The sequence below is a fragment of the Methylomonas defluvii genome, from assembly GCF_033949435.1.
GTDB classification, from domain to species: domain Bacteria; phylum Pseudomonadota; class Gammaproteobacteria; order Methylococcales; family Methylomonadaceae; genus Methylomonas; species Methylomonas defluvii.
The window spans coordinates 57,672-115,342 of record NZ_JAXARY010000006.1 but is presented as its reverse complement, the minus strand read 5'-3'; the positions used below and the strand labels follow the sequence as shown (position 1 = coordinate 115,342).

Here is a 57,671-nt window from a genome sequence, read left to right as displayed (position 1 = left end):
GGAAAAGTGCCGATAAGGCCCAGTTGGCTGCGGAAGCGATGGGCATCACTTCAGACCGCGTACGCGAACAAGGTTTTCTGGATGAAGTGATCCGCGAACCCGTTGGCGGCGGTCATCGCAATTTCGAAAAAATTGCCGCCAATCTGCAAGAGGCTTTGTGCAGACATCTGAACGAACTTCAGCAACAGGCGGATAATATGGATCTGCTGCTGGAAAGACGCTATCAACGCATTATGCGTTTTGGTTCGTACATCGAAGAGCCAGTCAAATAACACCGTCAGTTAATTTAGTTGTTCGATAAGAGGCCGAGTCAAATCGGCCTTTTTTGTGAGTAAACCATGCCCGATCTCAATTCTCAGGTCATCGCTGCATTATTACCTGCCGCGTATCGGAAAGTTTTCGTTGCTTATAGCGGCGGCTTGGACTCGACGGTGCTGCTGGATTTATGCGTTGGCTTGCCGTCGCTCACCGGCAAAATTATTGCCGTTTATGTCGATCACGGCTTGCAAGCCGAGTCGGCGGGATGGGGTGAGCATTGTCGCCGGCAAGCAGAGCGCTTAGGTGTGGATTTTCAATTGTTAACGGTTGATGCGCGGGCCAACAACGGCGAAAGCCCGGAGGCGGCGGCACGAGAGGCCCGTTATCGGGCGCTACAGGAATTATTGGCTGTCGACGATATTATCCTGCTGGCCCAGCACCGCGAGGATCAGATGGAAACCATGCTGTTGCAATTGTTCAGAGGCGCCGGTGTGTCAGGCTTGGCCGGCATGCCGATTACCAGTGCGTTTGGGAAAGGACAACTGCTGCGGCCGCTATTGAATGTGGCCAAGGTCGAGATACAACGCTATGCGCAAACTCAAGGTTTACAGTGGGTGGAAGATCCCAGTAATCAAAGCAGCGATTTCGGCCGCAATTACCTGCGTAACGACATTCTTCCCTTATTAAAACAGCGCTGGCCAGCACTGGATAAAACGGTTGCGCGTTCGGCCGGGCATTGTGGCGACGCGGCACGGATGATAGATGTTTGGGCGGAGCAGATCTTGCAGGCGGTTGTCGATCCGACCGATGGCAGTTTCAATATCGCCGATTTATCAGCCCTCACGGCAATGCAACTGAATTGTCTTTTACGGCACTGGCTTGGCCGCAAGGGTTTAAAGCCGCCGAGCCAAGCGGTATTGCAAACGCTGGTTGAGCAGTTGATTGGTGGGCGTGCCGATGCGTTGCCGCAAATTAATATTCAAGGCCATTCCATCCGAAAATATCGGCAAAAATTGTATTGCATCCCTCTGCAACGTTTACAAAAAGAAACTCAGGCAAAGCCGTGGAACCAAGAGCAGGAGCGGATAACCTTAGGCAATGGCTATGTATTGACCAGAAGCACTGCATCGGCCGGGCTATCTAAAAACTTGTGGAATAGTGCGATAGTGACGGTGGAGCCAAGGCGGGGTGGCGAAACGTTTAAAATGCCTGGCCGAGCCGGTCATCATTGTCTAAAAAAACTTTATCAAGAGGCTGGGGTTCCGCCTTGGGAAAGAGAAATTCGGCCTTTGATTTATTTAAATGGCCGCTTGGCTGCGGTAGCAGGCTTATGGATAGCGGAATGGGCTTGGCTCAGCGCGACGGACGCTTGTTACCAATTGGATTGGCGCGCACTCGAAAGCATGCAATGATAGGCAACGAAAACTGTTAGGAGGTGTCATGTTGATGTTTCCCGAGATACTTCAGGCCATGATTGTGGGCATGATGGTCGCGATTCCGGCGATCCTGATCTATAAAAAAGCCGGGCTAAACCCAGCGTGGGCGGCGCTAGTGTTTTTGCCGGTCTTTGGATTATTGATCGTGTTTTTGCAATTGGCCTTCCAAGAGTGGCCGAACACAAAACAGGAGCGCTAGCCATGGAACTATTTTTTGTGTTGTTACCGGTATTCATGCTGTTTTGCCTGTGGTTGGGCTATCTGATTTTGGAAAAAGCCGGATTCGATGGGCGCTGGGTCCTGGTTTTGTTGGTGCCGGTGCTTAACGTCATCATGATTTGGGTGTTTGCGTTCAGCACTTGGCCTAAGTTACAAAGTGGCGTAGATCAGGGCTTATAAGCGGCCGCCTGACATGACCGAAAAGACCCGCGGCAAGCTTCCGGCGATTTTCATTCCGGTGGTGTTATTCATCGTATTTGATGCGGTGGCGCTGGGGCTTAATTTTTGGATTTCTGCAAAGCTGGAAAAGAGTGCGTTGGCTATTAATTTGTCCGGCCGCCAGCGGATGTTGTCGCAGCGCATGACCAAATCGCTGCTGATGTTGCATGTCGCGCAAACCGACGCGGAAAAGCACAACGCTTTTAGCGAATTTTCCGATGCCGTCGATTTGTTCGATAAAACCTTAAATGGATTTTTGCAAGGCAGCATGACCAGTAGCGGTGATGGCAAACCGGTTTATCTGGCTGCCACCGAAGCCCCCAATACGCAAATGATTACGGTATCGGCGTCCCAGCTTTGGACTTTGATCCACAAACGTTTATTGCCGGTTGAACAAGGTGGTGCAGGGGTTGATGCCGAGGTTTTGCGGCCGGCATTAAATACATTGTTGATGCATAACTCGCAATTGCTGGGGTTGATGAATGAACTTACTACAGCATTGCAGCAGAACGCTACCAAGGAAGTGTTCTACTTGCGTACCTTGCAAGCTAGTCTGTTATTACTGGCGCTGTTGAATTTTGCTCTGGTCTGCAAACGTTTGCTGGCGCAAATCAAGCAATCGCAGGGCAATGTGCAGGCCTTGCGCAATATTATCGATTCCATCGAGACCGGTATCGTTTTGTATGGCCGAGACGAAAGTGTGCTTTCCGTCAATAAGGCCGCCAATCAGTTGTTCGGATATGGCGATCAGGTCTTGATCGGCAAGCCTTTAAAAGAACTGATTTTTGCGGACAATGCTCGAATGCTGGGGCTGCGGCGCGACAATTCCACCTTTGTCGCCAAAATCAACACTCAAACCCTGTTCGAGTTTAACGATCAGATTAGTTTGTGCACGATTACCGATGTCAGCGAGCAGGAGCGCAAGGAAAAACAATTAATGCATTTGGCGTTTCATGATCAACTCACCGGTTTGCCGAATCGTGGTTTGTTGATTGAGCGCTTGCGGCAAGACTTGCTGCGCGCCAAGCGCGATTCGACATTTTTGGCAGTACTGTTTTTGGATTTGGACGGTTTCAAGGATGTCAACGATGAAATGGGGCATGATGCCGGCGACGAATTACTGCGAGCGGTGGCTAGACGTTTTGAACAATGTTGCCGTGAAGTCGATACCGTCGCGCGCTTGGGCGGCGATGAGTTCGTATTTGTTTTGACGTCGTTGCACTCGGTGTTAGCAGCCAAGCAAGTGGCGCTAAATGTGTTGAAAGCGATCAATCAAGCATTTTTAATTCATGGAAAGACTGTCAAAATTGGTGCCAGTATCGGCATTGCCATGTATCCCACCGATCATTTCGAAGCCGAATTGTTGATTAAATGTGCTGACGATGCGATGTATCTGGCAAAGCAACGTGGCAAAAATCAGTTGGTGTTTACTGCCGAATGTCGTTGATGTTTTTCAATAATCGAGATCCCTGCCCAGCTTGCTTTGGCAATTAAAAAGGCAATTGCACCATAAAACTGTTAGAATTTGCCGCTTTTCGACCCCCTTGCTATTGCTTAACAGGGCGCCAAACGTTCATGACAAAATTCATATTCATCACCGGCGGAGTGGTTTCATCCTTGGGAAAAGGGATAGCCGCTTCATCGTTGGCAGCCATCTTGGAAGATCGCGGCCTGAAAGTTACTCTCACCAAACTCGATCCTTATATCAACGTCGATCCCGGCACCATGAGCCCGTTTCAACACGGCGAGGTGTTTGTTACCGAGGATGGCGCGGAAACCGATCTGGATTTAGGCCATTACGAGCGGTTTTTAAAAACCACGATGGCCAAGAAAAACAATTTCACCACTGGTCAGGTTTACGAGCAAGTGTTGCGTAACGAGCGCAAGGGCGAGTATCTTGGCGCGACCGTACAGGTTATTCCGCATATCACCGACGAAATCAAACGCCGCGTTTATGCCAGTGCAGAAGGTACCGATGTGGCACTGATCGAGGTCGGCGGCACGGTTGGTGACATCGAATCTCTGCCGTTTTTGGAATCCATCCGGCAAATGGGCGTGGAATTGGGCCGAGACCGGGCTGTGTTCATTCACCTGACTTTGGTACCTTACATCAAGTCGGCCGGCGAGATTAAAACCAAACCGACTCAGCATTCCGTAAAAGAGCTGCGCACCATCGGTATTCAGCCGGACATTTTGATTTGCCGTTCCGAGCAGCCGATTCCGGCCAGTGAGCGTAAAAAAATCGCCTTGTTCACCAATGTTAACGAGAAAGCGGTTATTTCCGCGATTGACGCCGATACCATCTACCGCATTCCACTGTTACTACGCGAACAAGGATTGGACGACATCGTGGTAGCGCAACTGCGCCTCGACGTGCCGCCGGCTGATTTGTCGGCTTGGGAGAAAGTGGTCGATGGCCTGACTCACCCCACCGATGAAGTCAATATTGCCATTGTCGGTAAATATGTCGATCACACCGATGCCTACAAATCCTTGAATGAGGCTTTGATTCACGCTGGGATCCACACCCGTCACAAGGTGCAAATCACTTATATCGATTCCGAAACCATCGAAGCCGAAGGCACGGCAAAGCTGAAAGATGTCGATGCGATTCTGGTGCCAGGCGGCTTTGGTGAGCGCGGCGTAGAAGGTAAGATTTCTACGGTACGCTTCGCCCGCGAGAACAAGATTCCTTACTTGGGCATTTGTTTGGGCATGCAGTCCGCGGTTATCGAGTTTGCTCGCGATGTGGTCGGTTTGGAAGGCGCGCATAGCACCGAGTTTTTGCCGAATAGCCCGCACCCCATCATCGGCTTGATTACCGAATGGATGGATGAAGCCGGACAGTTGAATGTGCGCGATGAAGATTCCGACATCGGCGGCACCATGCGCTTGGGCGCGCAAAAATGCCGTTTAAAATCCGATTCGTTGGCGTTCGAGTTGTACCAAAAAGACGTGATCACCGAGCGCCATCGCCATCGTTACGAATTTAACAATCAGTATTTGAAGCAATTGGAGGCGGCGGGTATGCGTTTCTCCGGTAAATCACTGGATGGCCGTTTGGTGGAGATTATCGAATTGCCGGATCATCCCTGGTTTTTGGCCTGCCAATTCCATCCTGAATTCACCTCGACACCGCGTAACGGTCATCCGTTGTTCTCCGGCTTCGTCGAAGCGGCCGCCAAACACAAGAAACACCCTTTAGGGGCATAAACAAGGTTAAACATGCAATTATGTAATTTCGAAGTCGGCCTGGATCAGCCGTTTTTCCTGATCGCCGGCACCTGTGTGATCGAAAGCGAACAAATGACGATGGACACTGCCGGCAAATTGAAAGAAATAGCCGACGAGTTGAATATCCCTTTCATTTATAAATCGTCATTTGACAAGGCCAACCGTTCATCCTTGGGCAGTTTTCGCGGGCCAGGTCTGGAAAAAGGTTTGCAGATTCTGGAAAAGGTTAAGCAACAATTGCATGTGCCGGTTTTGACCGATGTGCATGAAGATACGCCGCTAGAAGAGGTTGCGGCGGTGGTGGATGTGTTGCAAACTCCGGCATTTCTATGCCGCCAGACCAATTTCATTCAAAGCGTTGCTGCTTTGGGTAAACCCGTAAATATCAAAAAAGGCCAGTTTTTAGCACCTTGGGATATGGCCAATGTCGCTGCCAAAGCCAAGGCCACCGGCAATCAGCAAATCATGGTCTGTGAGCGCGGCGTATCGTTTGGCTATAATAATCTGGTTTCGGACATGCGTTCGCTGGCAGTGATGCGCGACACCGGTTGCCCGGTGGTTTTCGACGCCACCCATTCCGTGCAGTTGCCGGGCGGGCAGGGAAATGTCTCCGGCGGCCAGCGTGAGCATGTGCCTGTGTTGGCGCGCGCGGCAGTCGCAGTGGGCATTGCCGGGCTTTTCATGGAATCGCATCCCAAACCGGAAGAAGCGTTGAGCGACGGTCCCAATTCCTGGCCCTTGCACCGCATGAAAGAATTATTGGAAATGTTAGTAACGATAGACCGGGCTGTTAAATCCACCAGCCTGATTGAAACCACACTATAGGGCAAAATAATGGCAAGAATAGTAGACGTAAAGGCAAGAGAAGTTCTGGATTCACGCGGAAACCCAACCGTGGAGGCGGAAGTATATTTGGCATCCGGCATCGTTGGCAGCGCGATGGTGCCATCCGGCGCCTCCACTGGCGAACGCGAAGCAATTGAATTGCGCGATGGCGATAAAGCCCGTTATCTGGGCAAAGGTGTGTTGAAAGCGGTTAATTTCGTCAACACCGAAATCCGTGAAGCCGTTGTAGGTATGGATGCCAACAACCAAGCTGCACTGGACGAAAAAATGATTGCCTTAGACGGCACCCCAAGCAAAAGCCGTATTGGCGCCAATGCTATCCTGGGTGTTTCCATGGCGGCTGCCCGTGCTGCCGCGCAAGAAGCCGGCGTACCGTTGTACAAATTCCTCAACAAATCCGGCGAATTCATCCTGCCTGTACCAATGATGAACATCATCAACGGCGGTTCTCACGCTGACAACAGCGTGGATTTGCAAGAATTCATGATTCTGCCTGTCGGCGCGCCAACCTTCCGTGAAGCGATTCGTTACGGCGCTGAAGTATTCCATAACCTAGCTAAAGTATTAAAAAGCCGCGGTTTGGCGACTACGGTGGGTGACGAAGGTGGCTTTGCGCCTAACTTGTCTTCTAACGAAGAAGCCATCGAAGTCATCCTGGAAGCCATTGAAAAAGCTGGTTACAAAGCGGGTGAAGACATCTATTTGGGTATGGACGCGGCCGCTTCTGAATACTTCGATGACGGCAAATATGTGTTGTCCGCAGAAAACCGTAGTTTCAACTCCACAGAAATGGTCGATTTCCTGGCAGCCTGGGTGGATAAATATCCCATTATCTCCATCGAAGACGGTTTGGACGAAAACGACTGGGACGGCTGGAAATATCAAACCGAAAAATTGGGCGGCAAAATTCAATTGGTCGGCGACGATTTGTTCGTGACCAACCCTGCCATCCTGAAAGAAGGTATCGAGAAGGGCATCGCCAACTCCATTCTGATCAAAGTCAACCAAATCGGTACCTTGACCGAAACGCTGGCCGCTATCGATATGGCTGCTGCTGCGGGTTATAGCGCCGTGGTTTCTCACCGTTCCGGCGAAACCGAAGACACCACCATCGCCGACTTGGTGGTCGCCACCGGCACCGGCCAAATCAAAACCGGTTCACTGAGCCGTTCCGACCGGGTTGCCAAATACAACCGCTTGATGAAAATCGAAGACGAGTTGGGCGACAAAGCCAAATACGCCGGCCGTAGCGCGTTTAAAATGCTGAAATAAAAAAGCGTAGGTTGGGTTACCCTTCGGGTATAAAAGCTCGATAGAGCGTAACCCAACACGTCGACTTCTAAGTTGGGTTAAGCCCTCGCGTAGGGCTAACCCAATCTACAGATCGAGAGCAGCCATTAAAACCCTGATCGCCATCATCATTCTGTTAATCGTTCACTTCCAGTATCGGTTGTGGCTAGGTGATGCCAGCGTCTCGCAGATTAGCGATTATCGGGAACGCCTGGATACGCTGACTAAGGAAGCCCAGGAAAAAAAGGAACGCAACGATTCCTTGTATGCCGAGGTGCTGGATTTGCGCCGTGGCTTGGAAACCATCGAAGAACGCGCCCGCTACGAGTTGGGCATGATCAAGGAAAACGAAACTTTCTTTCAAGTGCTTGAGTAGAGCATGAATCAAATTCAAAAGTGCTGGGCAGTAGTCCCGGCAGCCGGCGTCGGCAAACGCATGCAAGCCGATCGCCCCAAACAATATCTGCCGCTGGCCGGCAAAACCGTCATTGAACATACCTTAGACCGATTATTGCAGTCCGGCGCTTTTCAAGCCGTGGCTGTAGCAATATCCATTGAAGATCCGTATTGGCCGGAGTTGGATGTGTCTAAACATCCGCAGGTGATTACCGCACCTGGCGGGAAAGAGCGGGCCGACTCGGTACTCTCGGCTCTGAAATCTTTGCAAGGCCAGGCCGCCGAAGACGACTGGGTGTTGGTGCATGACGCCGCCCGGCCTTGTCTGACTGCCTCCGATATTCATCTGCAAATCGACACGCTAAAAGACGATGCGGTCGGCGGCATACTGGCGCTGTCTTCACACGACACGCTGAAGCACGTCGACGGCGACACGATTACTGCAACGATAGATCGCAAACATGTCTGGCGGGCCTTGACCCCACAAATGTTCAAATACGGCATGTTGCGCGACGCCTTGCAGCAAACCGAAGGCAATCCGGCCATTACCGACGAAGCCAGTGCGCTGGAATTGTTGGGTTTCCAGCCGAAAATCGTCGAAGGCCGTCCCGATAACATCAAAATCACCCGGCCGGAAGATCTGGCGCTGGCGCAATTTTATATGGAGCAACAAGCATGATCCGAGTCGGCCAAGGCTACGACGTCCACCGTTTCAAAGACGGCGACTACATCATTTTGGGTGGCGTGAGAATTCCTTACGAAAAAGGCCTGGAAGCCCATTCCGACGGCGACGTGGTATTGCATGCGCTGGCTGACGCCATCCTCGGCGCGGCGGCTTTAGGTGACATCGGCAAACATTTCCCCGATACCGATCCCGAATTCAAGGGCGCCGACAGCCGCGTGTTACTGCGCCACGTTTATAAAATCGTCCAAGAAAAAGGCTACAAATTAGTCAACGCCGATGTGACCATCATCGCCCAGGCACCGAAAATGCTCCCCCATGTGCCGGCCATGTGTGCCAACATCGCCGCCGACTTAGCTGTCGATGTTGATTTCATCAACGTCAAAGCTACTACCACCGAGAAACTGGGTTTCGAAGGGCGCAAGGAAGGTATTGCGGTGCAGGCGGTGGTGTTGATCGAGAAATAAAAGCGTTGCCAGTGTCTGATCGAGCCAAATGAGGTACTCACCGCGAACCTTCTGGCTTTTACCATCGGTGCGGCCTTCGTTCGGTATGCGGTGCATACCCACAGATCTTTGGTGTTGATGCTCTGTAAATTAAGGAGTCGACTGTGAGTAGAAATGACGCAATAAGCGAATTTATTGCTTACGGCTTCGAGCATTATGGAGACGGTTTTGGAATTGTTCTTTTTGGTATCACTATCCTTATTAGTTCCGGGATGATTCCTTGGCTAAGCGGCAGGCAAAAAAGAGGAGTTAAAGGGTATTTAGACGCGCAAAATGACTCACGTCCGCCAACCATAGAGGAAGAGTATTGTCACTCGCACTACCTTACGTTTAAGGCTGGAATCTTCTTTGTTGTGTTAGGTGTTTTTTTATACTTTTTCAACCAAGCTAATTTTCTGAACATTTGGGTTTACTACGCGATAGGCTCGAGTAGAACAACGAAAACTTCAGTTAGGGAGGTCAGGGCGTGCGCAGCGTTCCCTGACAATTTCATGGTGGCAACCCCCGGTATGTCGCGTGACCGCTTGGCAACCGCTCCTGTGTTGCTCTGCCTCCCGCATCCATGCAGTCGTATCGCGGAAACATGACCTAAGATATTTTACAAGTCCAATGACAGATTTTAGTTTACCCGAATGGCCTTACGCCTACGGTGGCCCGTACGGTACCGGCGCCATCAAAACCGAGCCTGAAGATTTCGTCGTCGAAGAAATTCTATCGTTTGAGCCAGAAGGCAGTGGCGAGCATGTATTCCTCCATATCCAAAAAATCGGCGAAAACACCGAATATGTCGCGCGGCAGTTGGCTCGCCATGCCGGTGTCAGACAACACGATGTCAGCTACGCCGGTCTGAAGGATAGACATGGCCGCACCCGGCAATGGTTCAGCGTGTGGCTGCCGGGTAAGGCTGATCCGGATTGGTCAGCTATCGAAACCGACAGGTTGCAGGTTTTGCAAACGGTCCGGCATGCCCGGAAACTTAAGCGCGGCGTATTGGCCGGCAACCGCTTTACTTTGCTGATCCGCAATTGGACAGGCGATCAAGAACTTGCCGAAAAGCAGTTGCAACACATCAAAGCCCAGGGTTTTCCAAATTACTTCGGCCCGCAGCGTTTCGGGCATCACGGCCAAAATATCGATCGTGCATTGGCGATGTTTGCCGGTGCCAAGGTCAAACGCGAACAACGTTCCTTGTATCTGTCGGCGGCGCGCTCGTATTTGTTCAATTTAATCTTGGCCCGGCGCGTCGAGCAAGCCAATTGGCAGCGTGCGATAAGTGGCGATGTATTCAAGCTAGACGGCAGTAATAGCTGTTTTACCGGCGATACCAACGACGTCAGTCTCTCGGCACGTGTCGAGCAGGGCGATATTCATCCCACCGGGATCATGTGGGGTCGTGGCGGTAAGATTGCCACAGCTGAGGCTGGTGCGATAGAAGACGCCGTGATTGCCGCTAACGCAGCCGTAGCCGACGGATTGCTTGCGTTTGATCTGGAAGCAGATCGTCGGGCCTTGCGCGCATTGCCGCAAGATATGGCGTGGCAGTGGTTGGACAATCAACTCAAGTTGAGCTTCAATTTGCCCGCCGGTAGCTATGCCACCGCCTTGTTACGGGAAATTATCGGTGATGCACCTGGTGCCGGTGATTGAATTTGCTTTGATAAAATTGCTTTTTAAGTTGTAATGGCAGCGCTTTATAATACTTAAGTACAGTAGCGCGCCTAAGCGTTATAAGAACTATAACTTCTACTCACATCCTCCATGCCTGATAGCGGCCAGATATCCGGACCAGCAGATTCCACGTTTGACGATCCTTTATTGTTGGCTTTGCTGTCGGTCTGCAAGTTGTTGCATATCCCGCAAACCGCCACGGCCTTGGTGGCAGGGCTGCCCTTAGTCGATAATAAATTAACACCGGCCTTGTTTACGCGAGCCGCTGAACGCGCCGGTTTGACCAGCCGCTTGTTGCGCAGGCCCTTGCAGAAAATTTCCAATTTGGTGCTGCCGGCAGTGTTGTTGCTTAAAGATGGCAACGCCTGCGTGTTGCTTGCCAAGAACGCAGAAAACTATACCGTGGTGTTGCCGGAAACCGAGAGCGGCGAAAAGATTGTTAGCGTTGCGGAGCTGCAAGCCAGTTACAGCGGTTCGGCTTTTTTTGTGCAATTACAGCATCGCTTTGACGGCAGAACCGCGGAATCGGCGGTGCCTAAGGTCAAACATTGGTTTTGGGACGTCCTGTATAAATCTTGGCCGATTTATGCGGAAGTGTTGGCGGCCTCGGTATTAATCAATCTGTTTGCTTTGGCGGCGCCGTTATTTTTCATGAATGTGTATGATCGCGTGGTGCCGAATCACGCGCTGGAAACCTTGTGGGTACTGACGGTAGGCGTGTTGATCGTGTTTGGCTTTGAATTGGCGATGAAGCTGCTGCGAAGTTATTTTATCGATGCGGCCGGTAAGCGCGCCGATATTATCTTGTCGGCGAATATTTTTGAAAAACTGATGAATATTCGCATGGAAGCCAGGCCGCCATCGGTGGGTGCATTTGCCAACAACCTGAGCGAATTCGAATCGTTTCGCGAGTTTTTGACCTCGGCGACGCTGGTGACATTGATCGACTTGCCGTTTTTGTTTTTGTTTTTAGTGATTATTTATAGCGTCGGCGGCAGTTTGGCTTTGATTCCGTTGGCGATTTTACCGTTGGCCATGTTGATTGGTATCGCCTTGCAGGCGCCGTTAAAGAACACGATCAACGCCATGTTCAAATTCGGCGGCGAGAAAAATGCCACACTGGTGGAAGCGCTGTCCAATCTGGAAACTATCAAAACGGCCGGTGCGGAAGGGCAATTGCAGCGCCGTTGGGAACAGAATGTCGGCGAAATTGCCCGGCTGGGGTTAAAGTCGCGGTTTTATGCCGGCTTAACCGTCAATTTGACTGCTTTCCTACAGCAATTGGCATCGGTATTGGTGGTGGTGGCCGGTGTCTACCAGATTACGGATGGCGATTTGACGACCGGCGGCTTGGTGGCTTGCACAATGTTGACCTCGCGGGCCTTGGCGCCGGTGGGGCAGGTCGCCGCACTATTGACCCGTTACCATCAAGCTGTGACCGCCTTGGGGTCGTTTAACCGCATGATGGCCTTACCGGTGGAACGCGAGAGTGGTAAGGACTATTTGCATAGGCCGGGTTTCAAGGGCGAGATAGAGTTCAAGCACGTCCGTTTCAGCTATCCGCAGCAACCGGTCAAGGCCCTGGACGGCATAACGTTTAAGATCAAGGCTGGTGAGCGCGTGGGGTTTATCGGCCGCATCGGTTCCGGCAAGAGTACGTTGGAAAAATTGATGCTGGGTTTATATCAGGCGCAAGAGGGTTCGATATTGATAGACGGCACCGATATTCGCCAAATCGATCCTTCCGATTTACGCCGGCAAATCGGCTATGTGCCGCAAGATATTGCCTTAATGTTCGGTAGCGTGAAGGACAATATTGTCTTGGGTTCACGCTACGCCGATGACGCTACGGTGTTAAAAGCGGCGGCGATTGCCGGTGTGGATCAATTCGTCAGTAAACATCCTGCGGGTTTTGATTTGCAAGTGGGCGAACGCGGTGCATCCTTGTCCGGTGGGCAGCGGCAGAGTATTGCGCTGGCTAGAGCTTTGCTGTTGTCGCCATCCATTTTTATTATGGATGAGCCGACCAACGCGATGGACAACAGTAGCGAGGAGGCGTTTAAACAGCGGTTTGCTGCGCAATTGGGCGAACAGACTCTGATACTGGTTACGCATCGCATGTCGTTGCTGAGTTTGGTGGATAGATTGATCGTAATGGACGGCGGACATATGGTCGCAGACGGCCCTAAGGACCATGTGCTGGAAGCCTTGCGCCAAGGACAGATCAAGGTGGCTATTTGATATGTTGAAAAAAATAGCCGAGTGGCGCGCTGAGCATCGCTATCGAGCCGAAGATCAGGGCTTTTTAAGTGACGTCAACGCCGCCAATCTTTACGAATTACCCTTGCAAAGCCATTTGATCCTGTGGTCCTCGGTGGCATTTGTGGTGGTGGCCTTGGTTTGGGCCGGATTTGCCAGCTTGGACGAAGTCACACGTGGTGACGGCAAGACCATACCGTCCAGTCAGGTCCAGGTGGTGCAGAATCTGGAGGGTGGTATCGTTTCGGAAATATTGGTTCAAGAAGGCCAACTGGTGGACAAGGATCAAGTGTTGCTGCAACTCGATCAAGTCCGTTTTGCTTCCTCGTTTAAGGAAGCCAAGTTAAAGTATTACGAGTTACTGGCGAATACCGCGCGCTTGAATGCCGAAGTCAATGGCACGCCTTTGGCGATTCCTGAGGAGGTTTTGAAAAACGCGCCGCAAATTGCTGAGAATGCCAGGCAATTGCTGGTTTCCAAGCAGAGCGAAATAAGATCGAATAGCGACATTTTCGCCGAGCAGGTACGGCAGAAAGAGCAGGAAATTATTGAAATTCAATCGAAAAGTGACCAGTTGGCGCGTAGCTACAAATTATTGCAAGACGAAGTGAAGATGTCTGAACCGCTGGTGGCTGACGGGGCGATGTCGCAAGTTGAATTATTGCGTTTGCAGCGTGCCGCCAACGATTTGAAGGGCGAACTGAATTCTGCCAATCTGGCGATGCCGCGGCTACGTTCGTCATTGGACGAAGCGCGTAACAAATTAGCGGAGATCAAGATTCGTTATAAAACCGAAGCCTTGAAAGAGTTGAACGAAGTGAAGGCGGAACTGGATCGTACATCCGAATCTGCCGTTGCTCTAGAAGATAGGGTTAGCCGTACTAGAGTGCTGTCGCCGGTAAAAGGCACGGTAAAACGCATCAAGGTGGCTACGGTGGGTGGCGTTATTCAACCCGGCATGGATTTGCTGGAAATCGTGCCGCTGGAAGATCAGTTGTTGATAGAAGCGAAAATTCGGCCGGCGGACATTGCTTTTCTTCGCCCTGGGCAGAAAGCTGTGGTAAAACTAAGCGCTTATGATTTTTCGATCTACGGCGGCCTGGAGGCCTCTTTGGAACATATCAGCGCCGACAGCATACCCGGCGAAAAGAAAGATGAAGACAGTTACTACTTGATTCGTTTGCGCACCGCTAAAAATTACCTGGAAAAGGGCGGCGAACGCTTGGAAATCATTGCCGGGATGACCGCGGAAGTTGATATTTTGACCGGAAAAAAAACAGTGCTTGATTACCTCTTGAAGCCGATATTGAAAGCCAGGGATAGGGCTTTAAGAGAACGATAACTCATAACAACAATTACATTTGTGGCTAACATACTGATTTATTCCAATAATCCTCAGCTGACGGCGCAGTGGACTCATGCGCTGATCGCGGAATATAACGTTAGTATGCTGCACAGTATTCGCGGTGAATATACCGCCGATGCAGTGATTTTCGATGCAAAAAAACTGGATGACGATGCCAGCTTGTTAACGGTTTTTGCTAACAAAAAGGTCCGGTTTCTGGTGATGGGTTGCGATTGGCCGGAACATAAGCAGATCGAGGTGCTGATTAACGGTGCCGCCGGCTATTGCGAACAATCCGAAGCGTCGGAGCTTTTAACTCGTGCGGTAGCTTGTATTTTGGCGGGCGATATTTGGATTCGTCGGGCTTTGGTGCCCAAGGTCATTGGTGTGTTGACCAGTGCCAGGCGTCCACAACTTGCACCTAATACTGTCGATACCGAACTAAAGCTAAAGCAACTGGCTAGTCTATCCGCGCGCGAAGTGGAAGTGGCGGACATGATACGGCAGGGCGAAAGTAATAAGCGTATTGCTTTTGCGATGAATATTTCCGAGCGTACTGTAAAAGCGCATTTATCGTCGATTTTTAGGAAATTGAATGTCGACGACCGATTGAGATTAGCCCTATTGTTAAAAGAAATCGACCAATATCAGAGAGGAATGTTATGAGAGTCAGCAGGAGTTTGAGTTTAGGAATAGCCATGCATTTGGCCTGTGTATCCAGCAGCCAGGCGTTGAGTTTGCAAGAATCTATTCAGAAAGTATTGGATGAAAATCCCCAAGTCCAAGCTGCCAAATCAGAACGCCGCGCGGTTGAAGAGGAAATCGGCCAAGCCAAGGCCGGCTATTTCCCAACGGTGGATGTCACAGCCGGCATCGGCTGGGAAGAATCGAATAACCCTACCACTCGTGGCCGCGGTGACGGATCGGTTTTTTATCATAGGGAGGAAGGGGCGATTCTGGCCAGACAAATGTTGTTTGATGGCCTGGCTACTCCGAATGAAGTGGAGAGACAGGAAGCTCGCACCGACTCAAGGGCTTACACCGTATTTGGCCGATCGGAAATAACCGCGCTTGATGGTGTTGAAGCCTATATCAAGGTGTTGCGGCGTCAGGAGTTGTTGAATCTGGCTAAGGAAAATCTGCAACGCCATCAAGGTACCAACGATCAAATCAAACTGCGTAGTGAACGCGGCGTGGGCAAACGGGCCGACGTCGACCAGTCGATGGGCCGGGTAGCCTTGGCGGAAAAGAATGTGTTGTCCGAAATCGGTAATTTGAAAGATGCCGAGACCAGTTTCTTGCGAGTCATAGGTATGCTGCCGGAAGGGATTCAGCCGATTCAGTCCCCTGAAGCCGCATTACCTCAGACGCTTGATCAAGCTATAGAGGAAGCGTTGGCCGACCATCCTATTCTGAAATCGGCCAATTCCGATATCGATTCGGCATTTGCCCAACATGCTACGGCTATGGCGCCTTATTTTCCGCGTTTTGATATTGAGACCGGCGTCAGTCATAACTACAATCTGGACGGGATTCGCGGTACCAACTCGGATATGACGGCAATGTTACGCATGCGCTATAACATTTTTAACGGCGGTAAGGATGTAGCCCGCCGCGAGCAAACCGCGCAGTTGATCAATCAGGCCAAGGATATTCGTGATAATACGCATAGGCAGGTGATTGAAAGCATGCGTTTGTCGTGGGTGGCTCACCAAACCGTGAAAAGTCAGCTGGAGTTTTTTAAACAGCACGTCGATTCCAGCGAGAAGACTATCAGCGCTTATCAGCAGCAATTCAATATCGGGCAACGGACGTTATTGGACTTGTTGGATACCTTCAACGAGGCCTATATAGCCAAAAGTTCGTATATCAATGCCAAATATGACGAGTTGTTCTCGCAATTTCGGATTTTAGCGAGCAAAGGCCAATTGAATAAGTATTTGGGTACGACCTTGCCCGCTGAGGTTCAGCCCCTTAGCGCCGCCGATTAAGGTGTTCGCGCGTTAAGCAAAGGACTTCTGACTAGACTTCCCCAAATAGGTCCTATTTGGGGAAAGCTGTCATTAGCTTGACCGTTTATTTCAAGTAATTTGCAGCTGAGTGCTAAGCCAACTAGAGATTATTTGGCAATATGCAATACGGCTTCCGACACAATATCCATTAATTCCGTACCGCCTTTTTGCACATATTCGATAATGGCTGTACGCATGCGCGGTTCCCAAAAGTTGCGGATATGTTGTTCAACGCCTTTAATGGCCAATTCCCGGTCGGGTTCGGATTTAAAAAAAGCGCCAATGTTATTGGCCATTTTAATGAGATTATGGTTATCCATGTTCTATGCGGCTGATTCTTGGTAATGTTGTAAACGATGAGGGTGAGTGTAGATCATGTGATTCTCGTGACGGGCGAAGCCGACCAGAGTCAGTCCGCACTCTTCCGCCAATTGAATCGCTAATGCGGTAGGTGCTGAGATGGCTGCCAGCAGTGTGATGCCAACGCTGGCTGCTTTTTGTACCATTTCGTAACTGGCGCGGCTGGTCACTAGCAGCCAGCCATTTTCAAAATTGCAGTTGGCTTTGGCTAATGAGCCGATCAGTTTATCCAGCGCATTGTGGCGGCCGACATCTTCCCGAACCGCAACGATGCCGCGTTCCGGATGCAGCCACGCTGCCGCATGGACCGCGCCGGTCAATAAATTCAGAGATTGTTTTTGGGCCATATCGGCGAAACCGCTGCTCAATAGATGTGCACTAAGCGCTAAACCTTGGCCGACATGATGCGGGTGGCGGATGGCTTGTTCCAACGTAGTGGCACCGCACAAACCGCAACCGGTTCTGCCCGTCATGTTTTTGCCCTTGCCGTGCAGTTTCTCGAATCGGGCTTCCGGAATCGTCATTCTGACTTCAACGCCTTTGGAGCGTTGTACGACACGTATGGATTGCAATTCGGATGGATGGCCGATGATTTCCTCGGTCAGGCTGAAACCCATCGCAAAATCTTCCAAATTAAGGGGTGTTGCCAACATCACCACGTGCGGGATGGTGTTGTAGACCAACACCACTGGCACTTCTTCGGCGACATAATCTTCCTTCGCGGTATGAATAGGCCCTCGCCAGCTATCGAACGTACCGGTTCGATAGCTGGTCCAGCCCAGTTCGCTTGAGACTGCATCCATAAATCGGTTGCGGTTTACTCGTTGACCGCGATGCGGTTTTCCAGCAAAGACAACTGATTGTCGGAAAAGTCCTGGTATTCCTGTTGCCATGCCGACGGTTGCGCCACTTTGGCGACATGCACCGCTGTAACCTTGTATTCCGGACAGTTGGTTGCCCAGTCCGAGTTATCAGTGGTGATAACATTGGCGCCCGAATGCGGGAAATGGAAAGTGGTATAAACCACGCCCGGCTGCATGCGGTCCGTGACCTTGGCGCGCAATACCGTTTCGCCGGAGCGACTTTTCACGCCGCACCAATCGCCATCGCTGATGCCTAAGACTTCGGCATCGTGCGGGTGCAATTCCAGACGGTCTTCTTCATGCCAAGCAACGTTTTCAGTGCGGCGGGTTTGCGCCCCGACGTTGTATTGCGACAAGATTCGGCCGGTTGTCAGGATCAGCGGATACTTGCTGCTAGTGCGTTCTTCGGTTGCAACGTATTCGGTCAGCATGAAACGACCTTTGCCGCGGACGAAGTGATCGGCGTGCATGATCGGTGTACCGTCCGGGGTTTCGTTGTTGCAAGGCCATTGGATGCTGCCCATTTCGTCGATTTTTTCGTAACTGACGCCGGCGAATTGCGGTGTTAGAGCCGCGATTTCATCCATGATTTCCGACGGATGCTTGTAATTCATCGGATAACCCAGCGCGTTGGACAAGTCCTGGGTCACTTCCCAGTCTTCCTTACCGCCCAGTGGGGTCATGACTTTGCGAACTGGTGAAATCCGGCGTTCGGCGTTGGTAAACGTGCCGTTCTTTTCCAGGAACGAGGAGCCCGGTAAGAATACGTGGGCGAATTTGGCCGTTTCGTTCAGGAAAATGTCTTGTACCACCAAGCATTCCAGTTCGCGTAGCGCGTGGTGAACATGCGTTATGTCCGGGTCCGACTGAGCGATGTCTTCGCCTTGTACGTACAAGCCTTTGAAACTGCCGTCGATAGCGGCGGCAAACATATTCGGGATACGTAAGCCGGGTTCGGATGACAGCGCTACGTTCCAAGCTGTCTCGAACTGAATGCGGGTTTGCGAATCGGAAACATGGCGGTAGCCGACGAACTCGTGCGGAAACGAGCCCATATCGCAAGAGCCTTGCACGTTGTTTTGTCCGCGCAATGGATTGACGCCGACGCCGTCGCGGCCGATATTGCCGGTAGCCATCGCTAAATTGGCGATACCTATGACGGTCGTCGAGCCTTGGCTATGTTCGGTAACGCCCAAGCCGTAATAGATCGCACCATTACCGCCTGTTGCGTACAAGCGGGCTGCTGCGCGCATGCTCTCGGCAGGCACGCCGGTCAATTCGGCAACGGCTTCAGGTGAATGCTGAGGCAGCGCAACGAAGGTTTTCCATTTGTTAAACGACTCGACATCGCAACGTTCCAACGCAAATTTTTCGTCCGCCAGGCCTTCGGTGACGATGACGTGAGCCAATGCAGTGACGACGGCAACGTTGGTGCCGGGGCGCAGTTTCAGATGATAGTCGGCTTTTACATGCGGGCTATTGCTCACCAAATCGATGCTGCGTGGATCGACCACGATTAGTTTTGCGCCTTGGCGCAAGCGGCGTTTCATCATCGAGCCGAAAACCGGGTGGCCGTCAGTCGGATTGGCGCCGATTACCATAATCACATCGGACTGCATCACCGAGTCAAAGGTTTGGGTGCCGGATGACTCACCAAATGTGCTTTTCAATCCGTAGCCGGTCGGTGAGTGGCAAACGCGGGCGCAGGTGTCGACATTGTTGTTACCGAAGCCGGCGCGGATTAATTTTTGCACCAGATAGGTTTCTTCGTTGGTGCAACGCGATGAAGTAATACCACCGATTGAGTCTTTACCGTATTTGGCCTGGATACCTTTCAATTTGTTGGCAGCAAAGCTAATGGCTTCTTCCCAGCTGACTTCGCGCCAAGGATCGGAAATTTTTTCCCGGACCATGGGGGTGGTGATGCGGTCTTTGTGGGTGGCATAACCGAACGCGAAACGACCTTTTACACAAGAGTGACCATGATTGGCTTGGCCGTTTTTGTCAGGCACCATGCGCACCAGTTGTTCGCCTTTCATTTCGGCTTTGAATGAGCAGCCAACCCCGCAATAGGCGCAGGTGGTGATGGTGCTGTGCTCCGGTACGCCGTTGTCGATGACCGATTTTTCCATCAGCGTCGCGGTGGGGCATGCTTGTACGCAGGCGCCGCAGGATACGCATTCGGATTCCATGAATGGCTGATTTTGTCCCGGAGAGACTTTGGAATCGAAGCCTCGCCCGTCAATAGTTAGGGCGAAAGTGCCTTGCACTTCTTCGCAAGCGCGCACGCAACGCGAGCAAACGATACATTTCGATGGATCAAAGCTGAAATAAGGATTGCTGGTGTCTTTTTCAGAATCCAGATGATTTTCGCCATCGAAGCCGTAGCGGACTTCACGCAAGCCAACTTGACCGACGGTGTCTTGCAGTTCGCAGTCGCCGTTGGCGGCACAGGTCAGACAGTCTAAAGGATGGTCGGAGATATACAGTTCGGCGATGCCGCGTCTGATGCTGGCCAATTTATCGTTCTGGGTACAGACCTTCATGCCTTCGGCGACCGGGGTGGTACAAGATGCTGGATAGCCGCGGGCGCCTTCGATTTGCACCAGACACATTCGGCACGAGCCGAACGGATCGAGGCTGTCGGTGGCGCACAGTTTAGGAATGCTGATCCCTGCTTCGGCGGCGGCACGCATTACGGAACTGCCGGCATTGACAGTGACCTTATGGCCGTCGATTTCCAGAGTGACTTGATTTGCAGACGAACTCGCGGGAGTTCCGTAATCTATTTCGTTATTGGCAGACATATTTATCTCCTGGTAATCGATCAGGCTTTGGCGGCTTCGAGGCCAAAGTCTTCAGGGAAATGATTCAGCGCGCTCAACACCGGGAATGGTGTCATGCCGCCCATCGCACACAAAGATCCGTAAGTCATGGTGTCGCATAAATCGCGCAACAACACGGTGTTTTTATCCTTTTGCACGCCGTCGACAATGCGGTCTATTACTTCGACGCCGCGTGTCGATCCGATTCGGCAAGGTGTGCATTTGCCGCAGGATTCTTCTACACAAAATTCCATTGCATAACGGGCCATGTCGGCCATGTTGACAGTGTCGTCATGAACCACGATGCCGCCATGGCCTAATACTGCTGATATTGCCGCGAAGGCTTCGTAATCCAGCGGGGTATCGAACTGGCCTTCGTGCAGATAGGCACCCAATGGACCACCCACCTGAACCGCGCGTATCGGCCTGCCGCTCGCGGAGCCGCCGCCGTAATCGTAAAGCAGCTCGCGCAAGGTCATGCCGAAAGCCACTTCAAACAACCCTGGATGTTTGATGTTGCCCGCCAGTTGTAGGGGTAGGGTACCGCGCGAACGCCCCATGCCGTAGTTTTTATAATATTCGCCGCCTTTGTCTAGGATCACCGGGATCGAAGCCAGCGAAATGACGTTGTTGACGATGGTGGGTTTGCCGAACAGGCCGACGATAGCGGGAAGCGGCGGCTTAAAACGCACTAATCCGCGCTTGCCTTCCAAGCTTTCCAGTAAAGATGTTTCTTCGCCGCAGATATAAGCGCCCGCGCCGCTACGCACTTCCAAGTGGAAGGTTTTGCCGCTACCTTGAATGTTTTCGCCCAGATAGCCGTTTTTGTAGGCGGCTTCGATGGCTTGATTCAGTGCGATTTTGGCGTGCGGATATTCGACGCGCAGATAAATATAACCTTGGGTAGCGCCCACCGCCAAGCCAGCGATAGTCATACCCTCGATCAATACGAAGGGGTCGCCTTCCATGATCATCCGGTCGGAGAAGGTACCTGAGTCGCCTTCGTCGGCGTTGCAAACTATGTATTTTTGCTCTGCGGGCGCGTTTAACACCGTATTCCATTTGATCCCGGTTGGAAACGCCGCGCCGCCACGACCGCGTAAGCCTGAGTCAGTTACTTGCTTGACGATCTCGGTTGGTTGTAAGGCCAGCGCATTTTTTAAACCTCGGTATCCATCGTGAGCCAAATAGTCGTCGATATTGACTGGGTCGGTTATGCCAACGCGGGCAAAGGTAAGACGGTTTTGATTTTTGAAATAAGCTATTTCTTCAATGTTGCCTAAATAGAGTGGGTGTTGCTTCCCTTCTAGCAAGCCGGCATCGAGTAAAGATGCCACATCTTCTGCTTGCACTGGGCCATAGGCAACTCTGCCCTGGTTGGTTTCGACTTCTACGAGGGTTTCCAGCCAGAACAATCCGCGCGAGCCGTTGCGGACAATTTCTACTGATAGGTTTTTGCTGGAGGCTTGCTGTGCTAAGGCCTTGGCAACTTGCTCCGCACCTAAGGAAAGCGCGGTGGAGTCGCGGGATATGAATACGCGGGTCATTATTTGGCACCTTTATAAGTGGCTAGCAATCGGTCGAATTTTTCGGTTGTGACGCGGCCAATCACCTCGTCGTCTATCGTGATGGATGGCGAGCAAGCGCAGTTACCCAAACAATAAACAGGTTCTAATGAAAAAATTCCGTCGGCTGTTGTTTCGTGAAAGTCGATGCCAAGCTGTTGTTTGGCATGGGTTTCCAATGCTTTACCGTTCATGGCTTGGCATGATTCGGCCCGACAAATCCTTATCGTGTGCTCTCCGGGCGGAGTTTCCCGGAAGTAATGATAAAAACTAATAACCCCGTGGACTTCCGCTTGGGAAAGGTTGAGTGATTTGGCAATGTCTACTACGGCAGCCGGCGGGATGTAGCCCAGTGTGTCCTGAATACCATGCAATATGGGCAACAGATTACCCGGCATCGCTTGATGAGTATCCAGTATTTCCAACACGGTGGGTTTTTGGGTTTGATAGTCTTGCATCATTGGCTCTGTAATAAATGACGAAAAGGTTATCGTCCTATTTAATCATGAACAAACCCGGGTTTGCAATTCGGGTTCATGCCTCAATCCCGCGTATTTCCTAAGCAAAGCAAGGTAATTGCATCTTCGGACTTTGATTGGTTCCGGAAGTTCGCGTGGAAAAAAAATGTGATGGTGGATGCTTTACTTTTAAATGATAATTGTTATCATTAATGCGCATATGATTTAAGAGAGGGTGTCATGTACGTATGTGTGTGTAAAGCGGTCACCGATAGGCAGGTTAGGCAGGCAATTAGCCAAGGTGTGTGCAATCGCAGGCAACTAATGCAGTGCACGGGGGCGGGCGGTGTATGTGGAAAATGCACAGCCAGTATTAAAGCTTTACTGGATGAAAATACGCAGAATCGGAAGATGCACGCCCGAGTTCAAGTCCAAGCGGCATAGTTATTTAGAAAGCTGAGCTTATAGCAATATAAGACTTGTACTATAAAAAGACAGGGCGGTTGGACCGCCCTGTTGGGTGTGCGTTATTTAGCTGTAGCCGCAGGTTCGGTGGGTTTTACGTCTGCGTTAGGTGCGGCGCTGGCCGGTTCGGCCGGAGTGGCCTCTGCAGCAGGAGCTGGTGCAGCTTGATCAGCTGGCGCTGTTGGTTGAGCCTCTTCTTGCTTTGGCGGTGTCGGTGGCAGCAAGACTTCAACTTTGGCGTTTTTACGCAAATTTTCGATCATGGCTTGCGCTTTTTGGCGCTGTAACATTGGGCGAATTTGTTCTTTGACGGAATCAAATGGCGGTGGTGTCAAAGCTCTGGACTCTTCGCGCAGAATCACGTGCCAGCCAAATTGAGTTTGTACCGGTGTTTTGCTGAATTTGCCGTTCTCCAGTGCAACCACTGCTTCAGAAAATGGCGGGACCATCCGGTCTGCGGTAAACCAACCTAAATCGCCACCTTCGGAACCCATTGGATCGATAGAATGCTTTTTAGCCAGCGCGGTAAAATCCCCGCCTTTTTCCAGTTCTGCAATCAGTTTTTTTGCTTCGTCTTCGGTTTTAACCAAAATGTGACGGGCTTTGTATTCGCTGCCCATGTTAGCCATTTTCGAGTCATATTCCGCTTTGATTTCTTCGTCGGTGACCGGATTGGCTTTTAGGTAATCTTGTAACGCTGCTTGCGACAGCAAGGAGTTTCTTACGGTTGCCATGCGTTCGATTACTTCCGGCGATTTATCCAGTTGTTTTTGCACCGCTTGTTGAATCAGCAATTCGCGTTGAATCAGTTCTTCCAGTAGCTGTTCTTTGGGGAATGTTTGGCCTTGGCTGCGTTCCGCAATTTCCTTTTCCAAGGTTTCCAAGGTTTTCTTGCTGATATAGGTGCCGTTAACCGAAGCAACCGCGTCCTCTTTGCTGACAGTCGGCGCTGCTGGTGCGGCGGCTTCCTTAGCTTTTTCTTCGAAGCAACCGGGTAACAATACGCTACTGGCTAGTATCAGGGGAATAAGTTTCAGTTTCATCTTAAGAATTTCCTTTAGCTGTTTTCAGAGGGGGTTAAAGCGTTAATGCCCAGGGCATGGATTTCATCCTTCATCATGTCGCCCAAAGCTTGATAAACCAGCTGATGTCTTTGTACCAGGGATTTACCTTCAAATTGAGTGGATATGAGGGTGACATGGAAATGACCGCCGCCTTTGTTGCCGGCGTGACCGGCGTGCGCAGCGCTATGGTCGATGATTTCGATTAATTCTGGCTTAAAATCTTCTTCCAGCTTCTGTCTGATATGGTCGGCTGTCATTGGGGAAACACTTGTTTGAATGGTTTAACGGTAACACGAGCATAGACGCCCGCGGAGATGTAAGGATCGGCATCGGCCCAGTCTTGCGCATCCTGCTGACTGGCAAACTCGGCAACAATCAGGCTGCCGCTAAATCCGGCATCGCCGGGGTTATCACTATCTATCGCAGGATGCGGCCCGGCCAAAACCAAGCGGCCTTGGTTTTGTAATGCGGTTAATCGTTCCAGATGCTGTGGACGGGCGGCCAGGCGTTTACTCAAGCTGTCCGCGACATCTTCGGCAATGACGGCATACAACATTACTCTTTAGCCTCTGGTGCGGGAATAAACTTATACAAGAACACTATTTGTACGGCAATAAAAATAAGCATCAGGCCAGGAACACCGAAAGTTTTAAAACTGACCCAGTCGTCGGTGCTGTAGTTCGCCATTACGTACAAATTTAAACAGCCGACTCCGATAAAAAACATGGACCAGCTCATGTTAAGGCGTTTCCAGATGCGATCCGGCAATTCCAGGTTTGCGCCCATCATGCGTTCTATGAAAGTCTTTTTGCCAACGAATTGGCTGACTAAAAATGCACCGCCGAATAGCCACTCAATTATGGTCAGTTTCCACTTAATGAATTGCTCGTCTTGTAAGTACAACGTTGCTCCACCCATGACCAAAATCAACCCTAGCGTAATCCACTGCATGGTTTCCACTTTACGATATAGCAGCCAATAGCTGATGACCTGCACAACCGTGGCGGCGATTACGACGGCGGTGGCAATGTAAATGTCGTACAGTTTATAAGCGACAAAAAATAGAACGATTGGGAAAAACTCTAAAAGCGGCTTCATGATTGGTGTTGAAAGATGGGAGGGAGTTAGACGTAAAGATCGATACCGGAAATGATCTCGGCAACCCGGTTTTGAGCGGGTTGATTGCGGTTTTCTGTGTAGGCGTTCAATGCTTTCAAGGTGCGCGAATTATTTGGTTGGTCGTTATTGCTTACGGTCAATCCGTTGTCCGCCAAAGCGGCCTTGATTTGAGCGGTTGACGATGTTTTAGGTAAATCAGGATTCTGCCGAGGTATCCCGGTTTCGTCATTATTAGGCTTTTGCTTTTGTTCAAGATTATTATCCGGCCGTGCGGCTCTCGGCTGGTTATAGCCGACCGGATAAAAAGCCAAGGATGAACTGTGTATTGTGTTCACAAAGCGCGATTAGAGCCCAAGTATCAATTACTTCATTGTAGAATCTTTGGCTGCAATTGTACATGAACCTAACGGCTTTGCTGCTAAAATGCCGGTTTTAAAGGAGGATTTCATGATTCAGTCCAATAACGTCGAGCTGGAAGCCGCGGCTTTCAGAAAATTGCTGGTCCATTTGCAACAGCATCCCGAAGTCCAAAATATCGAACTGATGGTGCTCGCCGATTTCTGCCGGAATTGCCTGGCTAAATGGTATGCAGCCGCGGCAGCCGAGCGTGAAATTGACATCAATTACGAGCAAGCGCGGGAGATTGTCTACGGTATGCCGTACAGTGAATGGAAAGACAAACATCAACGCGAGGCCACGCCTGAACAACTGGCAGCGTATGACGCAAAGCAAAAATTGAAAGCACAACCATGACAGACGAAAACCGCTTCGATGCGATGTTCTCCAGCGTGATGGGTCAAGAATATCAAATGTTAAATTTGATCTGCCCATTTGCGACGGAAATGAGTCGCTTGGTCGGTGAAATTGTTGGCAATTACTGTGAGGAGCAAGGCACGCCGCAGGCAGTGGTTGAGCTCGGGGGCGGCACGGGTATTACTACGCTGGCGATCCTGACCGCCGCGGACAACCTTAATATATTAAGTGTCGATAACGAACCCACCATGCAAAACCAGGCGAAGCAGAGTTTGCGCGATTGGGTTGCTGCGGGCAGATTACGTTTTTCCGGCGAGGATGCGTTGACGGCGTTGCAGGGTTTAGCGAGCAACAGCGTCGATATTTTGGCGTCGGCATACACTTTGCATAATTTCCATAGCGATTACCGGCGGCAAGTGTTGGGAGAAATATATCGGGTATTAAAGCCGGGTGGAAAATTCGTCAACGGCGACCGGTATGCTTTGGATGATATTAGCGCGCATACCCGCAGCATACAGCGAGAGGTTGGCGGCTACTTTAAGGTTTTGACCGAAATCAACCGCTTGGATTTACTCGAACATTGGATAGTCCATCTGTTTAACGACGAGTCGGAAACTCACGTGATGCGCGAATCCGTCGTGTTGGCGCAGATGGCTGACGTGGGTTTTCGGGACATCGAATTGCAGCAACGCATGGAGGTCAATGCCTTGGTCACTGCGCTTAAATGATATTTTGTGCTGTACTACAAATCAGGATTGGCTGAACTGTGTGCAGCTTAAACGAGAAAAAACATGGCTGAATCGACTGCTAGTAAAAATAAAAAAACCTTGGATGCGTTTGCCGACGATCTGGATGCCATGCTTAATATTGGCGACCCCTCCGAACAACAGGTTGGCACGATAGATGATGACGAAGCCATTGATCGTTTGCTGGTGGGCGACGAGACATTCGAGCCGGATGCGCAACATGAAATCGACGAGTTCGCGGATATCGATGAATTACTGAGTGCGAATGAACCTAAGGCTGCATCAAGTTTGGCAGACGATATTGACGAGTTTGGCGACGATTTGGCGGTTGATTTAGGCATTAATCCCGGACGCGAGCAGCAAGTAGTTGACGATGACTTTGTCGACATCGTCGATGCCGTCAATCAGCAGGACCTTTTAGAAGTGCCGGTTGATGACGTGTTTGAAGAAGTCGCGGAGTTAGAAAGGGTAGGGCAAATCGACGATTTCGCCGAGGAGGCACCGGTGGCCGCAGTCGGTTTGCCGGAAACTATGGTGGACGATCTGGAGAATATGGCTGAAATAGACGAGTTTTCCGATGACGCTGACTTGGCAGGCGGTAATGCTGATTTTCTAATTGCGGATTTCGATATTTCGGCTGATGACGAATATGCACCAGCGGCAACGCCAATTGTCGACGAGTTCGCCGATTTGGAGGAACCCGATAATAGTGTCCAACCAAGCGTGCCGGAACCGGAGCCAGATTTGGAGCCTGTATTGGCGGCTGCGGTCAGTGAGCAAGACAGCGAGGAAGAATTAGTTGTTGTCCAGAGTAACGAGCCGGAAACAGCGCCGATTGCCGTTGCGGTCGAGCAAGTTGAGGCAAGCCCGGTGCCGCAGGTACAAGTCATCGATCATAGCAGCGAAATTGCCGCTTTGAATCGGAATATCGTCGACCTCAAGAAGCATCAGCAGCAGATGCGCCACGATTTAACCGAGGCGGCGGGTAAAAATGAGCTGCTGGGTTGTCTGGATAGTCTGGAAAGCGTGCAGACCGAACAGAAGAAAACCAAGCGGGCCGTGGAGGCCTTGGCGGCGAAAAAACCGGTAGCTGCCTATGTGGCGAACGGCATCGCGGTGGCGGCGCTGCTGATTGGCACTGGGTTAGGCATACAAGGCATGATTGCCAAGTCGCAAGTCGGCGAGTTGGTGACTATTATCGGGAAATTGCAGGAACAAGTGAATGCCGCGCCCACCAGCGATGCCGCGGACAAGGAAATGTTGCGCAAACAGCTGGATGAATTGACGGTCAGCAATGGTGTGATGGCCACTCAGATCGCTGAATTAAGTAAGGCGGGGCATGCTGACCCGGGTGCGGCAAAAGCCAACGGCGATCAAGCCAAGCCTTCTGCCGAAATCAGCAGCCAGATCATGCAAATAGGCGCCACCATAGAAGCCTTGCAAAACAAGGTGAGTGCCTTGGAAAAAGGTCGAGCGCAAGCTGCCGCGCCGGCTCCTAAACCGGAGAAGAAAAAGCCGGAACCGGTGGAAGAAAATTGGGCGGTCAATTTAATTGCGTTTAAACAGGATTGGTACGCCAAGAGTAAAGCCCAAGAATTCGCGGGCAAGGGCGTCCCTGCTAAGGTAGTCAAAACCGAATCCAAGGGGGAGAACTGGTATCGTTTGTTTGTGGACGGTTTCAAAACGCAATATGAAGCGGCGGCGTACGCGGCGAAAATCAAGAAAACCCTCAATCTCGATTCGGTGTGGGTTACCCGCAATAAAGATTAATCATGGATAATCAGAAACTGGTAGTTGCAGTATCCTCCAGGGCCTTATTCAATCTGGATGAATCGCATGCGATTTTCGAAACCCAAGGCAAGGAAGCCTTTTGTCGTTATCAGATTGAGCACGAAAATGAAATTCTGCAGCCGGGTTTCGGCTTTTCCTTGGTCAAGAAGTTTTTAGATATCAACAAAGCCTTTCCCGGTGCGCCGCTGGTGGAGATTATCCTGCTGTCGCAAAATAGCGCGGATACCGGCTTGCGTATCTTTAATTCAATCAACCACTACGATTTGGCGATTAGCCGGGCGGCGTTTACCAGCGGCGTCTCCCCTTACGAATATATCCCGGCCTTCGGTGCGCATTTGTTTCTATCCGCCAATGGTGAGGATGTGAGAAAAGCCTTGGCTGCGGGCTATGCCGCCGCAACCATTGTCTCCGGCGCGGTAGCCAATCCGTCTCCGCAATTGCGGATTGCGTTTGATGGGGACGCGGTGCTGTTTTCCGACGAATCCGAGCGTATTTATCAGCAACACGGTTTGGCGGCTTTTGCTGCCAACGAGCGCAACGAAGCGCATAAGCCTTTATCGGACGGGCCATTGAAAGAGTTTTTAAGTGCTTTGCACCGCATTCAAACCCATTTCGATCAAGATTTGTCGCCAATTCGCACGGCATTGGTCACCGCACGCGCCGCGCCCGCGCACGAGCGGGTCGTCAGAACCTTGCGGGCTTGGGGAATCAGGATAGATGAAGCCTTGTTTTTAGGCGGCATGCCCAAGGGGGCGTTTTTAAAAGCGTTTGGCGCCGATATTTTCTTCGATGATCAAAAAGGCCATTGCGATTCCGCGGAGTCACATCAAATTGCAGCAGCTCACGTCCCGCATGGCGTCACAAATCAACACCGACCTTGAAGCGCACTAACCAGGGCGTACTTTCCACGCAAGCTTTCAAATACAAGGTGTTGCCGTATAGCAGTTTGATTTTACTGCCTACCGTGTATTTGCTGTTGGCTAACAACACTTCAGGTTGAGCGGTTTCCATCCCGATGACTATCGCTTTCTGGCTGTTACTGTCGCCGGCATTTTCGATGTCGTGGATAGTAATGTTGCCGATAATAGGTTCCAGCAAAATTAGTGTCACATCTTCATAGAGCGTTTGCTGGCGAACTATCACCAGTTTGGCGGGTTGCTGCTCCCGGCAAAGTAAGCCAATATCGCCTGTTGAACAATTGGGTGCGGGGCTTTCCGCTACCAGAAATTGTTTACTGACATTGCGTAACAGACTCAGACTGGTGCCATGCTCGGGAAAACTGATCAGCGAAGAATTTAACGGTTTGTAGAAACTTTTCTCATGCTCCAACGGCACTAGAGACATATCGCGAGCCAGGGATCTTCCGCGCGATAACTGCGAGCTCAGGTTCATGATTTTCGATAATTTTTCTTCACCTTGTAGATGGGCGCTAACCGCAACGAAGCCCTCGAGTAAGTGTGCCGGCATCGGCGGGCCGATGGCCACCGATGCGAAAATATTGCTGTATCCCGTCAAGTGCAAGGCCAGTTTGGTTTGCATGTTTGAATTCAGTTCGGTCTCGATTTCGCCAAGTTGCAAGGCATGGCCGAAGTTCTGGCAACTGATGTACACCGAGCCGCGTGGCAATGTGCTGTTAGTACGCGGCATAGGGCTTGGTTCACTGCCCAGATTCCAAATAAAACGGCAATCCGGATTGGGGGTTTTGCTGATCTCCAGGCGATCCTGATGCCGACTGACCAACTGAAATAATTGACTGATTTCAGTTGTTGAATATTGGTTGGGTTTGCTGAGTGCAAACAATAGGTTGCGCTTGATGACTGCTTCAATGGTGCTTTGTAACTTGAATTCCTGCGGTTTGGACGAGACCGGTTTTTTTAACAATTGCAGTTCGCCGGCTATGGTGTAAAGCAGGCCGCTCTTTTTCCACAAGGTCGTGGACGGCATTTCGTAAAACAGCGCCGTGCTGCGCAGACAATACCCCGCGAGCTGCAAGGCATAAAATATCGCTTGTTGGGTCAGCGATGTATCGAGTTGTTTGGTCTCGACCGTGCGGCAAAAAGCCAGGCTCAAATGTCTGAGTAACTGGATGGCTAGTTTCGCAATTTTCAGCGCTTTGCTGTTGGTGGCAATGTCTGTTTCGGAACGCGCCGCGTTGGTCAAGCCATTGGATAAATGCAATGTCAGCGGGGTTAAGTTTACGAGTATCGGCAATACGTTTGCGGCTGTGCCGTTAAAGCGACTCAGTTGTTTAAGGACCAGATTCAACTGGTTCGCCGCGTTCGCCGCGGGTAGCGCGCTTAGTGAATTAATCCATCCGCCGAGGGATTCCGTTGACAGCTCAAAAGGCAGTGATGCGTTATCGGTCATGTACTTGCGAGTTAAGATGTGTTGAAAACATAAACTCAGTTTAGTTCAGATTGACGGCTATAGGCAGTTGCCGATTTTACGAAACCTCGGCAGCTGCATAAAATGCCGATTCCATCGAATAAACACAGCAGAGTAATGAAGCGAATATTGAATTATAAATGGGAACTTGCCGCTCCCGTTTTTGGAGCATTGCTCACCTTGGCCTTTGCGCCATACGATTATGCTTACGCCGCAATCGGCGCTTTAGCTTTTATTTACTGGATTTGGCAGCGGCAGGCGCCGAACAGGGCCGCTCTTAGTGGTTATTTGTTCGGTTTGGGCTTGTTCGGATCGGGGATTTGGTGGACGTATATCAGTATTCACGATTTCGGCGGTTGCGACCCGTATAGCTCGATAGCGTTGACGGCTCTGTTGGTAGCGGTTTGGACCTTATTTCCGGCTTTGACAGGCTGGTTTATCGCCAAAGCCTCAATCTTTTCCGGGGTTTGGCTACGCATAATAGCTGCCGCTATTGCTTGGGTAGCCGTCGAGTATTTTCGCGGTTATTGGTTGTTGAACGGTTTTCCGTGGCTGCAAATCGCTTACAGCCAACTATCTACGCCGTTGGCCGGTTACGCTCCACTGGCCGGGGTTTATGGGGTCGGGTTTTTGTTGGCGGTATCGGCTTTTTCCTTAGTCGAATTAGTGCGTGGCAAATTGCCGGCTTTGCCGGGGCTGCTGGTTTTAGGGGTAATTTGGGCAGGCGGTGGCTATTTGCAAACGGTGGCGTGGACTCAAGCCGTCGGCGCGCCGATCAAGGTCACCTTGGTGCAAGGCAATATCGGCCAGGATCAGAAGTGGCAGAAAAATCAGAAACTCAACACACTCAGGCTATATCAGGAACTTACCGAACAGCATTGGGATTCCGATGTGATTATCTGGCCGGAAACTTCGATTCCGGCCTTTCTGTCGCAAGTGAAAGAATTCTACATCGATCCGCTACAAACTGCCGCGCAAGCGCATGGGGTTGACTTGGTGGTTGGGCTACCCAGTAGCGGGCAGGGTAAGGATTATTACAACAGCGTCATGACCCTGGGCGAAAAACAAGCCCTGTATCATAAAAATCACTTACTGCCGTTTGGCGAATATTTACCGCTTCAGCCGTTATCGGGTTGGGTATTGGATAAGTTGCAAATACCGCTGGGCGATTTCGCGGCCGGTGGCGACCGGCAAGCCTTGTTGATGGCGGGCGGTCATGCGTTTGTCACTACTATCTGTTATGAAGATGCCTTCGGTGAATTGGTTGCCAGGCAAGTGGCGGATGCAGCGTATATCGTCAATATGACTAACGACGCTTGGTTCGGCGATTCCTCGCAGCCGCATCAACACATGCAAATGGCGCAAATGCGGGCGTTGGAAACCGGCCGCTATCTGGTTCGCGCGACCAATACCGGCGTGACCGGTTTTGTTGGTCCGGACGGGGCACTACGTAAGCAAGCGCCTTTGTTTACCACCACGACTTTAACCGATTATATAGTGCCGATGAGTGGTCTTACGCCTTACGTCATCTTGGGTGACAAAGGTTTTTTCGGGGTGTTGGCGGTGTTGCTGCTAGTGACGTATATCTGGTATCGCCGGTTCAATGCGGGCATTTTAAAGCTAGGTGCTGAAGTCGTTTAGAACTGCGGCGATTGATATAAAAAACATCCCTCAAAAGTACTTATGCTTCCTATGCACTGTAAATCCGCAATTCTGATAAGCACACTGAGCTTGGCGGCCGGGACATCCCAGGCTGAACCGGTTTTGGAAACGCCGGCATTCTGGTTGGAATCGGGGCAAAACCGTATCAAGGCGGCTGAGCAACTAGAAGCTAATCGAGCATTCGCCAAAAACGTCATTCTGTTCATTGGTGACGGTATGGGCATCTCGACTATTACCGCCGCGCGTATTCTGGAGGGGCAGCGCAAACCGGGCAATCGCGGTGGCGAGGAAAATTCGCTAAGTTTCGAAACAGCTCCCTATGTAGCGTTATCGAAAACTTATAGTGCCAATCAACAAACTCCGGATTCTGCGCCGACCATGTCAGCGATTATTACCGGTGTGAAAACCAATGATGGCGAATTGTCGGTAGGCATGCAGGTGGCTCGCCAGGAAAAGAGTGCAGAGGTCGTCAATACCTATAAGGTGAAAACCTTGCTAGAGCAAGCAGAGGAAAAAGGCCTATCAACTGGCGTGGTCTCTACTGCCCGAGTTACGCATGCCACGCCGGCTGCTTGTTACGCCCACACCTCTGAACGCGATTGGGAGTCCGATGCGCAAATTCCTGCGGGCGCCACCGTTCGCGATATTGCCAAACAATTACTGGATTTCGAATACGGCAATGGCCTGGAAGTGGCTTTGGGTGGCGGGCGCAGCATGTTTTTGCCCGAAACAACGCCGGATCCGGAAGATAGTGATAAGTTTGGTAGCCGTAAAGATGGTGTGGATTTGACCCAGCGTTGGTTAACCCAGTATCCGAAATCCGCCTATGTCTATAACAAAGCCGGCTTCGATGCGATAGATCCTAAGCAAACCGAGCATTTGCTGGGGCTGTTCGAACGTTCGCATATGGAATACGAACATGATCGGCTTCGCGATAAGGGTGGAGAGCCGTCTTTGACCGAGATGACCGAAAAAGCCATAGAGATATTGTCGAAAAATAAAAAAGGCTATGTGCTGATGGTGGAGGCTGGCCGTATCGATCATGCCCATCACGCCGGTAATGCTTATAGAGCTTTGACGGAAACCATCGAGCTCTCTAATGCGGTACGCAAGGCGTTGGAAAAAACCAATCCTCAGGATACGTTAATCATAGTTACCGCCGATCATAGCCACACCTTTACCATCGCCGGCTATCCGCAACGCGGTAATCCTATTTTGGGCTTAGTCAAGCAAGCTGGCGAGAAGGGATTTGCCAAGGACAGTAACGGATTGCCTTACGCGACGTTGGGATACGCCAACGGTCCGGGTTATCGAGGTCAAAAAGGCCGCCCCGATCTAAGCGCCGTCGATACCACGCATCCCGATTTTCTGCAGGAAGCCGTTGTACCGCTAGGCAGCGAAACGCACGGCGCCGAAGATGTGGCCATTTTCGCGTTCGGTCCCAAAGCGCATTTATTTCATGGCGTACAAGAGCAAAGTTACATCTATCAAGTGATGGCGCATGCCTTGAAGTTTAAAGCCGGCCGGTAAAATCTCACCAATCGTGAACACGGGATTCTCGGCGCAATTTGGGCTGCAGATAAGGCATTAAGACCGATTAAGCGTAACGAGCCAACTATGTCGGCAAATTTAAAAAATCATGGCAAATTAGCGCGTGGCCGGATTTGCTCGGGCCACTAATAATGCAATCTTAATTTACACATAATCTAGATTTAAGGAAGTCTGAATAAAGTACCGACATACAAATCTAGCTTAGACGGTTATAAGGAAAAATTATGGACAATTTAAAAGCGATACCAATAACCAGCAATACAGACGGCAATTATTGCGACCACTCTAACTTGACCATGGAATTCGCCTACGGGTCGCCAACCGGGAATTTTATCTGTACGGAATGCGGGCGACTGTTATCTAAATCGACGGCCCGACAGGCGGCATTTGTGCCAAATAGCGTGCCAATAAAAACCATGCCGCCTTCAAGATTACCCGTATTTATAGTTTAGATATTTGCACGAGAAAACCACGAATACAAAAAAGCCGGGTATTGTTCCCGGCTCTGCTTGTCTAATTGACAATTTAATGCATTCTTGAAAACTAAAGATATCGGTCTGACTGATATTAAATAAAATTATCTTCCTATCTCAACGTCACGCCATGCCTCAACGGCGAATTCCGCCAATTCTTTGATTATTCCAAGTATGAATAACGCAAGACCATAAGTAAGTCCGGCGAGTATCAGTACTGCAAGTATTTTCATAAGACCTCCCAAAAGCTATCGGCTGGACCGATTCTGCCACCTTTTTGCTAAAACTCAACAGTGTTTTGGTCACTCTTGTAGATGGCGTGTTTTCGAAAAAGTGGACAAAATCATCCAAAACAAACCCTTGGTTCGCTTTCTTAAAGTCAATTAAATTTTACAAATTTATTCATTTGAACTGCCATAGCTTGGTGGTGGCGCTATGTTTGTGTAATCAAACGATCTCGTCATCAGCCTAACAGATTAGCTTTAGGCTTTGGTGCGTCGACGTATGAGGCAAAGATAAGCGATCTTTTGCGTTACTGACCAAAAATGTCAGGTAACTGTCACTTATGGCAATACTGCGCTGAAAAAATAGTCTTATTTACGCAGATCGTTCGAGCAGGCGAAGGCCATTCCGTTGCCAGAAAATGGTGTGATATTTGCTTTGTACCTCTTGCCGAATGTTAGCAACCTAAATTTTCGGTACGACTAGTTACTTTTCTGAGCAGTATTGGTAAGTTAACGAATTCAATTGCTTGTGGGGATTAGACAAGCTTCAATTAAGGGAATTACGATGAAAACTAAATTCGGTAAATCCAACTCGCTTAAAACCCGTGATGCTGGTTTTCAAGCAAGTCCAATATATCTTTACGAAATTGACCTCAGAGTCCAAACGGCAAATTGGTTGAAGCAAGAGACTCAGCAATTGAAAAATAGATTGAAAAAATATCCGGCTGTATAACTTGTTAAACGCCCAATGTACGGCCCTAATCGGATCGGTTACCGTTTCCGAGCAATAGTGTTGGCGGGATAATTTAGGCCGACAGTGAATCTACATAACCCGGCTAGAGCATAGGTACCAGATCCAACTCAAACATAATCGCGTCCTCGCGACCGTTTTTGGCCGGATAATAATTCTTACGGGTGCCGATTTCGCGAAAACCGGTTTTTCGATACAAATTGATGGCGCCAGGATTACTGGGGCGCACCTCAAGGAATATTTTCTCAGCGCGGGGCCGGGCGTATTCGATTAAGTGTTCCAACATTTTGCGGCCGGCTCCCTGGCGTTGAAAGTCAGGGTTGACGCTGATGTTCATAATGTGAGCTTCGCCAGCGGCTACATTGATGATGCAATAGCCTACTATGTTGTCATCTGGCGCCTCGCACACCCAACTGGTGTAAGTCATGGTGCGGAAACAATCTTTAAATATCCCTTCCGACCACGGAAATTCGTAATTTAACTCTTCTATCTTTAAGACGCTGGTTAAATCAGCATGATCCATTTTGCGCATCCGCATTAAGTCTTTGCTATCTACCGAGTCTGGAAACACCTTGGCGTAAAACTCGCGGTCCGCATCGTAAATCACTGCATCTTTCAGTTTATGTAACAGTTTCCACATGGTCTTATTTTTCTAGTTTTTGATAGACCGACAGCGCAAACTGCAAGTCGCTCCAGGCTTTTGCCTTTTCCAGTAGCGAGCGCAATAGGTAAGCCGGGTGATGAATGACAATCAGCGGAATATCGTGTAATTGGTGTTGAACGCCGCGTAATTTTGCCAGAGGTTGTTGGGTGGTTAGCAAGCTTTGCGCAGCAATCCGGCCTACCGCCAAAATTATTTTCGGTTGTATCAATTCGATTTGCTGCTGCAGAAAGCGATTGCAGGCGGCGACTTCTTCGGCTTGCGGATCACGGTTATTCGGCGGCCGGCATTTCAATATATTGGCTATATAGACTTCTTCCCGCTTTAAACCTATCGCCCGCAACATTTCGGTTAATAATTGGCCGGCTTTGCCGACGAACGGTTCGCCTTGTAAATCTTCATTCTGCCCAGGCGCCTCACCAATCAGCATCCAGCTTGCTTGTTTATTGCCGACACCGAATACGGTTTGGGTGCGGGTTTTACACAGCGAGCAGGCTTCGCATAAAGAAACCTCGTGTTGCAGGTCTCTCCATATTTGATCGTTGGCGTGTGATGATGGCGACGAAGCAGGATGTCGCGGAAATTCGATATTAACGGTTTCGATGATGCTTGATACCGTTTGCTCGGAAGGCTCAACTTCGTGGGCTGCAAAGGGGGTAGACGGTACTACGTGTTCGATTCGACTTTCACAATGAACGGCCGCTTGCGGAACTGCGATGGGTAGACGCCTGGGTGTCCAGACGTCAATGCCCATCGCCTCCAAGTACTGCAAGCGGGTCGCGTTATCCATGGCGGCTCAAAAATCAGACATCGCCTTTTTGCGGATGCTGACGTTGGTCGGGCGTTTGCAGTTTGTTAACCGCGTTAATGTAAGCCTTGGCCGAGGCGATCACGATGTCGGTGTCGGCGCCGGAGCCGTTAACGATACGGCCGGCATTTTCCAGTCGGACGGTTACTTCACCCTGAGCATCCGTGCCGGTGGTGATGTTGTTAACCGAGTACAACGCCAAAGTCGCGCCGGTTTTTACCAAACTTTCGATGGCTTTCAGGCTGGCATCCACTGCACCACCGCCTTGCCCGCTGCCGGTGACTTCCTTGCCGTCGACACGTATCGTGACGGTGGCGTTAGGGACTTCGCCGGTTTCGGAACAGACTTTTAAGGCTACTAGTTTGATATGTTCGTCTTCCGCTTCGAAGCCTTGCTCGGAAATTAAGGCCTGCAAGTCTTCGTCGAAAATATCGTGCTTTTTGTCGGCCAATTGTTTGAAGCGGAAAAAAGCATCGTTCAAATCGGCTTCGCCGGCAAAGTCCACGCCCAGCTCTGCCATTCGGGTTTTGAAGGCGTTGCGGCCGGAATGTTTGCCTAAAACCATGCGGTTGGTGGTCCAGCCCACATCCTCGGCGCGCATAATTTCGTAAGTCTCGCGGTTTTTCAATACGCCGTCTTGATGAATGCCGGATTCGTGGGCAAAAGCATTGGCGCCGACGATGGCCTTGTTAGGCTGCACCGGAAACCCGGTGATGGATGACACAAGCTTTGAGCAAGTGACAATCTCGCGCGCATCCAAGCCGGTATCGCAGCCGAAGAAATCCTGGCGGGTGCGCACCGCCATCACCACTTCCTCCAAAGAGGCATTGCCCGCGCGTTCGCCCAAACCGTTGATCGTGCATTCTACCTGCCGCGCGCCGTTCATCACCGCCGACAAGGAGTTGGCAACCGCCAAGCCCAAATCATTGTGGCAATGTACTGAGAAGATAGCCTTGTCGGAATTGGGGATGCGCTTGATCAAATTGGCGATAGTCGCACCGAACTGCTGAGGCATGCTATAGCCGACCGTGTCCGGGATATTAAGTGTCGTCGCTCCGGCATCGATCACAGCTTCCAGGATTCGGCACAAGAAGTCTTCTTCCGAACGGCCGGCATCTTCCGGGGAGAATTCGACGTTATCGGTGTACTGGCGGGCGCGCTTTACTGCCCGAACTGCGTATTCGATGACCTGATCCGGCTGCATATTCAACTTCTTTTGCATATGGATCGGCGAAGTCGCGATAAAGGTATGGATGCGCGAGCTGTTTGCGCCTTTCAAGGCTTCGCCAGCCCGGTCGATGTCTTTGTCCAGCGCCCGCGCCAAGCCGCAAACTGTGCTGTCTTTGATGGCATCCGCCACTGCTTGCACCGCTTCGAAATCGCCTTGGCTGGCGGCTGGGAAGCCGGCTTCGATGACGTCGACTTTCATGCGCTCCAGAGCTCGGGCAATGCGGACTTTTTCATCGCGGGTCATTGAGGCGCCTGGGCTTTGCTCACCATCGCGCAAAGTTGTGTCGAATATAATTAATTTATCTTTCATGAGAACTCCGTTCATGAAATGTTCGGCGCTGAGGCCGAGGAACAGAAAAGGGTGGTATTGTTTAAATGAGGATAGAGTGCGCCCCTCAGGGCAGCAATCTTAAAGACAGGCCGAACAATTGTCTGCCAATGGCTGGCATGAAAACTAAGTGACTATGAAATTCGTTTTTCTGATTGTTCATGGTTGGAAACTATACTTGATTGCCGACTAAGGCTCAAGCTTGCGATGCTGCGGCGTTTGAGGCTGCTAAATCCATTTTACCTTTTGTTTCGATTCGGAATCTAACTAGGCTATCGTCGTATTTTAGAAAATAAACTCAATCCGCAGCTATAAAGAGCGTGCGCTAAAAACTTAATCTGCAGAAAGTGAATGCCGTATTGGAAACTGGCCATCATGGTTTTGACTGCTAGCAAGCCTTGGTTTTGATTGATGTATTCCCAACTCAAATCTTGGGCGGATTGGATGTAGTTGAGCCTGATCAGCTTGGCTAGATCAGGCCTGACATTTCGCTTAATCAGTTGTTTTTTTATTTCCAGATTGGATAAGGAGTGATCCATCCGGCGGCGAGGCTGAGACGAGTATCCCTGGCCCGCGCTACGTTGCAGGTACAAGCCTTCTGTCACTAATCCGCATCGGCCATTCAGCGCAGCGCGCAAAGCCCAATCGCAATCCCAAAGTAGGCAGTCTTCCTGATATAAGCCGATTTGCCTAACCTGTTCCCTGGTTGCCACTGGTCGTTGAAACGCCATAGGGACCCTTTTTAGCAAAGCTTTGAATAGACGGTCTGCGTCAAATTCCAGTAGGCTTTCTGTTACTTGCGTTCCAGCCAGATCTGCCAATATTTTGTTCATGGCGTCAGTGTAGGATTCGTGCGTCCATTTTGAATTTGGACCAAACCAAGCTACGCTCATGAACAGCGTGTTAATTTCTGGATGGTTTTCTAAAGTTGAAACAGCTTTTTCTAAATAAGTCGGTGCGTAAAGGTCGTCGTCGTCCAGAAACGCAATGTATTTGCCAGAAGCGGCGTTGATGCCGGTGTTTTTCGCTGCGGCTCCCCCCAAAGAGCTTGGGTGCCGCAAAACTTTAATCTTCGTTCCGAACTTTTCCTGGATCTGAGCGGGGTTTACCGGAGGGGTTGAGCAATCGTCAACGACAATGACTTCCAAATCCGCCAAGGTTTGATTGGCTACGCTGCTTATGGCTTCGTCCAAAAGGTCGGGGCGGTTGTGGGTGGGTATGATGACGGTAACTAGGCAGCTCATAGCATCGATTAGGCCGATTAAATTACAAAAGGTTTAACGGAAATATTGTGATGCATAAGATGAATCAAATAAATGCTGGTAGTTGGGCTATTATATCTTTAAGTCGATGATGGTGTCGCTTATTATGTTTAAGTAGTATCGGGCAGTGCCAATAAGGTAAATAGTTTGTTGGAGCTGATCGGAATGAAGCGGTGCTTTGTTCGAGAAATTAAAACAGATAGGCATTAAAATAAATTGAACGATTTTTTGAGGAAGCTTATTTTTGAGTAATTTTTAACAATAGTGCAGGCTTCTCGGAAGTTTAGGTGCTGTTTTGTTGAAAGATATTCATTCATTAGCACAGATTCTTTTGCGGTCGAATATGCCGCGCCCTGAGGTCTCAGGCTGTGCTGTACAGGAGTCGCATCGATAATCCCCATGGTTTTTTCCGATGCACTCACCTTTATTGGCCAAACGAGGTCATATCCCCATCCCATTGGACTTTCAAGATCAAACGGTAGTAATTCATTTACAATTGATTTATGCATGCTAAATAGCGGGCCAATTTCAACAAAATGTGTTTCGCGTGCATTTAGCCAAGGCCTGGAAACAACAAATGTATTATCAGCTGTACTGGTTCTCGTGCGGGCGGGTTGAGCCAAGCAAAAGTTTAAATGCTGTTGCCATCCGATAAAAGCATCGAGAAAGTTATCGTCAACAAAAATGTCGTCATCGGTAAAGACAAGATAATCGTATTTGCTTATGTCAACCTCTTCTAGAATTTCATTTAATATCGTAAATTTTGGTTTAAGCTCAAATATCTGCTTAACCAGAATTAGGTTGGCGTGGTTTTTATATTCGGCTTGGTTGTCTTTTAGAGAGTTTTTAGGGTTCAATGATACCCAGATTTGATCAACCGCACATGCTGTTGATTGATTAAACGCACTTATCAGGTGATTAAATGTGTTTTCTCTGTATTCTAAATATATTCCTAAAATTAGTACCTTCGGTTTGTTTTTAGGCACATGTTGTATTTTTAGTGGTTTGTGATGGGTAGGGCACCGCATCAATATTTGGGAAATTTTGATTTTTAAATAGCATTTAATTTCGTCTAAATAGTTCACGAATAATTCCTTGGGCCGTCAGCTAGTTGCGAAATGCTGTTCTTAAGGAGGTTGGCCGAACTCAGTTTCCAATTGGAGCAAGGAAACTTATGTTCTCATTGAATAAGATCTGCTGTGTTGTTTTGGATAGTCAGCATTTCGCCATTGCTGAATGGCGAATTTTAAAATATTTTTCGCCTATGAATATCCCAGTAAAAGCGTTTCAGACGCATGAAATAATGGGGGTAGAACAGAAATGTTTTGCAGCGGATTAACGGAGCGGAAATTAGCGTAAGCCAGTCTTCTAAGGCTGTAGGCGATAATAGCCCCAAACTTCTGACACCGCCTGGCGGCATCTCGATGCCGCGCTCGCGCTTAAATTCCTGCCAAATCTCTATACCTTTATTGACGGGCTCAACTTGATCTATTTTTCGAGGTTTTTGTTCAAGCCATTCGTCCGGGTTTACGCAAGGTACCGAATCAATTACCGCCACTCCGGTTTCGCGCTCTTCATCGGTCAGAAGGTGTAAATACCACCAATCAGTTCCGAAGGCAATTAAGCCCGGGTCGTAAGTTGCCATAAACCGATCCAGAATAGGCTTAGAGAACATTGGCACGCAGTTTTCCACGAAATTGGTAAGCCTCGCAAATCTGAAATGATTTGCTTTTGTGACTTCATGGCTTATTTTGCCGATGCTCAAGAAACCAGGCTGTAGCAAGACGAGTTTGTAGCGTTCTAAAATGCGGAATAACTGGCTAATTTGGCTGGCGCTCAATTCTATATCGTCGTCAAGTACGAATATTGCTCGATAGGGGGTGAGTAACTCTCCCCAGCGGTTATATATATCGTGTAGATTTGGATATTTGCCGCCTTTTCGCTCGTTGTAAAAATCAGCAACGCTCCGGTGATAATCACTTTCGCCTTCGTATTGAGTAACCCATAAGTCGAAATTTTTTTTGCCCGTGACCCATTTTTTTATATTGGATCGGTGGCCGGCTGAGGTGTAAACCAGATAGGGTGAAGACGGAACACCTATTTTAGGTGAGTTTCTATCATCTGATGCCATTGAAACCGCCTCTAATATTTCGTAATGCCACGTTATGAACTTTTTCTTGTTGATTTTGACGTTTGGGGATAGCGTTTAAGTTTGACGGCTTTAGTTTTTTCGGTAGCAGCTGATTGTCCTGAGGCAATGATAAAAAATAAACTCAATTGACAGTAGAGTTAATGGTTCGTAAGGTTTGCCGAGTCACATTGTTTTTCAATTGCTTAATAGAAAATTTTTTATTTCTGGTAGATCATCTCGTCGTTGGTGCCAATAAATAAGCCGACAATGAGTATAGCTAGTTTCTACGCGGATTCAAAAACCCAGTTTCTGTCGTTTTGGGTCACATGCCGAAACACCAAAATCTCCGAGCAACAGGTTATAAATGAGTCGATCAACTCTTGTTGTTGTCGTCGATAGTACTGCTCTACTGCGCTCGGTATCTGATGTTGAAAAAATAGCTCAAGGGTTTGCAACATGATTACAGAGTTTTGAATGTCACCCATGCGAGTTAACTGGCTTTTCAACAGGCTTGAGTCCATTTCAGCGTGAGTGGAATCAAGGCATTGCGCTGCTAAAAGCGTATAGCGCAATTTTTTAACAGCGATGCGCAGATGATGAATGCTGGCAGGTATGGTGGGATCCAGTGCTTCATAACGATTTATCACTAGGCCATAAATATTGTTAATGGCGCTTGGCAATGCCTGTTCAAGATCGATGTCGGTTGTTTGAGTTTTGAAGTATTTACCGGCTTTTTTCAACTTGCGACGCAGTTTCGGTTGATACAGGGTGGCAATAAATGAATGGTTTTCCAGCAGTAAACGCTGTTCGCAGCGATGCATGTACGCTAAAAAAGGCTCTAGCTCAGGAAGTATAGGCAGGGTCTTGGCCGCCTCGAACAGCATGACCTGGGTATCTCGCAATTCGTCGAAACCGTCGAGTTGCTTTTTCAACGCTTTGCGAATGCTTAGTAATGTGGGTTGTGGCTCCAAGGCATGTAGCAATTCTATCAGCGCCAACAAGCGCCGGGTGCTAATGCGTAATTCGTGGACGTTATCTTCGCTGGCGGTTTGGCGGCAGGCTTTCAAGCGTTTGCGATATTGGCGCCAGTGTATTTCCAAGGCGTCGAGCAACGGTTTGCCGCCGGTATTTTTCATCCGCTAACTTTTACGGCTTTGCAGCTTACGTTTGCGCAAAACCAAGGTAACTATAGGGCCGGATATGGCATAGCCGACCGATAGCAGGAACAGCATTCGCTGTGGTTGCGCCATTATGAAGCTGATAACCAGCATCGCGATAATGGCAACGATGAATGGCACTTTGTTTTTAAAATCGATTTCTTTGAAGCTGGAGTAACGGAAGTTGCTGACCATTAGCAAACCGGTAGTGATGGTGGTCAGCAATACCAGATACTTGATGTTTTCCACGTCATAACCGTTTTCCACGCAGAACCATAATCCACCGGCCAAAATAGCCGCCGCTGCCGGGCTGGGTAGGCCTTGAAAATAGCGTTTGTCGGCCACTTCCACTTGCGTGTTGAAACGCGCCAAACGTAACGCTCCACCGGCCATATGCACAAATGCGGCGAACAAGCCTGCTTGGCCCATGGTGGATAGAGTCCACAAATACATGACAATAGCCGGAGCAACGCCAAACGAAACCATATCGGACAAGCTGTCGTACTGCACGCCGAATTCGCTTTGCGTGTTAGTCAGGCGGGCAACTCGGCCGTCCAAGCCATCCAGTACCATCGCAATGAACATCGCAATCGCCGCTGTTTCGAAACGGCCGTTAATTGCCGAGGTGATTGCATAAAACCCGGCAAACATGGCGCCCGTGGTGAATAGATTGGGCAGTAGGTAAATGCCACGATGACGAGTAAGCGGTTGCTTCTTGATCATAATGTGTCTACAAAGGTTGAAAAGTTGGCGGCATTGTACATGCTGAATATGACAGATGCTTAACTAATGTGGCCGGTTTCGTGGGTATGAGAGAAGGCTTGTGATTATTGAGATTGTAGCCCGTATGCCGCGCGCCGAAGCACGGGGTTGAAACGTTGGCGCGATTGATAACTTTTGATTTTCAACCTGGATTTCTGCTGCGCTTCATCTAGGCTACGCTGACTGTCACGTTGACCGGAAGGTTAGGCCAATTTCTGGGGCGGGAAGTCTTCATATGACTTTGGAAAATAGCCCCAGATTCGTGCGACATCCCCCTTTATCTCATAATCAAAGCCGATGCTGGAAAGTTTTGAAGCAATCTCAGCGCTGTGATCAATAATCCTGGGCGGCGTTAAATGCCCCATGAATTCATGCTGATGCAGCCCAATATCAAACCACTCTACGCCAACAAATGGAAATGGTAGATGGTAATGCCACTCGGAATCCCATTCGGAGATATGACCATTTAGCCATTTACTTCTATACGAAGGCCGCCAGCCCGGCTTTTGCCGAAAGTAATTGATTAATTCATTCCACTTTGTGTCATTGGCAAGTGCGCCAAAATACTTGCATTTAGCTTGGAAAATGATCTTGTCTCGGTTAGAACCAAGCGGTGTTGCCGTGGCGTCGGGAAGTTCGCGCATCGAATTGGCCTACCGTAATGTTAATCGGCGCGGCGCTGTTTGCCGCGTCCGGTGGAATGAAGTGTTATATGCATGCTAACCAACTAACTGTCACGACTGCTGTTCATTTTCATTTGCCTCAAAACTTCCACAACACCAACGCCTGCGGCACGCTGTCCTGTAAGCCTTTAATCCCGTATTTGTTATGCCAATACTGGTATTCGATGCCGATATACAAATGGTCGCTATCACCCCATAAGTTGCCGAGGTCTAATCTAAGTTGCGGCTGCGCCAGGGCTTGGCGGGCGGCGGTGTGGTTATGGCCGATGAAGTCGGCAAAGCCTTCGAAGCTCCATTTCGTGCCGGCAATTTCGAACCGCAGTTTCCACACTGGGGTAATCTGCCAGGAGGTGCCGATGTCGGCGGTTTCGGTGACGCGCTGCCGTAAAAAGTCGACGTTGAAATAGTCGAAGCCCGGCAGGTCGAAATCGACGGTAACGCCATAAAGCCAAGCGCGAAAGCCGCTGCGCGAGCTGTTCATGTTTTCCCCAAGGTTGACGCCGGCGGTCACGCCGAAATCCTTGAAAATGCCGTAGGACAAGTCCAAGCCGATGACTTTACCGAGGCTGAAGGTGCTGTATGCCTCGCCGTAAAGATTGGTTTGCGCGGTTTGGCCGGATTCGGTAAACATCGTATCCATGAAGAAGAAGTTGCGGCCGTAAGCCCAGCCGTGGGCGTGGGTGACGGTGATGATGGACTGGCTGACGTCGTTGGCGTTGAACGGTTCCTGGTAGTTGCCGCCATGCAGATATTGGATCTCGCTGTTACTCCGTTGCATGAAATCAGCAGGGCAGGGCTGGGCCAAGGTCGCGGTGATGATACCAAGATAAAACCGGTTTAAGCGATAGCGATCAAGCATTTGGCAAAATCCAGCGGGCAAAAAAAAGCCCATCGTGTAGATGGGCTTTAATCCTAGCCGATAAGCTTAGTTTTTGCTTTTATCGACGATTTGGTTAGCTTTGATCCAAGGCATCATGGCCCGCAGTTTAGCACCGACGGTTTCGATAGGATGCTCGGCATTCAGGCGGCGTCTGGCGGTCATTTCAGGGTAGCCGGTTTGGCCTTCCAGGATAAATTGCTTGGCGTATTTACCTTGCTGAATGTCTTCCAGGGCTTGTTTCATGGCCCAACGGCTTTCTTCGTTGATTACTTTTGGGCCGGTGACGTATTCGCCGTATTCCGCGTTGTTAGAGATCGAGTAGTTCATGTTGGCGATACCGCCTTCGTACATCAAATCTACGATCAATTTCAATTCGTGCAGGCACTCGAAGTAAGCCATTTCAGGAGGATAGCCCGCTTCGGTCAGGGTTTCGAAACCGGCTTTCACCAGTTCCACCGCACCGCCGCACAATACCGCTTGTTCGCCGAACAAATCGGTTTCGGTTTCGTCGCGGAACGTGGTTTCGATGATGCCGGAGCGGCCGCCGCCGATCGCAGAAGCGTATGACAAGCAGATGGCTTTGGCCATGCCGGACGCATCTTGATGAATCGCAATCAAATCAGGAATGCCGCCGCCTTTAACAAACTCGGAACGCACGGTGTGACCAGGTGCTTTAGGCGCAATCATGATTACGTCCAGGTCTTTGCGGGGTACGACTTGGTTGTACAGAATCGCAAAACCGTGAGCGAAAGCCAGGGCTGCGCCTTGTTTGATATTGGGTTCGATTTCTTCTTTGTACAGTTTGGATTGAAACTCGTCAGGAGTCAGAATCATCACCACGTCGGCGCCGGCGATGGCTTCCGGTACGTCTTTGACAGTCAAGCCGCTGGCTTGAGCTTTGGCGACGGACGCTGAATTGGCACGCAAGCCGACAACGACGTCAACACCTGAGTCTTTCAGATTGTTGGCGTGCGCGTGGCCTTGTGAGCCGTAGCCGATGATCGCTACTTTTTTGCTTCTGATAACAGAAAGGTCGGCGTCTTTATCGTAATAAACTTGCATAGGTTTTCTCGTTGCTGGGTAAATAATAAATGTTACAGGTGTAAGCCTTTCTCGCCGCGGGAGATGCCGGTTGGACCGGAGCGCACTACTTCAATGATGCTGCCTTCTTCAAAGCCGTGGATAAAGGCGTCCAGTTTGCTGGATTGGCCGGTCATTTCCACCACGTAGCTGTTGGCGGTGACATCGATAATCTTGCCGCGGAAGATGTCGACCATGCGTTTCACTTCTTCGCGGGTATCGTGGCTGGTTTTGATTTTTACCAGCATCAGCTCGCGTTCGATATGCGCGGATTCCGCCAAATCGATCAATTTCACCACGTCGATCAACTTGTTCAGTTGCTTGGTGATTTGCTCGATAATCTCGTCACTGCCGCTGGTAACCAAGGTCATCCGCGACAGGCTGGAATCCTCGGTGGGGGCCACGGTCAAGGATTCGATGTTGTAGCCACGCGCGGAAAATAAGCCCGCGACGCGCGACAAAGCACCGGATTCGTTTTCAATCAGAATTGAAATGATGTGTCTCATTTATGACAACTCCCTGTCTACCGGGGTGCCGGGTGCGACGCGCAATTTCATGTCGTGATGGCCTTTGCCTGCTTCTATCATGGGGTAAACGTTTTCCGTGCGATCCGTGATGAAATCCAGGAATACGGTTCTATCCTTCAATGCGAAGGCTTCTTCCAGAGCACCGCGCACGTCTTCAGGTTTCTCGATCAACATACCGACGTGGCCGTAGGCCTCCGCCAATTTAACGAAGTCGGGGATGGTATCCATGTAGGACTGCGAATACCGGCTTTGATAAGAGAACTCCTGCCATTGCCTCACCATGCCCATGTAGCGGTTGTTCAGGTTGATGATTTTCACCGGCGCGTTGTATTGCAGGGCAGTGGATAGCTCTTGGATACACATCTGGATGCTGGCTTCGCCGGTGATACAGGCGACATTGGCTTCCGGAAACGCCAGTTTCACGCCAATTGCAGCCGGCAAACCAAAGCCCATCGTGCCCAGGCCGCCGGAGTTGATCCAGCGCCGAGGTTTGTCGAAGTGGTAGTACTGCGCGGCATACATTTGATGTTGGCCCACGTCGGAGGTGACGAATGCTTCCCCGCCAGTCACTTGATACAACTGCTCTACGACATATTGTGGCTTGATGACACTACTGGTGCGGTCATAGTCCAGGCAATGTACGTCTCGCCAACTGCCTATCAATTGCCACCAGGATTCCAGCGCTGACTTCGACGGCTTGGTTTTGCTGTCTTTGATCAGCTCTATCATTTGTTCCAGCACCGGTTTGACTTCGCCGACAATCGGCACGTCGACTTTAACGGTTTTGGAAATCGAGGCCGGATCGACGTCGATATGGATAATCTTGGCGTACGGGCAAAACTCAGCCAGTTTGCCGGTGACTCGGTCGTCGAAGCGCGCGCCGACCGCCAGAATGACGTCACTCTCATGCATCGCCATATTGGCTTCGTAAGTACCGTGCATACCCAGCATGCCGACGAACTGTTTGTCGGTAGCTGGATAACCGCCCAAACCCATCAGGGTATTGGTAATCGGATACCCCAGTAATTGGGTCAATTCAGTTAGTTCTTTATGGGCTTCACCGAGAATTACCCCGCCGCCGGAGTAAATCATCGGCCGCTGTGCGGTCAGCAACATGTCTACCGCGCGTTTGATCTGGCCCTTGTGACCGCTTACCACCGGGTTATAAGAACGCATGCTGATCTTTTTCGGGTACTTATAATGCACCTTGATGTTTGGATCGGTGATGTCTTTCGGCACGTCGACCAATACCGGGCCGGGGCGGCCGGTGGTTGCCACGTAAAAGGCCTTCTTCATGGTTTCGGCCAAATCGTTGACATCCTTGACCAGGAAGTTGTGCTTAACGCAGGGCCGAGTAATGCCCACCGTATCGACTTCCTGGAACGCATCGCTGCCTATTACCGGCGACGGCACTTGGCCCGAGATGATCACCATCGGGATCGAATCCATATACGCGGTGGCAATGCCGGTGACGGCATTTGTCGCGCCTGGGCCCGAGGTGACCAGCACCACGCCCGGTTTGCCGGTGGCGCGCGCATAAGCGTCAGCTGCATGGGCCGCCGCTTGTTCGTGGCGGACCAGGATATGTTTCACTTCGTCTTGATGGAAAATGGCATCATAGATGTGCAAGACAGAGCCACCCGGATAGCCAAATACAAATTCGACACCTTCATCTTTAAGACATTGGACAAGAATATGTCCGCCACTGAGTTCCAATTTTACGTCCTCAAAAAACTAATCGATCGGGGGAAATGCAGATTTTACAAAAAAGGTTGGATAAGCTACTGTTTTTGACCCTTTTCGTCAAGGAAAACCAAGGATTTCACTTGGGTTTTCTTGCCTACAGATAGGTTTTTCCGTTGGAAATTTGGTCAAATTTACAATTGGCGGAGCGGGACAGCGGCATTGTTTAACAGTTTACGCCACGCCAACGAGTGGCGAGCACATAAAGGATATTCAAGCTGGATTACCGTACTCTCGATTTGCTCAAACAAAATCATCCGGCGTGGCGGCTACTTAATTCGCCGCATGCGCCACTGGTTGCCGGCTTTTTGAACCGGGTGTTTGTCATCCCAAACCAGCGCTTGATTGCCCAGGCCGATCTTGCCGAGGCCTTGGAAGACGAATTATTCGGCTTGCGGGAACAATTCGGTAACGACATCTTTCCAAAGTCGGCGCTGGACTACCTCAGTGATTGGGCCGGCAACGACAAGGGCTGGCTGCGCAAATTTTATCGCCAAGGCTCGGATGAACCCTATTTCGACCTGACTCCGCCCACCGAAAGAGCCATCGCCTGGCTGGGTAGCTTGACCGAACGCAGCTTCGTCGGCACCGAATCGCGCTTATTAACCTTGTTCGAACTGCTCAAGCAAATCAGCGCAGGCAGCGAAACCGATCCAGAGACCCGTATCGCCGATCTGCGTAAGCGCCGCGCCGACATTGACGCCGAAATCGCCAGAGCCGAAGCCGGCGAACTGACCTTGCTGGACGACACCGCATTGAAAGACCGCTTTCTGCAATTCACCGCGCTGGCCCGCGAACTGCTCGGCGACTTTCGCGAAGTCGAGCATAACTTTCGCGGCCTGGACCGGCGGGTGCGCGAGCGCATCGCCTTGTGGGAAGGCGGCAAGGGCGAATTGCTGCAAGACATCATGGGCGAACGCGATGCCATTGCCGATTCTGACCAGGGCCGTAGCTTCCGCGCCTTCTGGGATTTCCTGATGTCCAGCCGCCGCCAGGAAGAATTATCGGCCTTGCTGGAAAAAGTGCTGGCCTTGCAGCCGGTGGCAGAACTGCGCCCCGAAGCCCGCTTGCGCCGGGTGCATTACGACTGGCTGGAAGCCGGCGAACACACCCAGCGCACCGTCGCCGAACTCAGCCGGCAACTGCGCCGCTTCCTCGACGACCAGGCCTGGCTGGAAAACCGCCGCATCATGGAAATCCTGCACGGCATCGAAGCCAAGGCTTTGGCTCTGCGCGACAATCAACCGTCCGGCGAAGTGATGAACATCGCCGAAGCCGCCGCCAACATCGAACTGCCGATGGAACGGCCGCTGCACACCCCGGCCGTCAAACCGCGCATCGATAGCATCGTCCCGGAAACCGGCGACGACGACATCGACGCCGCCGCGCTATTCTCGCAAATCGTCATCGACAAGGCGCAACTGGCCCGCCACATCCGCCACGCCCTGCAAGACAAACCGCAAATCACCCTGGCCGAACTCTGCCGTAGTCACCCCTTGCAACACGGTGTGGCGGAACTGGTCGCCTATCTGCAACTGGGCGGGGACAGCTTCAACACCACCGTCGACGAAACCGCCGAAGACGTCATCGTTTGGCAAACGACGGACGGTGAAGGGCGGGAAGTGAGCAAGCAGGCGCGCTTGCCGAGGGTGATTTTTGTCAGGTGACGCGAGCGGCACAGGATGTTCTTATCGAATACGGGGGGGGGCGGAAATCTTTCCAAAATTTAGGCCTATGCTAGGATAGCTGTTGCATATATGCTGGCAATTTTGCATGGCAATTAGAGTGGTTGTAGACACAAATGTCCTGGTTGCCGGCTTGAGCGGCGGTAAAGGGCCAAATTGAGAAGTTCTTCGCCGCAGCCTCCAAGGCGGTTTGCAGTCATCTAGTCCGCGTCGAAGTCTCCGCAGGCATGCTGAAACGAGTCGGCGAACTCTGTACGATGATCTGGCGGAAGCGGAACTCTGTCACTAGCTGGAAAACCATCCCGGTAGGTTCGATGTCAGTGTTTCCGCCGACACCTTCCTCTATTTTGGCCAACTCGAATCCTTGCTTACCGCTCCCGCGATGAAACCGGCAGGAGTTTGGCGTTTAACTTGGAGCAGGCTGTCGATGCTGCTCCGGCTTGCTTCGTGCGGTTTGACGTGCATGGGCGTTATGCTCACGGCAAGGACTATGTTGTGCACGCGCTAGCTTGGCCGGCTTGAATAGTAACAGCCGCGGTGACGATCCTTCCGCAAAGAAGCCGGCGCATCGACACCTGGATTGCGGGTTTTGGCGGTGAAACCCTGATTAAGGGCAGTGGTAGCGTGTAAATTTAAATTTAGTTGGAACGGGGGCATCAAGGCGGGCAATCTAAATACAAGATCGATAGTTCACCCATTAACTCGCAAGGAGAAATAATGAAGCGAAGAAGTACGAAAGAAAACCTTTTGAAGGCATCTGTGGGAGAAGGTGCAGCCAACGATCCCAAGGACGTCCTAATCGTCGAATATCTATTCAATATCTGCAACAGCGTCATTCGCCGGCCGTTTCCGGAAGCCGGGCGTTGTTCCACTGATTTGATCATGGAAATTCGGCGCTTTCAGCGCAACGAACTTAGATATCCTCATGCCGACGGGCGCGTCGATCCGGCGGGTAGAACTCTCCACGCCTTGGTCGAAAAAGCGCGGACGCTACGGCCTAAACGTACCGATCTGAACAAATCGTCGCGCCCCTATCTGGCCGGAGGTTCTTGGTGCGGTCCCAGTGGTGAGGTCGCCGGATTATTGGAATTCTTGGAATTTAAAAGGCCGCCTGCCAGCCAGCAAACGCAAGAGCCTGGTACAGCGCACCGCGCGGTTGTTGATAGCTATTTGTCCTTGCGGGAGCGCGCTGCGGCCGGCAAGCTTCACCGTCTCAAAGCGGCCGTCAATAGTGGCGGTTCATTTTCCAAGTTGACCGATGCGGATTTTCAGGCCGCGTTGGCGGCTCTGGGTAACGGCATTACCCTGGCCATGGTCAAGGCCTTTGCCGAAGTGGAGTCGGGCGGGAAAAGCGGATTCGGCCCCGCCGGCCTACCGGTCATTGCCTTCGAAGGGCATTGGTTTAGGAAATTGACGAATAAGAAATACGACCAAACGCATCCCATGTTGTCTTACAAATATGTTAAGAAAGCGGGGCCGGAGTGGCAAGCCAATAATAAGGATCAGGAAACGGCCTGGAAAACCCTCAACGACGCCATCTTCTTGGATTCCGACGCCGCGTTGCAGGCTTGTTCGTGGGGTATGTTTCAAGTAATGGGCTTCAACTACAAGGATTGCGGCTTTAGCAAAGTCGATGACTTTGTCGCATCCATGAAAGCGGGCGAACGCGGTCAACTCGATGCTTTCGTTGGCTGGTGCAATGCCAAACCTGCTCGCTTACAAGCCCTCAAAGACAAGAAATTCGCGACCATTGCGACCTTATACAACGGAGAGGATTATGGAAATTATGATGTTTTGCTTGAACAAGCCTACAAGCGCCACGGGGGAAGCTGATCATGTTTAATCGTTTTGGTTTCATCATGGCAATATTGATGGCGACCGAAGTCGGAGCCGTCGAAACCAACCAATTTCACTCGGGTGTTTATGAGCAACTCCGCTTGGCGGTGGCGCCGGACGGCCAAATTACCGGTTACTATCGTGAAGAGCAAGGGGAAGGCGTGAGCAAAACCTGCAGCTTTTACCTGCGTGGACAATCAAATGGAGATTCGGCCTCGCTGACGACATGGAATGTCGATCACTTTCCCGGCGAACTCCGCATCCAGGCCGCCGGAGTCAATTTGAAGGTGGAGCACGGTAACGAACATCCAGGATGCGGAATGCTGTTGCCACCGGCCATCGAACAAGGCCTGAATTACGATAAGGTTACGGAAACTCAATGGACTGAGTTGAGGGTCATATCGAGTCCCAAGACTTACTTCCATTCCGAACCTAAGGCTGATGCCAAGCTCAAGTCTTATTTGGTGAAAGGGGATGTAGTTGGCGTGGTGGGTGCCGAGGGAGACTGGCTGCAGGTTGAATACCCAGGGACAAAGAAAATGATCCGCGGCTGGATCAGTAACAGCGATTTAGCCGTATTTAAGTCAGGTCAATAGTCGTAGGCAAGATTCCCCTCTACGAGGCGGGTTTTGCTACCCAGCCATAAACATTTAAATTATGGTCAAAGCAGCCATCCCCGTTTATAGCCGGTTGAAAAACCCGTCTGAAGATTCATGGGGCTTTGTTTGTTAAGCGCGTAAAATTCCGTTTTTCCAGTCCAGTTGGTCATGGATAGTGGCATCGAATCACAAAGCAGATTATCTCTGTTGGTTTTAGTTTTGCCCTAAAATACGCGCAATTCAACGCCTGCTCAATCAATACGAGATAAACATGACGGAAACCGACCTAGAGATGGCGCCGCAATACGACCTGTCGGCCTTGGTCATTCCGTTATTGAAAGGCGTGATCTACCAGGAAAGCGACGGCGGTTTGTGGAACGCCTTGCTGAATCTGCAGGCCAGGGTGCGGGATTACGTGGCGGTGTTGGGTTTGGAGTTGGTGTTGGATGAGGCCGAGGGTTATGCGTTTTTGCGTTCGCGGCAGGCGGATGCCGAAGACGACGAAGCGGCCGCCAAGTTGCCGCGTTTGATCGCGCGCCGGCCGTTGTCGTTTCCAGTCAGCTTACTGTTGGCCTTGCTGCGCAAGCGTTTGGCCGAGTTCGACCGCGGTGGCGGCGAGACTCGGTTGGTCTTGTCGCGCGAGGACATCGTCGAGTTGATCCGGGTGTTTTTGCCGCCACGCAGCAACGAGGCGCGGCTGATCGATCAGATCGAAACTCATATCAACAAGGTGGTCGAACTGGGTTTCTTGCGCAAACTCAAGGCGGCTTCCGGGCAGTCGGCCAATTATGAAGTCAGGCGGATATTGAAAGCTTTCGTCGATGCTCAATGGCTGTCGGAATTCGACGCCCGGCTGGCGGAGTATCAAACGCAGTTAGTTAGCGGCGGGGAAGGCGGAGAGTGATTGTTCGTAGATTGATCCCCGCCGCTCTTTCTCGCCGGGATAATCCCGTTAGGTATATCGTGGTTTATCCCCCTCTTTTTCAAAGAGGGGCTAGGGGAGATTTTCTAAATAAATCCCCCTCGATCCCCCTTTTGCAAAGGGGGAGGCTCCTTAACCTAAGCGGCATTCGCGCAGGGAGGGAGTACGTCCATTCCGTTTTACAGCGTCTTGACCAAAATTCCGCCGCGCCATGACCATCAATAACGACCTGCAATTCTCCCTGGACTTCGTCGACGACGACGCCTTGTCCGGCTTTCGTTTGCAACGCCTGGAAGTCTATAACTGGGGAACCTTCGACGGCCGGGTTTGGGTCTTGCATTTGAATGGCCGCAACGCGCTGTTGACCGGCGACATCGGTTCCGGCAAATCGACGCTGGTCGATGCGGTGACCACTTTATTGGTGCCGGCTCACCGTATCGCCTACAACAAAGCCGCCGGCGCGGATGCCAAGGAGCGCAGCCTGCGTTCCTATGTGTTGGGCCATTACAAATCCGAGCGCAACGAGGTCAGCGGCAGCGCCAAACCGGTGGCCTTGCGCGGCGACAATAGTTATTCGGTGATATTGGGCGTATTCCACAACGCCGGCTACGACCAGACCGTGACTTTGGCGCAAGTGTTCTGGATCGCCGACCGCCAGGGTCAACCGGCGCGGCTGTATGCCGGTTGCGAACGCGACTTGAGCATCGCCGCCGACTTCGCCGATTTCGGCAGCGACATAGGCCAATTGCGTAAAAAGTTGCGCGGCCTGGGCGCCGAGTTGCACGACAGCTTTCCGCCTTACGGTGCCTGGTTTCGCCGCCGCTTCGGCATCGACAACGAACAGGCGCTGGAACTGTTCCATCAAACCGTATCGATGAAATCGGTCGGCAATCTGACCGACTTCGTGCGTAGCCACATGCTGGAACCCTCAGAAGTCGCGCCGCGCATCACCGCGCTAATCAATCATTTCGACGACCTGAACCGCGCCCACGACGCGGTTCTGAAGGCCAAACGCCAAGTTGGCTTGTTGACGCCCTTGGTCGGCGACTACGACAAACACACGCAATTGACCGAACAAACCGAGGAACTGCGCGCCTGCCGCGAGGCGCTGCGGCCTTATTTCGCCGGTCTAAAGCTCGGCTTGCTGGAAAAACGTTTGGCCGGTTTGGCCGACGAGTTGAGCAAACAAGGCGCGCAAGTGGAACGCTTGAGCGAACGCAAGCAGCAACAGCAAAGCGAGGAACGCGAACTGCGCCGCAACATCGCCGACAATGGCGGCGACCGCATCGAGCGCATCGCCGAAGACATTCTGCGCCTGCAAGGCGAACTGAGCCGCCGCCGCGACAAGGCCAAACGTCACGAACAACTGGTGCGGACCTTGGACTTGCCGGCCCCGGAAGACGCCGACGCCTTTCTGGCCCAGCAACAGCAATTTGCCGCTTTGCAGGACAGCGCGGCGGCGCGCGAGGCGAATTTGCAGAATCTAGCCAGCGAAACCGGCGTCGCCTTCGCGCAAGGGATGAAGGAACATCAAGCTTTGCAAGCCGAAATCGACAGCCTGAAGGCGCGCCGCAGCAATATCGACGATATTCAAATCCAACTGCGGCGGATGCTGTGTTCGGCGCTGGGCTTGGCTGAAGACGAGATGCCTTTCGCCGGCGAACTGATACAGGTGCGCGACGAGGAAAAGGACTGGGAAGGCGCGGCGGAACGGTTATTACGCAGTTTCGGCTTGTCGCTGCTGGTGCCGGAGCAATATTATGCCGCAGTCGCCGAATGGGTGGACCAGACTCATCTAAAGGGCCGGCTGGTGTATTTTCGGGTGCGCCCAGGCCAACGCGCCGAACTGCCGAATCTGCATCGCGATTCCTTGGTTCACAAGCTGGCGGTCAAGCCGGATTCGGCATTTTACGACTGGCTGGAGCGGGAAATCGCCCACCGTTTCGACGTGGCCTGTTGCGCGACGCCCGAACAGTTCCGCCGCGAACAAAAAGCCATCACCCGCGCCGGCCAAATCAAGGCGCCCGGCGAGCGCCACGAGAAAGATGACCGCCACCGCCTCGACGACCGCAGCCGTTATGTGCTGGGTTGGTCGAACTCCGCCAAGATCGCCGTGCTGGAACATAAAGCCAAGGTTCTGGAAAACCAGTTGGCCGAGCTGGCCGCCCAATTGGCGCAACTGGACAAGGCAGCAACGGCCGTCAAAGAACAATTGAAAACCTTGTCCAAACTGGACGAATACCGCGACTTCCGCGAACTTGACTGGCGGCCGCTGGCCGGTGAAATCGCCAGACTGGAAGACGAAAAGATGCAGTTGGAGTCGGCGTCGGATCTGCTTAAGCAACTCACCGAGAGTTTGAATACCTTGGTCGAGACCTTGCAGGATACCGAGCGGCAGCTGGAGGAGCACAAGGATAGACGTTCGAAAACTGAACAGAAAAAAACCGACGCAGAATTACTGCTGCAACAAACCCAAACCCTGCTCGACAAAGCCGGTGATGCTCATGCCGAGCGTTACCCCAAACTGGAGGCGATGCGGCCGGAAGCCTTGGGCGAATATCATTTGTCGGTGGAATCCTGCGACAACCGCGAACAAGACATGCGAGGCTGGCTGCAGACCCGCATCGAAAACGAGACCAAAAAGCTCAATTATCTGCGCGACAAGATCATCGACGCGATGCGCGGCTATTGCGCGGCCTTCCCGTTGGAAACCCAGGAAGTCGACGTCGGCATCGCCGCTGCCCACGAATATCAAACCATGCTGGAAGGTTTACAAAGCGACGACTTGCCGCGCTTCGAGGCTCGCTTCAAGGAATTGCTCAACGAAAACACCATCCGCGAGGTCGCTAACTTCCAGTCGCAACTGGCCCGCGAGCGGGAAACCATCAAGGAGCGCATCGCCCTGATCAACGAGTCCTTGACTCAGATCGACTACAACACCAACCGCTTCATCGTGCTGGAAGCGCAACCGACGCCGGACGCCGACGTGCGCGACTTTCAAAGCGAGTTACGCGCCTGCACCGAGGGCGCGCTGACCGGTTCCGACGACGAGCAATATTCGGAAAACAAGTTTCTGGAAGTCAAAAAAATCATCGAGCGTTTTCGCGGCCGCGAGGGCCAGGCCGAGCAAGACCGGCGCTGGACAGCCAAGGTTACCGACGTACGCAATTGGTTCAATTTCGGCGCCAGCGAGCGCTGGCGGGAAGACGGCAGCGAACACGAGCATTATTCCGACTCCGGCGGTAAATCCGGCGGCCAGAAGGAAAAACTGGCCTACACGATACTGGCCGCCAGTCTGGCTTATCAGTTTGGTTTGGAATGGGGCGCGGTGCGTTCGCGTTCCTTCCGCTTCGTGGTGATCGACGAGGCCTTCGGCCGCGGCTCCGACGAATCGGCGCAATACGGCTTACGGCTGTTCGAAAAGCTCAATCTGCAATTGCTGATCGTCACGCCGCTGCAGAAAATTCACATCATCGAGCCCTACGTCGCGGCGGTCGGCTTCGTGCATAACGAGGAAGGACGTGCGTCCAAGCTGCGCAATTTGAGCATCGAAGAGTATCGTGCCGAACGCGCGGCACGCGGCGGATGAGCAAGCCGGCCTGGACCTCGCCGGCCGAGTTGCGCGGCGAACTGGACAAACGCTGGCAGCGCGGGCAAATCCTGACGGAAAGCTTGGCGCCCAGCGGATTGTTTCCGCTGCGGATTCCGTTAAAACCACCCAGCCCGGCGCAACTGGCCGCCGATTTCACCGCCGTACAGGTTTGGGTGGAGCCTTGGTTGGCCGTTGACGCCAAGCATTTTGCCGTCGAATGGCGCGACATCAATCATCGGCTGTCGGGGCGCAACCGTTTGCCGGCGGCGGTGGTTTTCGACAAGCCGGACGACGCGGCGGCGTATTTGAAAAAAGCCAAGGAATTGGCGGTTTTCGGGCAATTGGCGGCATCGCTGGTTG

General features: G+C 51.2%; 55 protein-coding genes (2 of these 55 cut by a window edge). 31 read left to right on the top strand and 24 right to left on the bottom strand.

Annotated features, from left to right (window positions below; genetic code table 11):
* The 17 genes from accA to QLH52_RS08320 form a co-directional block, all read left to right on the top strand.
* Window positions 1-272: the end of an acetyl-CoA carboxylase carboxyl transferase subunit alpha gene (gene accA, locus QLH52_RS08400; RefSeq protein ID WP_319961220.1), read on the top strand. 703 nt of this gene lie to the left of the window's left edge; 272 of the gene's 975 nt are visible here — the last part of the coding sequence; its start codon lies off the left edge, out of view; the stop codon is at window positions 270-272.
* A 66-nt stretch (window positions 273-338) separates the two neighbouring features.
* Window positions 339-1,670: a tRNA lysidine(34) synthetase TilS gene (tilS, locus tag QLH52_RS08395; RefSeq protein WP_319961219.1), complete on the top strand. Its 1,332-nt coding sequence runs from the start codon at window positions 339-341 to the stop codon at window positions 1,668-1,670.
* Window positions 1,671-1,698: 28 nt separating this feature from the next.
* On the top strand, window positions 1,699-1,893 hold the full coding sequence (locus QLH52_RS08390; protein ID WP_033158827.1) for a hypothetical protein: 195 nt from the start codon (window positions 1,699-1,701) through the stop codon (window positions 1,891-1,893).
* A 2-nt stretch (window positions 1,894-1,895) separates the two neighbouring features.
* On the top strand, window positions 1,896-2,093 hold the full coding sequence (locus QLH52_RS08385) for a hypothetical protein (RefSeq protein ID WP_319961218.1): 198 nt from the start codon (window positions 1,896-1,898) through the stop codon (window positions 2,091-2,093).
* Window positions 2,094-2,106: 13 nt separating this feature from the next.
* Window positions 2,107-3,579, top strand: coding sequence for a diguanylate cyclase domain-containing protein (locus tag QLH52_RS08380; RefSeq protein WP_319961217.1), 1,473 nt, complete (start codon window positions 2,107-2,109; stop codon window positions 3,577-3,579).
* A 128-nt stretch (window positions 3,580-3,707) separates the two neighbouring features.
* A complete protein-coding gene (locus tag QLH52_RS08375; RefSeq protein ID WP_033158830.1) occupies window positions 3,708-5,345 on the top strand; it encodes a CTP synthase in 1,638 nt (545 codons plus the stop codon).
* A gap of 12 nt (window positions 5,346-5,357) precedes the next feature.
* Window positions 5,358-6,191, top strand: a complete 834-nt coding sequence (gene kdsA / locus QLH52_RS08370) for a 3-deoxy-8-phosphooctulonate synthase (protein WP_319961216.1) — start codon at window positions 5,358-5,360, stop codon at window positions 6,189-6,191.
* Between the two features lie 9 nt (window positions 6,192-6,200).
* The gene (gene eno / locus QLH52_RS08365; RefSeq protein WP_033158832.1) at window positions 6,201-7,484 is read left to right on the top strand and encodes a phosphopyruvate hydratase; all 1,284 of its coding nucleotides are present in this window, start codon (window positions 6,201-6,203) and stop codon (window positions 7,482-7,484) included.
* A 103-nt stretch (window positions 7,485-7,587) separates the two neighbouring features.
* On the top strand, window positions 7,588-7,878 hold the full coding sequence (locus tag QLH52_RS08360) for a septum formation initiator family protein (RefSeq protein WP_319961299.1): 291 nt from the start codon (window positions 7,588-7,590) through the stop codon (window positions 7,876-7,878).
* A 3-nt stretch (window positions 7,879-7,881) separates the two neighbouring features.
* On the top strand, window positions 7,882-8,577 hold the full coding sequence (ispD, locus tag QLH52_RS08355; RefSeq protein WP_033158833.1) for a 2-C-methyl-D-erythritol 4-phosphate cytidylyltransferase: 696 nt from the start codon (window positions 7,882-7,884) through the stop codon (window positions 8,575-8,577).
* Window positions 8,574-9,047 (top strand): 2-C-methyl-D-erythritol 2,4-cyclodiphosphate synthase, encoded by a 474-nt coding sequence (ispF, locus tag QLH52_RS08350; protein ID WP_033158834.1) that lies wholly within the window; start codon window positions 8,574-8,576, stop codon window positions 9,045-9,047. Before ispD ends, ispF begins: the two co-directional genes overlap by 4 nt.
* Window positions 9,048-9,190: 143 nt before the next feature.
* The gene (locus QLH52_RS08345) at window positions 9,191-9,673 is read left to right on the top strand and encodes a hypothetical protein (RefSeq protein ID WP_319961215.1); all 483 of its coding nucleotides are present in this window, start codon (window positions 9,191-9,193) and stop codon (window positions 9,671-9,673) included.
* A gap of 22 nt (window positions 9,674-9,695) precedes the next feature.
* Complete coding sequence (gene truD / locus QLH52_RS08340; RefSeq protein ID WP_033158836.1) at window positions 9,696-10,733, top strand: tRNA pseudouridine(13) synthase TruD; 1,038 nt, start codon at window positions 9,696-9,698, stop codon at window positions 10,731-10,733.
* Window positions 10,734-10,844: 111 nt separating this feature from the next.
* Window positions 10,845-12,995, top strand: coding sequence for a type I secretion system permease/ATPase (locus tag QLH52_RS08335; RefSeq protein ID WP_319961214.1), 2,151 nt, complete (start codon window positions 10,845-10,847; stop codon window positions 12,993-12,995).
* A 1-nt stretch (window position 12,996) separates the two neighbouring features.
* A complete protein-coding gene (locus QLH52_RS08330) occupies window positions 12,997-14,355 on the top strand; it encodes an HlyD family type I secretion periplasmic adaptor subunit (protein WP_033158837.1) in 1,359 nt (452 codons plus the stop codon).
* Window positions 14,356-14,376: 21 nt separating this feature from the next.
* A complete protein-coding gene (locus tag QLH52_RS08325; RefSeq protein ID WP_033158838.1) occupies window positions 14,377-15,024 on the top strand; it encodes a response regulator transcription factor in 648 nt (215 codons plus the stop codon).
* A gap of 32 nt (window positions 15,025-15,056) precedes the next feature.
* Window positions 15,057-16,349: a TolC family outer membrane protein gene (locus tag QLH52_RS08320; RefSeq protein WP_033158839.1), complete on the top strand. Its 1,293-nt coding sequence runs from the start codon at window positions 15,057-15,059 to the stop codon at window positions 16,347-16,349.
* Between the two features lie 128 nt (window positions 16,350-16,477).
* Here QLH52_RS08320 and QLH52_RS08315 read toward each other — a convergent pair whose 3' ends face one another.
* Genes QLH52_RS08315 through QLH52_RS08295 form a run of 5 tightly spaced genes read right to left on the bottom strand, consistent with a single transcriptional unit; the run spans window position 16,478 to window position 22,441 of the window.
* Window positions 16,478-16,690 (bottom strand): formate dehydrogenase subunit delta, encoded by a 213-nt coding sequence (locus QLH52_RS08315; protein WP_205453537.1) that lies wholly within the window; start codon window positions 16,688-16,690, stop codon window positions 16,478-16,480.
* 3 nt (window positions 16,691-16,693) lie between these two features.
* Window positions 16,694-17,533, bottom strand: a complete 840-nt coding sequence (fdhD, locus tag QLH52_RS08310; protein WP_319961213.1) for a formate dehydrogenase accessory sulfurtransferase FdhD — start codon at window positions 17,531-17,533, stop codon at window positions 16,694-16,696.
* 14 nt (window positions 17,534-17,547) lie between these two features.
* On the bottom strand, window positions 17,548-20,400 hold the full coding sequence (fdhF, locus tag QLH52_RS08305) for a formate dehydrogenase subunit alpha (protein ID WP_319961212.1): 2,853 nt from the start codon (window positions 20,398-20,400) through the stop codon (window positions 17,548-17,550).
* Window positions 20,401-20,420: 20 nt separating this feature from the next.
* Window positions 20,421-21,965 carry a formate dehydrogenase beta subunit gene (locus tag QLH52_RS08300; protein WP_319961211.1) on the bottom strand — a complete coding sequence of 515 codons (1,545 nt, stop codon included), beginning with the start codon at window positions 21,963-21,965 and terminating at the stop codon, window positions 20,421-20,423.
* The gene (locus QLH52_RS08295; RefSeq protein ID WP_033158843.1) at window positions 21,965-22,441 is read right to left on the bottom strand and encodes a formate dehydrogenase subunit gamma; all 477 of its coding nucleotides are present in this window, start codon (window positions 22,439-22,441) and stop codon (window positions 21,965-21,967) included. Before QLH52_RS08295 ends, QLH52_RS08300 begins: the two co-directional genes overlap by 1 nt.
* 240 nt (window positions 22,442-22,681) lie before the next feature.
* On the opposite strand from QLH52_RS08295, the gene QLH52_RS08290 reads away from it, so the two are divergent.
* Window positions 22,682-22,885 carry a (2Fe-2S)-binding protein gene (locus QLH52_RS08290; protein WP_084153452.1) on the top strand — a complete coding sequence of 68 codons (204 nt, stop codon included), beginning with the start codon at window positions 22,682-22,684 and terminating at the stop codon, window positions 22,883-22,885.
* An 83-nt stretch (window positions 22,886-22,968) separates the two neighbouring features.
* On the opposite strand, the gene QLH52_RS08285 is transcribed toward QLH52_RS08290, so the two are convergent.
* Genes QLH52_RS08285 through QLH52_RS08265 form a run of 5 tightly spaced genes read right to left on the bottom strand, consistent with a single transcriptional unit; the run spans window position 22,969 to window position 25,424 of the window.
* The gene (locus QLH52_RS08285) at window positions 22,969-23,949 is read right to left on the bottom strand and encodes a peptidylprolyl isomerase (RefSeq protein ID WP_319961210.1); all 981 of its coding nucleotides are present in this window, start codon (window positions 23,947-23,949) and stop codon (window positions 22,969-22,971) included.
* 14 nt (window positions 23,950-23,963) lie between these two features.
* Window positions 23,964-24,227, bottom strand: coding sequence for a BolA family protein (locus tag QLH52_RS08280; RefSeq protein WP_319961209.1), 264 nt, complete (start codon window positions 24,225-24,227; stop codon window positions 23,964-23,966).
* Window positions 24,224-24,526: a YciI family protein gene (locus QLH52_RS08275; RefSeq protein ID WP_033158844.1), complete on the bottom strand. Its 303-nt coding sequence runs from the start codon at window positions 24,524-24,526 to the stop codon at window positions 24,224-24,226. The genes QLH52_RS08280 and QLH52_RS08275 overlap by 4 nt, the downstream gene beginning before the upstream one ends.
* Window positions 24,526-25,068 carry a septation protein A gene (locus QLH52_RS08270; protein ID WP_033158845.1) on the bottom strand — a complete coding sequence of 181 codons (543 nt, stop codon included), beginning with the start codon at window positions 25,066-25,068 and terminating at the stop codon, window positions 24,526-24,528. Before QLH52_RS08270 ends, QLH52_RS08275 begins: the two co-directional genes overlap by 1 nt.
* Before the next feature lie 26 nt (window positions 25,069-25,094).
* The gene (locus QLH52_RS08265) at window positions 25,095-25,424 is read right to left on the bottom strand and encodes a hypothetical protein (RefSeq protein ID WP_205453542.1); all 330 of its coding nucleotides are present in this window, start codon (window positions 25,422-25,424) and stop codon (window positions 25,095-25,097) included.
* Window positions 25,425-25,536: 112 nt separating this feature from the next.
* Between QLH52_RS08265 and QLH52_RS08260 the strand changes: the two genes are divergently transcribed.
* The 4 genes from QLH52_RS08260 (at window position 25,537) to QLH52_RS08245 (ending at window position 29,260) form a co-directional block, all read left to right on the top strand.
* Window positions 25,537-25,842: a DUF1244 domain-containing protein gene (locus QLH52_RS08260; RefSeq protein WP_171696314.1), complete on the top strand. Its 306-nt coding sequence runs from the start codon at window positions 25,537-25,539 to the stop codon at window positions 25,840-25,842.
* Window positions 25,839-26,570, top strand: coding sequence for a class I SAM-dependent methyltransferase (locus QLH52_RS08255; protein WP_319961208.1), 732 nt, complete (start codon window positions 25,839-25,841; stop codon window positions 26,568-26,570). Before QLH52_RS08260 ends, QLH52_RS08255 begins: the two co-directional genes overlap by 4 nt.
* A gap of 63 nt (window positions 26,571-26,633) precedes the next feature.
* Window positions 26,634-28,358 (top strand): SPOR domain-containing protein, encoded by a 1,725-nt coding sequence (locus QLH52_RS08250; protein ID WP_319961207.1) that lies wholly within the window; start codon window positions 26,634-26,636, stop codon window positions 28,356-28,358.
* 2 nt (window positions 28,359-28,360) lie between these two features.
* On the top strand, window positions 28,361-29,260 hold the full coding sequence (locus tag QLH52_RS08245; protein WP_319961206.1) for a 5'-nucleotidase: 900 nt from the start codon (window positions 28,361-28,363) through the stop codon (window positions 29,258-29,260).
* On the opposite strand, the gene QLH52_RS08240 is transcribed toward QLH52_RS08245, so the two are convergent.
* Complete coding sequence (locus QLH52_RS08240) at window positions 29,238-30,644, bottom strand: hypothetical protein (protein ID WP_319961205.1); 1,407 nt, start codon at window positions 30,642-30,644, stop codon at window positions 29,238-29,240. The two genes, QLH52_RS08245 and QLH52_RS08240, sit on opposite strands and share 23 nt — an antisense overlap.
* Before the next feature lie 237 nt (window positions 30,645-30,881).
* On the opposite strand from QLH52_RS08240, the gene lnt reads away from it, so the two are divergent.
* The 3 genes from lnt (at window position 30,882) to QLH52_RS08225 (ending at window position 35,407) form a co-directional block, all read left to right on the top strand.
* Complete coding sequence (lnt, locus tag QLH52_RS08235; RefSeq protein WP_319961204.1) at window positions 30,882-32,405, top strand: apolipoprotein N-acyltransferase; 1,524 nt, start codon at window positions 30,882-30,884, stop codon at window positions 32,403-32,405.
* Between the two features lie 51 nt (window positions 32,406-32,456).
* Complete coding sequence (locus QLH52_RS08230; RefSeq protein ID WP_319961203.1) at window positions 32,457-33,956, top strand: alkaline phosphatase; 1,500 nt, start codon at window positions 32,457-32,459, stop codon at window positions 33,954-33,956.
* A 1,283-nt stretch (window positions 33,957-35,239) separates the two neighbouring features.
* The gene (locus QLH52_RS08225; protein ID WP_165385923.1) at window positions 35,240-35,407 is read left to right on the top strand and encodes a hypothetical protein; all 168 of its coding nucleotides are present in this window, start codon (window positions 35,240-35,242) and stop codon (window positions 35,405-35,407) included.
* A 103-nt stretch (window positions 35,408-35,510) separates the two neighbouring features.
* Here QLH52_RS08225 and rimI read toward each other — a convergent pair whose 3' ends face one another.
* From rimI to QLH52_RS08160, 13 genes are all read right to left on the bottom strand, one after another.
* Window positions 35,511-36,065 (bottom strand): ribosomal protein S18-alanine N-acetyltransferase, encoded by a 555-nt coding sequence (gene rimI / locus QLH52_RS08220; protein WP_033158853.1) that lies wholly within the window; start codon window positions 36,063-36,065, stop codon window positions 35,511-35,513.
* A 4-nt stretch (window positions 36,066-36,069) separates the two neighbouring features.
* Window positions 36,070-36,876: a uracil-DNA glycosylase gene (locus QLH52_RS08215; protein WP_033158854.1), complete on the bottom strand. Its 807-nt coding sequence runs from the start codon at window positions 36,874-36,876 to the stop codon at window positions 36,070-36,072.
* A gap of 13 nt (window positions 36,877-36,889) precedes the next feature.
* Window positions 36,890-38,434, bottom strand: coding sequence for a 2-isopropylmalate synthase (locus QLH52_RS08210; protein WP_033158855.1), 1,545 nt, complete (start codon window positions 38,432-38,434; stop codon window positions 36,890-36,892).
* A gap of 290 nt (window positions 38,435-38,724) precedes the next feature.
* Window positions 38,725-39,696 carry a glycosyltransferase family 2 protein gene (locus QLH52_RS08205; RefSeq protein ID WP_319961202.1) on the bottom strand — a complete coding sequence of 324 codons (972 nt, stop codon included), beginning with the start codon at window positions 39,694-39,696 and terminating at the stop codon, window positions 38,725-38,727.
* Window positions 39,697-39,920: 224 nt separating this feature from the next.
* A complete protein-coding gene (locus QLH52_RS08200) occupies window positions 39,921-40,799 on the bottom strand; it encodes a glycosyltransferase family protein (protein ID WP_319961201.1) in 879 nt (292 codons plus the stop codon).
* 161 nt (window positions 40,800-40,960) lie between these two features.
* A complete protein-coding gene (locus QLH52_RS08195; protein WP_051670422.1) occupies window positions 40,961-41,845 on the bottom strand; it encodes a hypothetical protein in 885 nt (294 codons plus the stop codon).
* Between the two features lie 284 nt (window positions 41,846-42,129).
* Window positions 42,130-42,981: a CHAD domain-containing protein gene (locus tag QLH52_RS08190; protein ID WP_319961200.1), complete on the bottom strand. Its 852-nt coding sequence runs from the start codon at window positions 42,979-42,981 to the stop codon at window positions 42,130-42,132.
* Window positions 42,982-42,984: 3 nt separating this feature from the next.
* Window positions 42,985-43,725 (bottom strand): CDP-diacylglycerol--serine O-phosphatidyltransferase, encoded by a 741-nt coding sequence (gene pssA / locus QLH52_RS08185; RefSeq protein WP_033158857.1) that lies wholly within the window; start codon window positions 43,723-43,725, stop codon window positions 42,985-42,987.
* Between the two features lie 242 nt (window positions 43,726-43,967).
* On the bottom strand, window positions 43,968-44,408 hold the full coding sequence (locus tag QLH52_RS08180; protein WP_319961199.1) for a DUF6678 family protein: 441 nt from the start codon (window positions 44,406-44,408) through the stop codon (window positions 43,968-43,970).
* Between the two features lie 118 nt (window positions 44,409-44,526).
* The gene (locus tag QLH52_RS08175; protein ID WP_319961198.1) at window positions 44,527-45,306 is read right to left on the bottom strand and encodes an outer membrane protein OmpK; all 780 of its coding nucleotides are present in this window, start codon (window positions 45,304-45,306) and stop codon (window positions 44,527-44,529) included.
* Window positions 45,307-45,372: 66 nt separating this feature from the next.
* The gene (gene ilvC / locus QLH52_RS08170) at window positions 45,373-46,389 is read right to left on the bottom strand and encodes a ketol-acid reductoisomerase (RefSeq protein WP_033158860.1); all 1,017 of its coding nucleotides are present in this window, start codon (window positions 46,387-46,389) and stop codon (window positions 45,373-45,375) included.
* Window positions 46,390-46,421: 32 nt separating this feature from the next.
* Entirely contained in the window at window positions 46,422-46,913 is a 492-nt protein-coding gene (gene ilvN, locus QLH52_RS08165; RefSeq protein ID WP_101051816.1) for an acetolactate synthase small subunit, read from the bottom strand.
* A complete protein-coding gene (locus QLH52_RS08160; protein WP_319961197.1) occupies window positions 46,914-48,650 on the bottom strand; it encodes an acetolactate synthase 3 large subunit in 1,737 nt (578 codons plus the stop codon). It abuts the gene before it with no gap.
* Between the two features lie 266 nt (window positions 48,651-48,916).
* Between QLH52_RS08160 and QLH52_RS08155 the strand changes: the two genes are divergently transcribed.
* From QLH52_RS08155 to QLH52_RS08130, 6 genes are all read left to right on the top strand, one after another.
* Window positions 48,917-50,344, top strand: coding sequence for a DUF3375 domain-containing protein (locus QLH52_RS08155; RefSeq protein WP_319961194.1), 1,428 nt, complete (start codon window positions 48,917-48,919; stop codon window positions 50,342-50,344).
* 735 nt (window positions 50,345-51,079) lie between these two features.
* Window positions 51,080-52,195 (top strand): N-acetylmuramidase family protein, encoded by a 1,116-nt coding sequence (locus tag QLH52_RS08150; RefSeq protein WP_319961193.1) that lies wholly within the window; start codon window positions 51,080-51,082, stop codon window positions 52,193-52,195.
* A gap of 2 nt (window positions 52,196-52,197) precedes the next feature.
* Window positions 52,198-52,794 (top strand): SH3 domain-containing protein, encoded by a 597-nt coding sequence (locus QLH52_RS08145; protein WP_171696299.1) that lies wholly within the window; start codon window positions 52,198-52,200, stop codon window positions 52,792-52,794.
* A 274-nt stretch (window positions 52,795-53,068) separates the two neighbouring features.
* Entirely contained in the window at window positions 53,069-53,701 is a 633-nt protein-coding gene (locus tag QLH52_RS08140; protein ID WP_033158865.1) for a DUF4194 domain-containing protein, read from the top strand.
* Window positions 53,702-53,930: 229 nt separating this feature from the next.
* Window positions 53,931-57,308 carry an ATP-binding protein gene (locus tag QLH52_RS08135; protein WP_319961192.1) on the top strand — a complete coding sequence of 1,126 codons (3,378 nt, stop codon included), beginning with the start codon at window positions 53,931-53,933 and terminating at the stop codon, window positions 57,306-57,308.
* Window positions 57,305-57,671: the start of a Wadjet anti-phage system protein JetD domain-containing protein gene (locus QLH52_RS08130; protein WP_319961191.1), read on the top strand. 842 nt of this gene lie beyond the right edge of the window; 367 of the gene's 1,209 nt are visible here — the first part of the coding sequence; the start codon lies at window positions 57,305-57,307; its stop codon lies off the right edge, out of view. Before QLH52_RS08135 ends, QLH52_RS08130 begins: the two co-directional genes overlap by 4 nt.

Excerpts from the sequence above, each read along its gene's own strand:
- tilS (WP_319961219.1), top strand. The coding sequence starts at position 339 with ATGCCCGATCTCAATTCTCAGGTCATCGCTGCATTATTACCTGCCGCG.
- QLH52_RS08390 (WP_033158827.1), top strand. The coding sequence starts at position 1,699 with ATGTTGATGTTTCCCGAGATACTTCAGGCCATGATTGTGGGCATGATG.
- QLH52_RS08385 (WP_319961218.1), top strand. The coding sequence starts at position 1,896 with ATGGAACTATTTTTTGTGTTGTTACCGGTATTCATGCTGTTTTGCCTG.
- QLH52_RS08380 (WP_319961217.1), top strand. The coding sequence starts at position 2,107 with ATGACCGAAAAGACCCGCGGCAAGCTTCCGGCGATTTTCATTCCGGTG.
- QLH52_RS08375 (WP_033158830.1), top strand. The coding sequence starts at position 3,708 with ATGACAAAATTCATATTCATCACCGGCGGAGTGGTTTCATCCTTGGGA.
- kdsA (WP_319961216.1), top strand. The coding sequence starts at position 5,358 with ATGCAATTATGTAATTTCGAAGTCGGCCTGGATCAGCCGTTTTTCCTG.
- eno (WP_033158832.1), top strand. The coding sequence starts at position 6,201 with ATGGCAAGAATAGTAGACGTAAAGGCAAGAGAAGTTCTGGATTCACGC.
- ispD (WP_033158833.1), top strand. The coding sequence starts at position 7,882 with ATGAATCAAATTCAAAAGTGCTGGGCAGTAGTCCCGGCAGCCGGCGTC.
- ispF (WP_033158834.1), top strand. The coding sequence starts at position 8,574 with ATGATCCGAGTCGGCCAAGGCTACGACGTCCACCGTTTCAAAGACGGC.
- truD (WP_033158836.1), top strand. The coding sequence starts at position 9,696 with ATGACAGATTTTAGTTTACCCGAATGGCCTTACGCCTACGGTGGCCCG.
- QLH52_RS08335 (WP_319961214.1), top strand. The coding sequence starts at position 10,845 with ATGCCTGATAGCGGCCAGATATCCGGACCAGCAGATTCCACGTTTGAC.
- QLH52_RS08330 (WP_033158837.1), top strand. The coding sequence starts at position 12,997 with ATGTTGAAAAAAATAGCCGAGTGGCGCGCTGAGCATCGCTATCGAGCC.
- QLH52_RS08320 (WP_033158839.1), top strand. The coding sequence starts at position 15,057 with ATGCATTTGGCCTGTGTATCCAGCAGCCAGGCGTTGAGTTTGCAAGAA.
- QLH52_RS08315 (WP_205453537.1), bottom strand. The coding sequence starts at position 16,690 with ATGGATAACCATAATCTCATTAAAATGGCCAATAACATTGGCGCTTTT.
- fdhD (WP_319961213.1), bottom strand. The coding sequence starts at position 17,533 with ATGGATGCAGTCTCAAGCGAACTGGGCTGGACCAGCTATCGAACCGGT.
- fdhF (WP_319961212.1), bottom strand. The coding sequence starts at position 20,400 with ATGTCTGCCAATAACGAAATAGATTACGGAACTCCCGCGAGTTCGTCT.
- QLH52_RS08300 (WP_319961211.1), bottom strand. The coding sequence starts at position 21,965 with ATGACCCGCGTATTCATATCCCGCGACTCCACCGCGCTTTCCTTAGGT.
- QLH52_RS08295 (WP_033158843.1), bottom strand. The coding sequence starts at position 22,441 with ATGCAAGACTATCAAACCCAAAAACCCACCGTGTTGGAAATACTGGAT.
- QLH52_RS08290 (WP_084153452.1), top strand. The coding sequence starts at position 22,682 with ATGTACGTATGTGTGTGTAAAGCGGTCACCGATAGGCAGGTTAGGCAG.
- QLH52_RS08285 (WP_319961210.1), bottom strand. The coding sequence starts at position 23,949 with ATGAAACTGAAACTTATTCCCCTGATACTAGCCAGTAGCGTATTGTTA.
- QLH52_RS08280 (WP_319961209.1), bottom strand. The coding sequence starts at position 24,227 with ATGACAGCCGACCATATCAGACAGAAGCTGGAAGAAGATTTTAAGCCA.
- QLH52_RS08275 (WP_033158844.1), bottom strand. The coding sequence starts at position 24,526 with ATGTTGTATGCCGTCATTGCCGAAGATGTCGCGGACAGCTTGAGTAAA.
- QLH52_RS08270 (WP_033158845.1), bottom strand. The coding sequence starts at position 25,068 with ATGAAGCCGCTTTTAGAGTTTTTCCCAATCGTTCTATTTTTTGTCGCT.
- QLH52_RS08260 (WP_171696314.1), top strand. The coding sequence starts at position 25,537 with ATGATTCAGTCCAATAACGTCGAGCTGGAAGCCGCGGCTTTCAGAAAA.
- QLH52_RS08255 (WP_319961208.1), top strand. The coding sequence starts at position 25,839 with ATGACAGACGAAAACCGCTTCGATGCGATGTTCTCCAGCGTGATGGGT.
- QLH52_RS08250 (WP_319961207.1), top strand. The coding sequence starts at position 26,634 with ATGGCTGAATCGACTGCTAGTAAAAATAAAAAAACCTTGGATGCGTTT.
- QLH52_RS08245 (WP_319961206.1), top strand. The coding sequence starts at position 28,361 with ATGGATAATCAGAAACTGGTAGTTGCAGTATCCTCCAGGGCCTTATTC.
- lnt (WP_319961204.1), top strand. The coding sequence starts at position 30,882 with ATGAAGCGAATATTGAATTATAAATGGGAACTTGCCGCTCCCGTTTTT.
- QLH52_RS08230 (WP_319961203.1), top strand. The coding sequence starts at position 32,457 with ATGCACTGTAAATCCGCAATTCTGATAAGCACACTGAGCTTGGCGGCC.
- QLH52_RS08225 (WP_165385923.1), top strand. The coding sequence starts at position 35,240 with ATGAAAACTAAATTCGGTAAATCCAACTCGCTTAAAACCCGTGATGCT.
- rimI (WP_033158853.1), bottom strand. The coding sequence starts at position 36,065 with ATGTGGAAACTGTTACATAAACTGAAAGATGCAGTGATTTACGATGCG.
- QLH52_RS08215 (WP_033158854.1), bottom strand. The coding sequence starts at position 36,876 with ATGGATAACGCGACCCGCTTGCAGTACTTGGAGGCGATGGGCATTGAC.
- QLH52_RS08210 (WP_033158855.1), bottom strand. The coding sequence starts at position 38,434 with ATGAAAGATAAATTAATTATATTCGACACAACTTTGCGCGATGGTGAG.
- QLH52_RS08205 (WP_319961202.1), bottom strand. The coding sequence starts at position 39,696 with ATGAGCTGCCTAGTTACCGTCATCATACCCACCCACAACCGCCCCGAC.
- QLH52_RS08195 (WP_051670422.1), bottom strand. The coding sequence starts at position 41,845 with ATGGCATCAGATGATAGAAACTCACCTAAAATAGGTGTTCCGTCTTCA.
- QLH52_RS08190 (WP_319961200.1), bottom strand. The coding sequence starts at position 42,981 with ATGAAAAATACCGGCGGCAAACCGTTGCTCGACGCCTTGGAAATACAC.
- pssA (WP_033158857.1), bottom strand. The coding sequence starts at position 43,725 with ATGATCAAGAAGCAACCGCTTACTCGTCATCGTGGCATTTACCTACTG.
- QLH52_RS08180 (WP_319961199.1), bottom strand. The coding sequence starts at position 44,408 with ATGCGCGAACTTCCCGACGCCACGGCAACACCGCTTGGTTCTAACCGA.
- QLH52_RS08175 (WP_319961198.1), bottom strand. The coding sequence starts at position 45,306 with ATGCTTGATCGCTATCGCTTAAACCGGTTTTATCTTGGTATCATCACC.
- ilvC (WP_033158860.1), bottom strand. The coding sequence starts at position 46,389 with ATGCAAGTTTATTACGATAAAGACGCCGACCTTTCTGTTATCAGAAGC.
- ilvN (WP_101051816.1), bottom strand. The coding sequence starts at position 46,913 with ATGAGACACATCATTTCAATTCTGATTGAAAACGAATCCGGTGCTTTG.
- QLH52_RS08150 (WP_319961193.1), top strand. The coding sequence starts at position 51,080 with ATGAAGCGAAGAAGTACGAAAGAAAACCTTTTGAAGGCATCTGTGGGA.
- QLH52_RS08145 (WP_171696299.1), top strand. The coding sequence starts at position 52,198 with ATGTTTAATCGTTTTGGTTTCATCATGGCAATATTGATGGCGACCGAA.
- QLH52_RS08140 (WP_033158865.1), top strand. The coding sequence starts at position 53,069 with ATGACGGAAACCGACCTAGAGATGGCGCCGCAATACGACCTGTCGGCC.
- QLH52_RS08135 (WP_319961192.1), top strand. The coding sequence starts at position 53,931 with ATGACCATCAATAACGACCTGCAATTCTCCCTGGACTTCGTCGACGAC.